The sequence below is a fragment of the Actinophytocola oryzae genome (genome assembly GCF_004364325.1).
Classification (GTDB): Bacteria; Actinomycetota; Actinomycetes; order Mycobacteriales; family Pseudonocardiaceae; genus Actinophytocola; species Actinophytocola oryzae.
In genome coordinates this window covers 223,940-279,951 of record NZ_SOCP01000005.1, presented here as the reverse complement: position 1 = coordinate 279,951, position 56,012 = coordinate 223,940, and the positions used below count along the sequence as shown (strand labels likewise).

General features: G+C 69.9%; 56 protein-coding genes (2 of these 56 running past the window's edge). 34 read left to right on the top strand and 22 right to left on the bottom strand.

Annotated elements, in window-relative coordinates; all coding sequences use genetic code 11:
• A protein-coding gene (locus tag CLV71_RS15925) for a hypothetical protein (protein ID WP_133903534.1) crosses the window boundary here: on the top strand, positions 1–100 show its 3' end. It extends 1,553 nt beyond the left edge of the window; only the last 100 of its 1,653 coding nucleotides appear in the window; the start codon falls outside the window, past its left edge; it ends in the stop codon at positions 98–100.
• A 9-nt stretch (positions 101–109) separates the two neighbouring features.
• Here the strand turns inward: CLV71_RS15925 and CLV71_RS15920 are convergent, their stop codons facing one another.
• Complete coding sequence (locus CLV71_RS15920) at positions 110–1,054, bottom strand: LysR family transcriptional regulator (RefSeq protein WP_133903533.1); 945 nt, start codon at positions 1,052–1,054, stop codon at positions 110–112.
• A gap of 96 nt (positions 1,055–1,150) precedes the next feature.
• On the opposite strand from CLV71_RS15920, the gene CLV71_RS15915 reads away from it, so the two are divergent.
• From CLV71_RS15915 to CLV71_RS15900, 4 genes are read left to right on the top strand one after another with little or no spacing between them, the layout of a single operon-like run.
• The gene (locus CLV71_RS15915; protein WP_133903532.1) at positions 1,151–2,008 is read left to right on the top strand and encodes an FAD binding domain-containing protein; all 858 of its coding nucleotides are present in this window, start codon (positions 1,151–1,153) and stop codon (positions 2,006–2,008) included.
• Positions 2,008–2,472, top strand: coding sequence for a (2Fe-2S)-binding protein (locus CLV71_RS15910; protein ID WP_133903531.1), 465 nt, complete (start codon positions 2,008–2,010; stop codon positions 2,470–2,472). The genes CLV71_RS15915 and CLV71_RS15910 overlap by 1 nt, the downstream gene beginning before the upstream one ends.
• 14 nt (positions 2,473–2,486) lie before the next feature.
• Positions 2,487–4,820: an aerobic carbon-monoxide dehydrogenase large subunit gene (locus CLV71_RS15905; RefSeq protein WP_133903878.1), complete on the top strand. Its 2,334-nt coding sequence runs from the start codon at positions 2,487–2,489 to the stop codon at positions 4,818–4,820.
• Positions 4,821–4,830: 10 nt separating this feature from the next.
• Positions 4,831–5,568: an XdhC family protein gene (locus CLV71_RS15900; protein ID WP_133903530.1), complete on the top strand. Its 738-nt coding sequence runs from the start codon at positions 4,831–4,833 to the stop codon at positions 5,566–5,568.
• A gap of 49 nt (positions 5,569–5,617) precedes the next feature.
• Here the strand turns inward: CLV71_RS15900 and CLV71_RS15895 are convergent, their stop codons facing one another.
• From CLV71_RS15895 to CLV71_RS15885, 3 genes are all read right to left on the bottom strand, one after another.
• Positions 5,618–6,106 carry a YflT domain-containing protein gene (locus CLV71_RS15895; protein WP_133903529.1) on the bottom strand — a complete coding sequence of 163 codons (489 nt, stop codon included), beginning with the start codon at positions 6,104–6,106 and terminating at the stop codon, positions 5,618–5,620.
• A gap of 86 nt (positions 6,107–6,192) precedes the next feature.
• Positions 6,193–6,408 (bottom strand): ferredoxin, encoded by a 216-nt coding sequence (locus tag CLV71_RS15890; protein WP_243866489.1) that lies wholly within the window; start codon positions 6,406–6,408, stop codon positions 6,193–6,195.
• A 2-nt stretch (positions 6,409–6,410) separates the two neighbouring features.
• Positions 6,411–7,583 carry a cytochrome P450 gene (locus CLV71_RS15885; protein ID WP_133903527.1) on the bottom strand — a complete coding sequence of 391 codons (1,173 nt, stop codon included), beginning with the start codon at positions 7,581–7,583 and terminating at the stop codon, positions 6,411–6,413.
• Positions 7,584–7,756: 173 nt separating this feature from the next.
• On the opposite strand from CLV71_RS15885, the gene CLV71_RS15880 reads away from it, so the two are divergent.
• The 3 genes from CLV71_RS15880 to CLV71_RS15870 all read left to right on the top strand — a co-directional run bounded on the left by CLV71_RS15880 (position 7,757) and on the right by CLV71_RS15870 (position 10,831).
• A complete protein-coding gene (locus CLV71_RS15880) occupies positions 7,757–9,523 on the top strand; it encodes a glycoside hydrolase family 2 protein (protein WP_133903526.1) in 1,767 nt (588 codons plus the stop codon).
• A gap of 79 nt (positions 9,524–9,602) precedes the next feature.
• On the top strand, positions 9,603–9,896 hold the full coding sequence (locus tag CLV71_RS15875) for a GNAT family N-acetyltransferase (protein WP_133903525.1): 294 nt from the start codon (positions 9,603–9,605) through the stop codon (positions 9,894–9,896).
• The gene (locus CLV71_RS15870) at positions 9,893–10,831 is read left to right on the top strand and encodes a pirin family protein (protein WP_133903524.1); all 939 of its coding nucleotides are present in this window, start codon (positions 9,893–9,895) and stop codon (positions 10,829–10,831) included. The genes CLV71_RS15875 and CLV71_RS15870 overlap by 4 nt, the downstream gene beginning before the upstream one ends.
• Here CLV71_RS15870 and CLV71_RS15865 read toward each other — a convergent pair.
• From CLV71_RS15865 to CLV71_RS15850, 4 genes are read right to left on the bottom strand one after another with little or no spacing between them, the layout of a single operon-like run.
• Complete coding sequence (locus CLV71_RS15865; protein ID WP_133903523.1) at positions 10,811–11,209, bottom strand: hypothetical protein; 399 nt, start codon at positions 11,207–11,209, stop codon at positions 10,811–10,813. The genes CLV71_RS15870 and CLV71_RS15865 overlap by 21 nt on opposite strands.
• Positions 11,202–11,582, bottom strand: coding sequence for a hypothetical protein (locus CLV71_RS15860; RefSeq protein WP_133903522.1), 381 nt, complete (start codon positions 11,580–11,582; stop codon positions 11,202–11,204). Before CLV71_RS15860 ends, CLV71_RS15865 begins: the two co-directional genes overlap by 8 nt.
• A 49-nt stretch (positions 11,583–11,631) precedes the next feature.
• Positions 11,632–12,162 (bottom strand): DUF305 domain-containing protein, encoded by a 531-nt coding sequence (locus tag CLV71_RS15855; RefSeq protein ID WP_133903521.1) that lies wholly within the window; start codon positions 12,160–12,162, stop codon positions 11,632–11,634.
• Positions 12,163–12,164: 2 nt separating this feature from the next.
• Positions 12,165–13,013, bottom strand: coding sequence for a DUF1996 domain-containing protein (locus CLV71_RS15850; RefSeq protein ID WP_133903520.1), 849 nt, complete (start codon positions 13,011–13,013; stop codon positions 12,165–12,167).
• 269 nt (positions 13,014–13,282) lie between these two features.
• Between CLV71_RS15850 and CLV71_RS15845 the strand changes: the two genes are divergently transcribed.
• Positions 13,283–14,986, top strand: a complete 1,704-nt coding sequence (locus tag CLV71_RS15845; protein WP_133903519.1) for a discoidin domain-containing protein — start codon at positions 13,283–13,285, stop codon at positions 14,984–14,986.
• Here the strand turns inward: CLV71_RS15845 and CLV71_RS15840 are convergent.
• On the bottom strand, positions 14,983–16,053 hold the full coding sequence (locus CLV71_RS15840; protein WP_133903518.1) for a PucR family transcriptional regulator: 1,071 nt from the start codon (positions 16,051–16,053) through the stop codon (positions 14,983–14,985). The two genes, CLV71_RS15845 and CLV71_RS15840, sit on opposite strands and share 4 nt — an antisense overlap.
• 344 nt (positions 16,054–16,397) lie before the next feature.
• Between CLV71_RS15840 and CLV71_RS15835 the strand changes: the two genes are divergently transcribed.
• From CLV71_RS15835 to CLV71_RS15810, 6 genes are all read left to right on the top strand, one after another.
• Positions 16,398–18,251, top strand: a complete 1,854-nt coding sequence (locus CLV71_RS15835; RefSeq protein WP_166664135.1) for a M6 family metalloprotease domain-containing protein — start codon at positions 16,398–16,400, stop codon at positions 18,249–18,251.
• On the top strand, positions 18,248–20,482 hold the full coding sequence (locus CLV71_RS15830) for a M64 family metallopeptidase (protein ID WP_133903516.1): 2,235 nt from the start codon (positions 18,248–18,250) through the stop codon (positions 20,480–20,482). Before CLV71_RS15835 ends, CLV71_RS15830 begins: the two co-directional genes overlap by 4 nt.
• A gap of 121 nt (positions 20,483–20,603) precedes the next feature.
• On the top strand, positions 20,604–21,449 hold the full coding sequence (locus CLV71_RS15825; RefSeq protein ID WP_133903515.1) for a helix-turn-helix domain-containing protein: 846 nt from the start codon (positions 20,604–20,606) through the stop codon (positions 21,447–21,449).
• A gap of 11 nt (positions 21,450–21,460) precedes the next feature.
• Entirely contained in the window at positions 21,461–21,652 is a 192-nt protein-coding gene (locus CLV71_RS15820) for a DUF397 domain-containing protein (RefSeq protein WP_133903514.1), read from the top strand.
• 183 nt (positions 21,653–21,835) lie between these two features.
• The gene (locus CLV71_RS15815; RefSeq protein ID WP_243866487.1) at positions 21,836–22,777 is read left to right on the top strand and encodes an efflux RND transporter periplasmic adaptor subunit; all 942 of its coding nucleotides are present in this window, start codon (positions 21,836–21,838) and stop codon (positions 22,775–22,777) included.
• Positions 22,774–23,511: an ABC transporter ATP-binding protein gene (locus CLV71_RS15810; RefSeq protein ID WP_243866485.1), complete on the top strand. Its 738-nt coding sequence runs from the start codon at positions 22,774–22,776 to the stop codon at positions 23,509–23,511. Before CLV71_RS15815 ends, CLV71_RS15810 begins: the two co-directional genes overlap by 4 nt.
• A 92-nt stretch (positions 23,512–23,603) precedes the next feature.
• Here CLV71_RS15810 and CLV71_RS47670 read toward each other — a convergent pair whose 3' ends face one another.
• Positions 23,604–23,759 carry a hypothetical protein gene (locus tag CLV71_RS47670; protein WP_166664115.1) on the bottom strand — a complete coding sequence of 52 codons (156 nt, stop codon included), beginning with the start codon at positions 23,757–23,759 and terminating at the stop codon, positions 23,604–23,606.
• A 266-nt stretch (positions 23,760–24,025) separates the two neighbouring features.
• On the opposite strand from CLV71_RS47670, the gene CLV71_RS15805 reads away from it, so the two are divergent.
• On the top strand, positions 24,026–25,324 hold the full coding sequence (locus CLV71_RS15805) for an ABC transporter permease (RefSeq protein ID WP_133903876.1): 1,299 nt from the start codon (positions 24,026–24,028) through the stop codon (positions 25,322–25,324).
• Here the strand turns inward: CLV71_RS15805 and CLV71_RS15800 are convergent.
• A complete protein-coding gene (locus CLV71_RS15800; RefSeq protein ID WP_133903512.1) occupies positions 25,299–25,658 on the bottom strand; it encodes an MmcQ/YjbR family DNA-binding protein in 360 nt (119 codons plus the stop codon). The genes CLV71_RS15805 and CLV71_RS15800 overlap by 26 nt on opposite strands.
• A 145-nt stretch (positions 25,659–25,803) precedes the next feature.
• On the opposite strand from CLV71_RS15800, the gene CLV71_RS15795 reads away from it, so the two are divergent.
• Positions 25,804–26,397: an HD domain-containing protein gene (locus tag CLV71_RS15795; protein WP_133903511.1), complete on the top strand. Its 594-nt coding sequence runs from the start codon at positions 25,804–25,806 to the stop codon at positions 26,395–26,397.
• 746 nt (positions 26,398–27,143) lie between these two features.
• On the opposite strand, the gene CLV71_RS15790 is transcribed toward CLV71_RS15795, so the two are convergent.
• On the bottom strand, positions 27,144–27,566 hold the full coding sequence (locus CLV71_RS15790; RefSeq protein ID WP_133903510.1) for a MarR family winged helix-turn-helix transcriptional regulator: 423 nt from the start codon (positions 27,564–27,566) through the stop codon (positions 27,144–27,146).
• A gap of 53 nt (positions 27,567–27,619) precedes the next feature.
• On the opposite strand from CLV71_RS15790, the gene CLV71_RS15785 reads away from it, so the two are divergent.
• Positions 27,620–28,201, top strand: coding sequence for a TIGR03086 family metal-binding protein (locus CLV71_RS15785; protein ID WP_133903509.1), 582 nt, complete (start codon positions 27,620–27,622; stop codon positions 28,199–28,201).
• Here the strand turns inward: CLV71_RS15785 and CLV71_RS15780 are convergent.
• From CLV71_RS15780 to lexA, 3 genes are all read right to left on the bottom strand, one after another.
• Positions 28,127–28,486: a DUF2238 domain-containing protein gene (locus CLV71_RS15780; protein WP_166664114.1), complete on the bottom strand. Its 360-nt coding sequence runs from the start codon at positions 28,484–28,486 to the stop codon at positions 28,127–28,129. The genes CLV71_RS15785 and CLV71_RS15780 overlap by 75 nt on opposite strands.
• A 74-nt stretch (positions 28,487–28,560) precedes the next feature.
• On the bottom strand, positions 28,561–28,935 hold the full coding sequence (locus CLV71_RS15775) for a YciI family protein (protein WP_133903507.1): 375 nt from the start codon (positions 28,933–28,935) through the stop codon (positions 28,561–28,563).
• A 110-nt stretch (positions 28,936–29,045) separates the two neighbouring features.
• Positions 29,046–29,699 carry a transcriptional repressor LexA gene (gene lexA, locus CLV71_RS15770; RefSeq protein ID WP_133903506.1) on the bottom strand — a complete coding sequence of 218 codons (654 nt, stop codon included), beginning with the start codon at positions 29,697–29,699 and terminating at the stop codon, positions 29,046–29,048.
• Between the two features lie 107 nt (positions 29,700–29,806).
• Here lexA and CLV71_RS15765 point away from each other — a divergent pair, with 107 nt between their 5' ends.
• Entirely contained in the window at positions 29,807–30,415 is a 609-nt protein-coding gene (locus CLV71_RS15765) for a hypothetical protein (RefSeq protein WP_133903505.1), read from the top strand.
• On the opposite strand, the gene CLV71_RS15760 is transcribed toward CLV71_RS15765, so the two are convergent.
• From CLV71_RS15760 to CLV71_RS15750, 3 genes are read right to left on the bottom strand one after another with little or no spacing between them, the layout of a single operon-like run.
• Entirely contained in the window at positions 30,405–31,478 is a 1,074-nt protein-coding gene (locus CLV71_RS15760) for a glycosyltransferase (RefSeq protein ID WP_133903504.1), read from the bottom strand. The two genes, CLV71_RS15765 and CLV71_RS15760, sit on opposite strands and share 11 nt — an antisense overlap.
• Positions 31,475–32,635, bottom strand: a complete 1,161-nt coding sequence (locus CLV71_RS15755) for an amidohydrolase family protein (RefSeq protein ID WP_133903503.1) — start codon at positions 32,633–32,635, stop codon at positions 31,475–31,477. The genes CLV71_RS15760 and CLV71_RS15755 overlap by 4 nt, the downstream gene beginning before the upstream one ends.
• Positions 32,636–32,690: 55 nt before the next feature.
• Positions 32,691–34,739, bottom strand: a complete 2,049-nt coding sequence (locus CLV71_RS15750) for a M14 family zinc carboxypeptidase (RefSeq protein WP_133903502.1) — start codon at positions 34,737–34,739, stop codon at positions 32,691–32,693.
• A 67-nt stretch (positions 34,740–34,806) separates the two neighbouring features.
• On the opposite strand from CLV71_RS15750, the gene CLV71_RS15745 reads away from it, so the two are divergent.
• Positions 34,807–35,589 carry a methyltransferase domain-containing protein gene (locus tag CLV71_RS15745; RefSeq protein WP_133903501.1) on the top strand — a complete coding sequence of 261 codons (783 nt, stop codon included), beginning with the start codon at positions 34,807–34,809 and terminating at the stop codon, positions 35,587–35,589.
• Between the two features lie 69 nt (positions 35,590–35,658).
• Here the strand turns inward: CLV71_RS15745 and CLV71_RS49315 are convergent, their stop codons facing one another.
• Positions 35,659–35,820, bottom strand: a complete 162-nt coding sequence (locus CLV71_RS49315; RefSeq protein ID WP_243866484.1) for a hypothetical protein — start codon at positions 35,818–35,820, stop codon at positions 35,659–35,661.
• A gap of 48 nt (positions 35,821–35,868) precedes the next feature.
• On the opposite strand from CLV71_RS49315, the gene CLV71_RS49310 reads away from it, so the two are divergent.
• The 3 genes from CLV71_RS49310 to CLV71_RS15730 are packed head-to-tail and all read left to right on the top strand — an operon-like array spanning position 35,869 to position 38,153.
• Entirely contained in the window at positions 35,869–36,057 is a 189-nt protein-coding gene (locus tag CLV71_RS49310; RefSeq protein ID WP_243866482.1) for an MmyB family transcriptional regulator, read from the top strand.
• A 49-nt stretch (positions 36,058–36,106) separates the two neighbouring features.
• The gene (locus CLV71_RS15735) at positions 36,107–37,369 is read left to right on the top strand and encodes a multidrug effflux MFS transporter (RefSeq protein WP_133903500.1); all 1,263 of its coding nucleotides are present in this window, start codon (positions 36,107–36,109) and stop codon (positions 37,367–37,369) included.
• Between the two features lie 10 nt (positions 37,370–37,379).
• Positions 37,380–38,153, top strand: coding sequence for a DNA-formamidopyrimidine glycosylase family protein (locus CLV71_RS15730; protein ID WP_133903499.1), 774 nt, complete (start codon positions 37,380–37,382; stop codon positions 38,151–38,153).
• Here the strand turns inward: CLV71_RS15730 and CLV71_RS15725 are convergent.
• Positions 38,140–38,760, bottom strand: coding sequence for a DUF742 domain-containing protein (locus CLV71_RS15725; protein ID WP_166664113.1), 621 nt, complete (start codon positions 38,758–38,760; stop codon positions 38,140–38,142). The genes CLV71_RS15730 and CLV71_RS15725 overlap by 14 nt on opposite strands.
• Before the next feature lie 189 nt (positions 38,761–38,949).
• On the opposite strand from CLV71_RS15725, the gene CLV71_RS15720 reads away from it, so the two are divergent.
• The 11 genes from CLV71_RS15720 to CLV71_RS15670 all read left to right on the top strand — a co-directional run bounded on the left by CLV71_RS15720 (position 38,950) and on the right by CLV71_RS15670 (position 54,548).
• Positions 38,950–39,711, top strand: a complete 762-nt coding sequence (locus tag CLV71_RS15720) for a DeoR/GlpR family DNA-binding transcription regulator (RefSeq protein WP_133903875.1) — start codon at positions 38,950–38,952, stop codon at positions 39,709–39,711.
• Between the two features lie 43 nt (positions 39,712–39,754).
• Entirely contained in the window at positions 39,755–40,723 is a 969-nt protein-coding gene (pfkB, locus tag CLV71_RS15715) for a 1-phosphofructokinase (protein WP_133903497.1), read from the top strand.
• A complete protein-coding gene (locus CLV71_RS15710) occupies positions 40,720–42,216 on the top strand; it encodes a PTS mannitol transporter subunit IIBC (protein ID WP_133903496.1) in 1,497 nt (498 codons plus the stop codon). Before pfkB ends, CLV71_RS15710 begins: the two co-directional genes overlap by 4 nt.
• A complete protein-coding gene (locus CLV71_RS49305; protein WP_133903495.1) occupies positions 42,209–42,655 on the top strand; it encodes a PTS mannitol transporter subunit IIA in 447 nt (148 codons plus the stop codon). Before CLV71_RS15710 ends, CLV71_RS49305 begins: the two co-directional genes overlap by 8 nt.
• Positions 42,652–43,692 (top strand): zinc-dependent dehydrogenase, encoded by a 1,041-nt coding sequence (locus CLV71_RS15700; RefSeq protein WP_133903494.1) that lies wholly within the window; start codon positions 42,652–42,654, stop codon positions 43,690–43,692. Before CLV71_RS49305 ends, CLV71_RS15700 begins: the two co-directional genes overlap by 4 nt.
• 23 nt (positions 43,693–43,715) lie before the next feature.
• Positions 43,716–43,988, top strand: a complete 273-nt coding sequence (locus CLV71_RS15695) for an HPr family phosphocarrier protein (protein WP_133903493.1) — start codon at positions 43,716–43,718, stop codon at positions 43,986–43,988.
• Positions 43,989–44,020: 32 nt separating this feature from the next.
• Positions 44,021–45,646 (top strand): phosphoenolpyruvate--protein phosphotransferase, encoded by a 1,626-nt coding sequence (gene ptsP / locus CLV71_RS15690; protein WP_133903492.1) that lies wholly within the window; start codon positions 44,021–44,023, stop codon positions 45,644–45,646.
• A gap of 453 nt (positions 45,647–46,099) precedes the next feature.
• Entirely contained in the window at positions 46,100–47,233 is a 1,134-nt protein-coding gene (locus tag CLV71_RS15685; protein WP_133903491.1) for a multicopper oxidase domain-containing protein, read from the top strand.
• Positions 47,234–47,269: 36 nt separating this feature from the next.
• Complete coding sequence (locus tag CLV71_RS15680; RefSeq protein ID WP_133903490.1) at positions 47,270–51,268, top strand: ThuA domain-containing protein; 3,999 nt, start codon at positions 47,270–47,272, stop codon at positions 51,266–51,268.
• A 66-nt stretch (positions 51,269–51,334) separates the two neighbouring features.
• Positions 51,335–53,461 (top strand): OmpL47-type beta-barrel domain-containing protein, encoded by a 2,127-nt coding sequence (locus CLV71_RS15675; RefSeq protein ID WP_133903489.1) that lies wholly within the window; start codon positions 51,335–51,337, stop codon positions 53,459–53,461.
• 184 nt (positions 53,462–53,645) lie between these two features.
• The gene (locus tag CLV71_RS15670; RefSeq protein WP_133903488.1) at positions 53,646–54,548 is read left to right on the top strand and encodes a hypothetical protein; all 903 of its coding nucleotides are present in this window, start codon (positions 53,646–53,648) and stop codon (positions 54,546–54,548) included.
• Positions 54,549–54,599: 51 nt separating this feature from the next.
• Here the strand turns inward: CLV71_RS15670 and CLV71_RS15665 are convergent, their stop codons facing one another.
• Both CLV71_RS15665 and CLV71_RS15660 read right to left on the bottom strand, forming a co-directional pair.
• Positions 54,600–55,826 carry a cytochrome P450 family protein gene (locus tag CLV71_RS15665; protein WP_133903487.1) on the bottom strand — a complete coding sequence of 409 codons (1,227 nt, stop codon included), beginning with the start codon at positions 55,824–55,826 and terminating at the stop codon, positions 54,600–54,602.
• Positions 55,827–55,843: 17 nt separating this feature from the next.
• Positions 55,844–56,012 carry the end of a cytochrome P450 gene (locus tag CLV71_RS15660; RefSeq protein ID WP_133903486.1) on the bottom strand. Its footprint extends 1,076 nt past the window's final position, so the window shows 169 of its 1,245 coding nt (coding positions 1,077–1,245); its start codon lies off the right edge, out of view — the gene reads right to left on this strand; the stop codon is at positions 55,844–55,846.

Here is a 56,012-nt window from a genome sequence, read left to right as displayed (position 1 = left end):
GATCAGTCCCCGCATGCACTACTTCGACGGCACCGCCACGACCGGCCGCGTGTACGTCGGTTACGTAGGACGGCACCTGCCGACGAAGCGGACGAACTGATCGTCGCCGTCAGCTCCACAGCGTCACGTAGACCGGTGGGCGGAACTTCGACGGGGGCACGCCCGCGCCGGGCTCCCGCATCACACGCAGGGCCGTCGCCGTCGACAGGTAGTGGCGGAAGGTCTCCGCGGCCGTCGAGCGGCGTTCCGGGGACAGGGTGGTCAGGTACCAGGTCGCCTCGGTCGGCGTGCAGGCCGTGTTCACGACCCGCAGCTCGCCCCTGCGGAGGCGGCCGGTGACGAGGTGGGACGGCGCGATCGCGACACCGGTGCCTTCGGCGGCAGCCGCCCACGCGGCGGTCTGGTTGGGAAATACCCGAATCCGGGACTCCGGCACGTGTAACCGACGCAGCAGACGGCCGCTGTCGCTCGACGGTTCCGTGCCGGTCTGGTCGACGAGCCACGACCAGCCCTTCGGGTTGCCGGGCAACACCCCCGCGCCCGCGACGACCACGAGGTGCGTGCGGAACACCGGCTCGCTGACCATCTCGTCGTCGGGGCGTGGCATCAGGTTCGGACCCAGTGCCGCGTCGGCGAAGCGGTTGGCCAGCAGGACCGGCATCTCGTCGGCCGCGGCCATGCCGACCGTCGCGTCGATCCGTTCGCTCCGGCCCTCCGCGAAGGCCGTCACCAGCGGGTTCGCCACGAACTCCATGACAGCACCGGACGCGACGACCCGCAACTGGCTCGGGGCGCCCTTGCCTGCGCGGACCGCGGCCTCGGCGTCCGCGCCGAGCGCGACCATCTGCGACGCGATCGGGAGCAGCCGGGTGCCCGCGGCGGTCAGGCGCATGCTGGCGCCCGCCCTGGTCACGAGCTGGTCGCCGAGCTGCTGGCGTAGCGAGGCGAGTGCCTGCGACACCGCGGGTTCGCTGACCCCGAGTGCCGTCGCCGCGGCCTTCACCGAACCGAGCCTGGCGACCAGCACGAACGTGCTCAGCTGCGTGAGCGTCATGGCGACATTGTGGCCCCCGCCGCGCTTAAGGGAATACTTATCCCCGGATTGCCCGAGGCCCGCCGGCGTCGGAACATGCAGTCTGAGGAGGTCCGCATGCAGGTACCCGCCGTGTTCCAGTACCGGAGAGCGACGAGTGTCGAGGACGCGTTGTCGCTGCTCGCGGAGTACGGACCGGAGTCGAGGATCGTCGCGGGCGGGCACAGCCTGCTGCCCATGATGAAGCTGCGGCTGGCGCACCCCGAGGCGCTCGTGGACATCAACGACCTCACCGAGCTGGCCGGCGTGCGTGTCGAGGGCGACGCGCTGGTGATCGGCGCGATGACCAGGCACGCGGCCCTCCTGACCGCGCCGGAGGCCGGTGCGCACTTCCCGATCCTGCACGACGCGGAGCGGGTGATCGCCGACCCGATCGTCCGCAACCGGGGCACTGTCGGCGGATCGCTGTGCCAGGCCGACCCGTCCGAGGACCTCTCGGCGGTGTTCGCCGCGTTGCGGGCCTCGCTCGTGATTCACGGACCGGAGGGGGCGAGAACCGTACCGGCACGGGACTTCTTCCTCGGTCCATACGAGACGGTCGTGGGTCAGCGGGAGCTGCTGGTCGAGATCCACGTGCCGGTGCGGCCCTCCACCAGTGCCTACGTGAAGGTCGACCGGCGGGCGGGGGACTGGGCCGTCGGCGCCGCAGGGGCAGTACTGACCATAGTGGACGAAACAGTCGCCGAGGCCGGCATCGGGCTGACCGCACTCGGCGCGCCGCGGTTCGTGGCCGAGGAGGCGGAGGAGTTCCTGGCGGGCGGGCCGCCGACCGACGCGCGGTTCGTCGAGGCGGGGCGGATCGCCGCCGATCACTGCGAGCCGGTCGCCGACCAGCGCGGTCCCGCCGACTACAAACGCCACCTCGCGGGCGAGCTCGTCACCAGGGCGCTGCGCCGTGCCGTGGGGCGGGTCTGATGCGGATCATGGTGACTGTCAACGGCAGGGAGTACGTGCGGGACGTCGAGCCCCGGCTGCTCCTGGTGCACTTCCTCCGCGACGACCTGGAGCTGACCGGCACGCACTGGGGGTGTGACACCTCCAACTGCGGGGTGTGCGTGGTGCACCTCGACGGCGTGCCGGTGAAGTCCTGCACCGTGCTCGCGGTCATGGCCGACGGGCACGAGATCCGCACGGTCGAGGGGCTCGCCCTCGGCGCCGAGCTGGACACCGTGCAGGAGGCCTTCATCGCCTGCCACGGCCTGCAGTGCGGGTTCTGCACGCCGGGCATGATGATGACCGCGCGCTGGCTGCTCGACGAGAACCCCGATCCGTCCGAAGAGGACATCCGGAGCGCGCTGTCGGGGCAGCTGTGCCGGTGCACCGGTTACGAGAACATCGTCCGCGCCATACAGTGGGCCGCCGACAAGGAGGCCTCGTGACCGGGTTCGGGCGTATGCCCCGGAAGGAGGACGCGCGTTTCGTCCGCGGGCGGGGCACGTTCGTCGACGACGTGCGGCTGCCCGGCATGCTGCACTCGGCCGTGCTGCGCAGTCCCTACGCCCACGCGCGGATCACCTCCATCGACACGACCGCGGCCGAGGCGCACCCGAAGGTCCGGGCCGTGCTGACCGGCGCGGACCTCGAGGAGCGCGGGCTCGCCTGGATGCCGACCCTCTCCCACGACCGGCAGGCCGTGTTGGCCACCGACAAGGTTCGTTACCAGGGACAGGAAGTCGCGTTCGTCGTCGCGGAGGACCGTTACTCCGCACGGGACGCGCTCGCGCTGATCGACGTCGACTACGAGCCGCTCGACCCCGTCGTCGACGCCCGCACGGCACTCGACGCGGACGTGCCAGTCATCCGCGACGACCTGGAAGGCAAGCGGGACAACCACATCTTCGACTGGGAGGCGGGCGACGCGAGCGCGACCGACCTGCTGTTCGAGTCGGCGGACGTGGTCGTCGCCCAGGACATGCTGTACCCGAGGGTGCACCCGGCGCCGCTGGAGACGTGCGGGGTCGTCGCCGACCACGACGCCGTGACCGGCAAGCTGACCGTGTGGGCGACGAGCCAGGCGCCGCACGCACACCGGACGCTGCTCGCACTCGTGACCGGCATCGCCGAACACCGCATCCGCGTCATCTCCCCGGACGTCGGCGGCGGGTTCGGCAACAAGGTGCCGATCTACCCGGCGTACGTGTGCGCGGTCGTCGGCTCGATGGTCACCGGCGCGCCGGTGAAGTGGGTCGAGGACCGCTCCGAGAACCTGATGACCACGGCCTTCGCGCGCGACTACCACATGCGCGGCGAGCTGGCGTCCACTTCGGACGGCACGATGCTCGCGCTGCGGGTCCGCGTGCTCGCCGACCACGGCGCGTTCAACTGCACGGCACAGCCCTCGAAGTACCCGGCCGGCTTCTTCCACGTGGTAACCGGCTCCTACGACCTGCGGGCCGCCTACTGCGCGGTGACCGGCGTGTTCACGAACAAGGCACCGGGCGGGGTGGCGTACGCGTGCTCCTTCCGCATCGCCGAGGCGTCGTTCCTGATCGAGCGGCTCGTGGACCTCCTCGCCGGCGAGCTGGGCGTGGACCCGGCCGAGCTGCGGTTCCGGAACCTGCTGACGTCGGAGCAGTTCCCGTACGTCTGCGCGACCGGCTGGGAGTACGACTCCGGCGACTACCCGAAGGCGCTCCAGCTCGCGCTGGACACCGTGGGCTACACCGAACTCCGCGCCGAGCAGGAACGCAGGCGGGCCGACGACGAGTACCTCGGCATCGGGATCAGCTTCTTCACCGAGGCCGTCGGCGCCGGGCCGCGCAAGCACATGGACATCGTGGGCTTCGGCATGGCCGACGGTGCCGAGCTGCGCCTGCACCCGACCGGCAAGGCCGTGTTGCGGATCTCCGTGCAGACACAGGGACAGGGCCACGAGACGACGTTCGCCCAGATCGTCGCGCACGAGCTGGGCATCCACACCGACGACGTCGAGGTGGTGCACGGGGACACCGACAACACCCCGTTCGGCCTGGGCACCTACGGCTCCCGATCGACCCCGGTGTCCGGCGCGGCCACCTCGGTTGCCGCGCAACGGGTCCGCGAGAAGGCCAGGCTGATCGCCTCTGCGCTGCTGGAGGTCGACCCCGACGACCTCGAGTGGACGCCGGGCCGCTGGTCGGTACGCGGCGCACCGGACTCGGGTGCGTCACTGAAGGAGATCGCCAGAGCCGCACACGGTGACGTCGACCTGCCCGACGGCGTCGACGGCCACCTCGACGGCTCGTGCGTGTACAACCCGCCGAACCTCACCTTCCCCTACGGCGCCTACATCTGCGTGGTCGAGGTCGACCCGGGCACCGGGCAGGTGAAGGTCCGCCGGTTCGTCGCCGTCGACGACTGCGGGGTGCGGATCAACCCGTCCATCGTGGAGGGACAGATCCACGGCGGCCTCGCGGACGGCATCGGCATGGCCCTGATGGAGCTGATGGCGTTCGACACCGACGGCAACTGCCTCGGTGGGTCCTTCATGGACTACCTGGTGCCGACCGCGGTGGACGTCCCGCCGTGGGAGCTCGCGGAGCTGGTGACGCCGTCGCCGCACCATCCGCTCGGCGCCAAGGGGATCGGCGAGTGCGCGACGGTGGGTTCGCCCGCGGCGGTGGTGAACGCGGTGATGGACGCGTTGGCGCCCCTCGGGGTCCGGCACGCCGACATGCCGCTCACCCCCGCCGCGGTGTGGTGTGCGATCCAGGGCAGGCCACTGCGGGCCGACCTGGCCATCGAGTAGGAGGGCTGCCATGTCCGTACTGACCAGAGTGGACCGTCTGCGGACCGGTCGGACGCCGTTCGTGCTGGCCACGGTCGTGCGTGCGGAGCGGCCGACCAGCGCCAAGCCTGGCGACCGCGCGCTCGTCCTGCCCGACGGCACGATGGAGGGCTTCGTCGGCGGCGAGTGCGCCGAGTCGACCGTGCGGTCACAGGGCCTGCGGCTGCTGGCCTCCGGCGAGTCCACGCTCCTGCGCATCACGCCGACCGCGTCGTCGGAGACCGTCACGGAAGGCCTGGTCACGGTCGGCAACCCGTGCCTGTCCGGCGGCACGCTGGAGATCTTCCTCGAGGCGATGTTCCCGCCGAAGCTCGTCCACGTCTTCGGCGACGGCCCGGTCGCCCGCGCGCTCGTCGAGGTCGGCAGGGCGAGTGGCCACGACGTCCGGGTGGCGGGCGGCACGCTGCCGGACGACCTCGCGGCGCTGGTCATCGCGTCACACGGCCACGGAGAGGAACCGTTGCTGGAACAGGCACTGCGTGCGGACGTGCCGTACGTCGGCCTGGTCGCGAGCCGTCGCAGGGGTAGCGCGGTGCTGGCGTCGCTGGACGTCACCGACGAGCAGCGCGCCCGCGTGCACACTCCGGCCGGCCTGGACATCGGTGCACGGACCCCCGCCGAGATCGCGCTGTCGATCTACGCGCAGTTGGTGACCGAGCACGTCGGTGTCAAGGTCGCGGAGGTGGAGGAGCCCGAATGCTGTCACTAGCGGACGGGACGGGGAGGAGCCCCGCCGAGGGGGCGGGGCTCTCTCTTCGTCAGCTCGCGGTGGGGGACAGGCTGGTCAGCAGCGTGCGGCCGAGTTCGGCGTTGCGCGGCTTGCAGAGCACGTCGTAGCGGCGGGCGACCAGTTGGCTGTGGGAGATGAAGTCCCGCTGCCCCCGGGTGGCGCCGTACTGGATCGCCGACCAGGCCAGTCCGAAGACGAGACCCGACCCGATACCCAGCAGGATCGGTGCCAGGCCACCCGTCGCCGAGAACAGGCTGAGCAGAAGCCCGACGAACAGGCCGAACCAGGCACCGGACGCCGCGCCGGTCGTGAGGACCCGGCCCCAGGTCAGCCGCGCCGAGACCCGCTCGACCACCATCGGCTCGACGCCGACGATCGTGACGTCCTGGACCGGGAACTCGTTGTCCGCCAGGTGGTCCACGGCGCGCTGGGCTTCCTTGTAGTTGTCGTAGGACCCGATCGGCCAGCCTTCCGGCATGGTCGGCAGGCCGTTGACGGGCGTGAAAGCTGCCGTCATCTGAGTCACCTCCACTGTGTTACTACCCCGTCCAACGCGGCGGAAATCCGCTATGTGCCCGTATGGACCGAGTTCACAGGGGGTTCTCAGGGTCGCGGACCGACCTCCCTGCCGCCCTCGGTCACCAGGATCGCCTGGGTTGGGCACTGGTCGGCGGCGTCGAGGGCCAGCTCGTCCGGCTCGATCTCCGGTTTCACCGGTGTGGCGTAGGTCCCGTCCAGCCTGAACAGGTCGGGCGCGAGTGCCGCGCACATGCCCGTCGCGCCACAGAAGTCGGGGTCCACCCTGATCTCGTAGGTCATGGTCACCATCCAACCGGCATCGTCACGGGCCCGCGTACCAGCATCTCGGTCTTCCACACGATCTCACCCGCCAGGTGCAGGCCGGGCAGCTCCGCCAACAGGACACGCAGCGCCTCCTGCAGCTCCATCCTGGCCAGTGCGGCGCCGAGGCAGTGGTGGATCCCGTGCCCCAGGGCGAGGTGCTGCTCCGGCGGAGCCTCGACGCGCAGCGTGTTGGGCTCCTCGAAGCGCAGGCCGTCCCGGTTGGCCGCGCCGATGGCCACGATGACCGGCTCGCCCTCCCGGACGAGGACGTCGCCCACCTTCACGTCCTCGGTCGCGTACCGGGAGAAGGCCGCGCCGGCCCCCAGCGGGATGAAGCGCAGCAGCTCCTCGACCGCCCCCGGGATGAGCGTGGGGTCCGACCGGAGCTTGTCCATCGCCCGCGGGTGGTCCAGGAGCGTGACGAGGAAGTTCGGGATCTGGCTCGCGGTGGTCTCGTGCCCGGCGACGAGGATGGCCGAGCACATGTTGACCAGCTCGACCTCGGAGAGCCGGTCCCCCTCGTCGTGCGCCTCGATCAACGCCGTCATCAGGTCGTCCCGGGGGACGGCCCGGTGGTCGGCGACCAGGCCGCGGATGTAGGCGTGCATCTCGTCCTGGCTGGTGTTGAACTCCTCGGTGGTCAGCCTGCTGGTGGACATCACGTTGTTGCTCCACACCCGGAACCTCGACCGGTCCGAGGCAGGCACCCCCAGCAGCTCGCAGATCACCTGGACGGGCAGCGCCAGCGCGAACGCGTCGACGAGGTCGACCGGCGGTCCCACCGCGACCATGTCCTCGACGAGGTGGGTGGCGAGGTCGCGGACACGCGGCCGCAGCTCCTCGATGCGCCGGACCGTGAACGCCTTCGCGACGAGCGTGCGCAGCCGGGTGTGGTCCGGGGGGTCCATCGAGAGGAACCCGCCCGCGTTGCGGCCCGCCCGCATGCGTGGTTCGTCCCGCTCCGCCGCCATCGCCCTGCTGAACCGCCGGTCCCCGAGCACGAACCGCGCGTCGGCGTACCGGGTGGCGAGCCAGGCGGGTTCGCCGTGGGGCATCTGGATCCGCAGCATGCCGGGGGTCTCGAGCGCCTCGAGGTAGGCCTCGTGGAGGTCGAGGCTCCCGGTGTCGTTGAACGGGTAGGCGACGGTCATCAGCTGTCTCCCCTGAGCGTGTAAGCGTCTGCGTACACGTTACGCAGAGTGCCGAGGCAATCACAGATCTCGATCGGGTCGAAAATACGCCCAGGTGGCGGGGTCGACGCCTCCCCGGCGCCGGGAAGATCGACGGCGAGTGAGGGCTCGCGCCGGTGGGTAGCGTTGGTCGCATGCATCCACGGCCACAGCTGAGCCGCGCGAACTGGCAGGACCTGTGCGGCGAATGGGAGTTCACCCACGACGACGAGGACGCGGGCGTCCTGGTGGGCTGGTGGCGCGGTGACCGGCCGTTCGACCGTGTCATCACCGTGCCGTTCCCGCCGGAGTCGGCCGCGAGCGGCATCCACGACCCGGCCCCGCACCCGATCGTCTGGTACCGCAGGACCTTCACCGCGCCGGAGGGCGAGCGCGTGCTGCTCCACTTCGGCGCGGTCGACTACCGGGCACGCGTGTGGGTCAACGGCACGGAGGTGGTGTCGCACGTCGGCGGGCACGCACCGTTCCAGGTGGACATCACGCACGCGCTCCGCGCCGGTGACCAGACGCTGGTCGTACGTGCGGCGGACAGCGTCGACGACCTGACGCAGCCGCGTGGAAAGCAGTACTGGGAACCGGAACCCGACGTGATCTGGTACCACCGCACCACCGGCATCTGGCAGCCGGTGTGGCTGGAGGCGGTGCCCGCGACCCACCTCGCGGAGCTGGTGTGGGTGCCGTCCGCCGCCAACCGGACCGTGACGCTCCGGGCCGTTCTCGCCGGCGCCGCGACGAGCCTGCGCGTCAGGCTGTCGTTCGACGGCCGGGTGCTCGCCGACGACGTCTACTCCGTCGACGGGCCGTCACTCGAACGCACGATCACCCTGCCACGCGGGGACTTCCGGTGGAGCCCCGGCAACCCCCGGCTCGTCGAGGCGGAGCTGGAGGTCGGCGACGACCGGGTCACGAGCTATCTCGGCCTCCGCGACGTCGGCGTGCAGGACGGCCGGTTCACCGTCAACGGCGAGCGTGTGTTCCTCAGAATGGTGCTGGCACAGGGGTACTGGCCGCAGTCGCACCTGGCGGCGCCGTCCGAGGAGGCGTTGCGCCGCGAGGTCGAGCTCATCATGGAGCTGGGCTTCAACGGCGTCCGCGTGCACCAGAAGGTCGAGGACCCGCGCTTCCTGTACTGGTGCGACCGGCTGGGCCTCGTCGTGTGGGGCGAGATGGCCAACGCCTACGAGTACTCGGTCGACGGCGTCGCACGCTTCACCACCGAGTGGCTCGAGGTCGTGCGGCGGGACCTCAGCCATCCCTGCGTGGTCACGTGGCTGCCGGTGAACGAGAGCTGGGGCACGCCCGCGCTCCGGGAGGACCCCCGCCAGCGGCACTTCCTCGAGTCGCTCTACCACCTGACGCACGCGCTCGACGGCACCCGCCCGGTGATCTCCAACGACGGCTGGGAACACGCGACCAGCGACATTTGGACCGTCCACGACTACAGCCCGGCCGCCGAGGACCTGACCGCGCGGTACGGCACCGGGGAGGCCGTCGCGAGGTCACTCGGTCGTGACTGGCCGGGACCGAAGAGAGTCCACCTGGGTGACCCCGTTCGTGGCGACCAGCCGCTGATGCTCACGGAGTTCGGCGGCCTCAGCTACACCCCCGAGTCGGGGGAGCGCTGGTTCGGCTACCGCACTGTCGAGAACGCCGAGGACCTGCTCGCCTCCTACGAGCGCCTCGTCACCGCGCTCGTGGGCAGCGACCAGGTCGCCGGCTACTGCTACACGCAACTCACCGACACCGAGCAGGAGGTCAACGGGCTGCTCACCGAGGACCGCGCGCACAAGCTCGACCCGGCCGAGGTCCGCCGCGTCAACTCGCTGCCCGCCGCGAGTGTCCCGACCGAACGGCTGAACCGGATGATCGAGGAGACCAGGCGCACGTCCCGGGGCGAGTGAGCCGGTGGACCACGAGGAATTGTCGGCGAGGCCCGCCTGTTCACCGTAGGGTCAGGGGAACGTGACGGAAGGGCGGGCCATGGCCGAGACCAAGGTGGTTCACAACCGCGAGCAGCTGCGGTACGAGGTGTACTCCGACGGCAGGCTGGCCGGCTTCACCCAGTACCACCGCACCGGGGACCGCGTGGTGTTCACGCACACCGAGATCGACAAGGCGTTCGGCGGACAGGGCCTCGGCAAGGTACTGGCCGGGGAAGCGCTCGACGACGTCGTCGCGGGTGGCAAGGTCATCGTGCCGATGTGCGAGTTCATCGCGGGCTACCTGAAGGGGACGGACAAGTACGCGGGGCACGTGGAGGCACCCGGTCGATGAGCAACCTCGACGCTCATCCCGACATGACGGACGTGACGAGAAGCCACACGGTGACCGAGGTGTTCGAGCCGCGCGCGGTGCCGCTCGGCGGTGTCCGGGCGATGGAGGTCGACCGGGTCATGCCGCAGCACGGCCTCCCCACGGTCGGCGCCTGGTGCTTCCTGGACTCGTTCGGCCCGCAGGACGTGCGGATGAACGTGCTGCCGCACCCGCACACGGGTCTGCAGACGGTGACGTGGCCGCTCGCCGGTGAGATCCACCACCGCGACAGCCTCGGCAGCGACGTCGTGGTGCGTCCCGGCCAGCTCAACCTCATGACGGCCGGGCACGGGGTCGCGCACTCCGAGGTGTCCGTCTCCTCGGGGGTCCTGCACGGACTACAGCTCTGGGTGGCGCTTCCCGCCGAGCGGGCCGCCATGGCCCCGGCGTTCGAACAGCACGTCGAGCTGCCCGTGTTCGCCACGGCCGGCCTGACCGCGACCGTGCTGATGGGTGCCATCAGCGATGTGATGTCACCGGCGACGACCCACACGCCACTGGTCGGCGCCGACCTGACGGTCACCGGTGCGGCGTCACTGCCGCTGCGCCCCGAGTTCGAGCACGCGGTGCTGGCGGTGTCCGACGTGGTCGTCGCCGAGACCCCGCTCCGCAGGGGACAGTTGCTGTACCTGGGCCGTGGCCGCACCGAGGTCGAGCTGTCGACGCCGGGCCGCGCGTTCCTCCTCGGCGGCGAGCCCTTCCCCGACGACCTGGTCATGTGGTGGAACTTCGTGGCGAGGAGCCACGACGAGATCGTCGCCGCACGCACCGACTGGGAGGCCGCCGCGACGCGCTTCGGCGCGGTCCACGGTCACGACGGCGCCCGCATCCCCGCACCGGGACTGCCGGGTGGGCGCCTCACGCCCCGCCGCCGCCTACCTGGCGGTCGTGCGTAGCCACCAGAGGCCGAGCAGCGGCAGGACCGCCGGGATGTACCCGTACCCCTGCCCGTAGTCGGACCACACGGTGGCGTCGGGGAACGCGGCCGGGTCGACGAGGCTCCACGTGCCCACGGCCAGCACCCCGACCAGCTCCACGACGATCGAGACCGTCGCGATCCGCCGGGACGTCCGGTTGCCGCGTGCGAGGCACACCGTGGCCACGATGTAGACCACTGCGGCGAAGGCGGACAGCAGGTACGGGAGCGGCGCGCGGCCGAAGTGCGTGGTGAGCTGCACGCCGGACCGCGCGGTCGCCGACAGGGCGAAGATCGCGTAGACGGCGATGAGCAGCCGCCCGGGGCCGGACCGGGTGCGTGCGGCGAGGTCAGACATGGGCTTCCCACACCTGCCGCAGCCGGATGATCAGCACCGGGATCGTGAGACACCCGACCACCATGACGACCGGCCCCCAGCGGGTTCGCTCCAGCAGCGCCCAGAAGGCGGCGATCGGCGGCACCAGCACCATCGTGACGAGGTAGCCGACGAAGGTGGCCGTCTCGATCTGCCGGTCGTCGGTGGTCAGCTGCACGATCCCGACCACCAGCTGCGCCAGCAGGCCGACCTCGAGTAGGACGACGAGCCCGTACAGCCAGAGCCCGTGCCACTCCCGCAGCTCGATCGGCCTGTTCGCGACCACCAGCACCGCCGCCCACACGGCCCCACCCAGCGACAGGTAGGTGAGCACCGCCGCGAGCACCTCGATCATGGCTGGAGATGGTAGCCACCCGACCGACTGTGACCTGCGCCTTACCGGCCTACCGGGGCAGCGTGTCCAGTTCCTGCAGCGCCTCACCCCTTTCCTGGAGCATTCGGGTCGCCAGCGCCTTCGTCGGTTCGTCCCTGACGTTGTCCGCGCCGGACTTCGCGACCGTGGTCGACTCGGTCAGGTGAGCGCGGGTCAGGCGGACGAACTCCGTGTCGAAGTCCGGCGCGGCGGGCAGGGCGATCAGCTCGGCCTCCGTCGGCATGCCCGGCATGTCGTGGCCTTCGTGGTTGTTGACGTACGGGGTCGACCCGAGCAGTGCGTGCAGCTCCGACAGCTCCGTGCGGCGGTCCGTGGCCAGCGAGCCCGCGAAGGCACGCAGACCGGGGGAGGCGGCACGGGAGGCGCCGAGGTCGAGCAGCTTCAGGGCCTGGTCGTCCGTCGCGATCGTCAGTTCCACGAACGCCCGTGCGGTCGCGTCGAGACCCGACGCGACCGCACGGGCTTGCGGGGCAGGGTCCCGCGTCGGTGAGGGACCCTGCTGACCGCACCCGCCGAGCGCGAGTGCGGCCAACAGGAACACGACTACAGTGGTCGGCCGTCGGATCCGCACTTGACCACCACGTTGATGCAGTCCCGCACGCGACGCTCCATCTCGGCCGCGGGCCAGACGTTGAAGAAGTCGCCGTGGAACGTCCTGCCGTCACCGGAGGACAGCCGCAGCACCGAGGGGTCACCACTCACGGGGTAGCGGATCACCATGCGGAGCTTGGGCACCGGCACCGGGTGCGACGACGGGCAGTTGCCCGCCACCGGGTACGCCATGTGCGACTTGTGGTCCGCCGAGTCCAGCGTGGACCCGTTCCAGCACTGCGGGAAGTCCAGGTAGGTCTCCAGCTGCGTGCCGGACGGGCAGTTCACGAAGTTCTTCGACGGGTTGACCTGACCGGCGTGCAGGCAGGACCAGCGGGCGATGCTGTCGGCGTCGCCGGTGGCCTTGGCGTTGCCCGCGACGATCTTCAGTCCGACCGGGGTCGGCCTGATCGCTGCCGGGTTGTTCACACCTTCGCCGAGGTAGTAGAAGGTGATGATGCTCGGCTGCACCGCCACGTTGTTGCGGTACAGGGTCGGCACCCAGTAGGAGGAGATGTCCACGGCCGGGTTGCAGTTGCCGGTGGCGCCGGCGAGCTGCTGGTGGGTCGTGGTGTTCGCGTTGGTCGCGTGGTTACCGAAGAAGTCGTGCGAGTGCGACGCGCCGGCGAGGTTGGGGAGCACGATGGGGTCGTCGGTCAGCCGGTGGCTGAGCTGGCAGTCGGCGGGGAACTCGGCGACCCGGATCACCGCCTGAGCCGACTTCTGGTTGACCGACAGGGCGGCGAGCGCGAGCAGGGACGCCATCCCGACGGTGAACCATCTGGTTCTGTTCTTCGTCATTGAAGACAAACTCCCTCGACTTTTTCTTGCAGGGGCCCGAGAGAGCGCTCTCACAGTGAGGATGACGTGACTCTCGGCAACGGGTCAACGATTTTGTTCTGATCAGGAACAAATAGGGCCGAACGCAGCAGTCGACTAAGCCGAACGGCCCGTAATCTTGACAGAGGTCATCCCAATTACGACTATTTGAGCCGGGAGAGCGCTCTCACGCCCCCGTTCCTTCCGAAGTACCGCCGACGGCTTGCGTCGGCGCGTGCAAAGGAGCACGCATGAGATCGCTTCTCTCGTTAGGGCTGGCCGCTGCCTTGGCGGTAACGCTCATCCAGGCCACCCCGTCCGCCGCGGCCGGTGCCCTGATCTCGCAGGGACGCCCGGCGACGGCGTCCTCCAGCGAGTCGGCCGCCTTCCCCGCGACCGCCGCGGTGGACGGCGACATGGGCACCCGCTGGTCGAGCGGGTTCAGCGACCCGCAGTGGCTGCAGGTGGACCTCGGTGCCACCTTCGCCGTCGACCAGGTGCGGTTGAGCTGGGAGGCGGCCTTCGCGACCGCCTACACCGTCCAGGCGTCGACGAACGGCACCACCTGGTCCACTGTGTACACCACGGCCGCGGGAACCGGTGGTACGCAGACACTTCCGGTCACCGCCTCCGCCCGCTACGTCCGCCTGAACCTCACGGCCCGCGCCACGCAGTACGGCTACTCGCTGTGGGAGTTCCAGGTCTACGGCACTCCGACGGACACCGGGCCGCCACCGACCGGCGACGGCCTGCTGTCCTACAACAAGCCCGCCACCGCGTCGACGTTCCAGGACGACGGCGCCTGCTCGGGCTGCGTCCCGGCGCGTGTCACCGACCTCGACCCGGCCACCCGCTGGGCGACGAGCGCGACGAACGGCTGGGTCGACCCGGGCTGGATCACGATCGACCTCGGTGCGACCGCGACCGTCACGAAGGTCGTACTGCAGTGGGATCCGGCGTTCGCCACCGCCTACCAGATCCAGCTGTCGGACAACAACTCCACGTGGCGCACGGTCTACCAGACCACGCAGGGCCGGGGTTTCAAGGAGACCCTCACCGTGTCGGGCACCGGTAGGTACGTCCGCATGTACGGCACGGCCCGCTCGAACGGCTACGGCTACTCGCTGTGGGAGTTCCAGGTCTACGGCACGGGTGGCAACCCCACCACGCCGCCTGCCGCCCCGCCCGCGCCGAACTTCACCCGTCTGGCGTGGAGCGACGAGTTCAACGGTGCCGCCAACTCGACACCGGACGCGTCGAAGTGGAAGCCAGAGGTCGGCCCGGGCGTCAACAACGAGCTGCAGTACTACACGAACAACAACAACGCCCGCATGGACGGCGCGGGCAACCTGGTGATCCAGGCGCGGCGTGAGGTGACGCCGGGGTCGGCCTGCCCGCCGGACCCGCTGTCGGGCGGCAGCACCACGTGCCAGTACACCTCGGGACGGTTGAACACCAACGGGAAGTTCGACTTCACCTACGGGCGCGTGGAAGCACGCATCAAGGTGTCGAGCACACAGGGCCTGTGGCCGGCGTTCTGGTTGCTGGGCAGCAACTTCTTCCAGGGGCGGCCGTGGCCCGCCTGCGGTGAGATCGACATCATGGAGCACGTCGGCCGCGAGCTGAACAACGTGTACTCGACGCTGCACGCGCCGGGCTACTACGGCGCGGGCGGCTTCGGTTCGCCGCTCGCACTGTCTACTCCGGCCGGTTCCCAGTTCCGCACCTTCGCGGTCGACTGGAACGCCACGTCGATGCGCTTCTCCGTGGACGGCAACTACTTCTTCACGGTGGACCGCGCGAACCTCGAGTCGACCAGGGGTCCGTGGGTCTACGACCACCCGTTCTTCATCATCCTGAACAACGCGGTGGGCGGTGACTGGCCGGGTCCGCCCGGGGCGAGCACCCAGTTCCCGCAGAACATGACGATCGACTACGTGCGGGTGTACCGCTAGCCGAGCAACCCGTGCAGCCGGGCCAGCTTGAGGCTCAGGTGGAGAGTCAGCCGCTCGTCACCGTTCTTCAGGCTGGTCCCGGTCAGCTCGGCAACCCGCTGTAGCCGGTAGTACAGGGAGGTGCGGTGGAGACGCAGTACCCGTGAGGTCTCCACCGCGCTTCCCGCCAGGTCAAGGTAGGTCTCGAGGGTCGAGACCAGCTCCGGCGAGAGGCGCAGCACGCCGGGGTGGATGGCGGACACGGGCACGGCCGCCAGCATCCGGTAGACGCCGAGCGACTCCCACGGCGTGACCGGCCCGAACCCGGGCACCCGTTGTGCGACAACGGAGGCGTGCAGTGCCTCCACATAGGACTCAGCGGCACCCGTGAGGGAGCCCCGCGTGGTCCCCACCCCCACCACGACCGGGCCGGTGAACAACCCCGGCACCGAGTCGGCCCGCACCGGCCCGGCACACACCAGCACCCCGTGATCCCCTCGCACGAGGTGCCGTGCCGAGAACCTGCCGCGTGCGGCAAGAAGCCCGTCCGCGAGCACCTCTCTGGCGGCACCCCGCACCACCAGTACCGTCACGGGCAGTGGCGGGAACCCGCCCTCGTCGACGAGAACCCCCACCGAGGACGCGTCACCGGACAGCAGCCTGGCGAGCGCGGCCTGTTCCCGCTGCGCGCTGACCCCGGCGGCGAGCACGTCGTGCAGCAGCACCAGCGCCAGCTCACCTGCCGACTTCGCGGCAAGCTCGAGGTCCGAGTCGGACATCACCGGCGAGTCGATCAGCCACAGGAACCCGAGCAGCCGGTCCCTGTGCCGCACGGGCACGCACACGCGCGACAGGACTCCCGGGGAACCGGGAACCCGCAGCGGCCCCCGCGCCTCGAAGATGCCGGCGGACCGGAAGCGGGCACGCACGTCCCTGGCCGTGTGCCGCCGCAGGATCGAGTCCCGGCGGACGTCGTCCATCGGACCGGTCTGCTCGCTGTAGGCCAGCACGCTCTGCGCGTGGTCCTCGAGCAGCACCGGCCTGCCGAGCCGGGCCGCGAGATCGTCGACGGTCAGCTGCACGGCCACGACGACCTCCGGTTTTCGACATATGTATGAAACTTCCCCACACCTTCCCTACATTGGATCGGTGAGATAGGTCAAGACCCCGGGCTAGCGTCCCTTCCGTGACCCGCCCTGCCCTGCTGGTGACAGCCCTGCTCTCCGCGGCAGCGCTCGCCACCGGACTCTCGGTCAACCCAGCCACCGCCGCACCCCAGGACGCCCCGGCAGCGCCGGAGAACCCGTGGCAGTACCCGCACTGGCCCCAGCAGCAGCCGTGGCAGCAGTCGGGTGCCCAGACCGCACGCGTCGCCACGCAGGCCGGCTTCCCCGGCCCGGTCGACCCGCAGAACTGGGTCAACCCCGACAACATGACGTGGGACGACTACCGGAAGCCGCCGGGTACCAACTGGGCCGACCCGTCTGCCGAGGGCTCGGTGCGCAACTTCAAGGGTGCGTTGATCCTTCTGGACTATCCGAACCAGCCGTTCGTCATAACGCAGCCGCAGGGTTCGACCGTCTTCGCGAACCCGAGCGCCGAGGCGCACGACGTGCCGCAGGACCAGGTCGCGCAGTTCTACCAGGACTTCCTGAACAAGCCGGGCACGCTCAACCACGGCCACACCATCAACGAGTACTGGATGGAGGACTCCGGCGGCCGCTTCGGCGTCGACCTCACCGCGTTCGGTCCGTACACCATGCCCGGCAAGGACCACGAGTACGGCATGGAGTTCCAGGCAGGCACGGCCTGCCCGGCCGGGGACAACTGCGACCGCAACATCCGCACCGACGGGCGTGCCGCGTGGGTGAACGCCGTCGGCGCCGAGGTGCCCGCGCAGTACGACTTCGTCTTCTTCCTCTCCGCTGGCCAGGACGAGTCCTCGACCTGGCAGGAGTTCGGGATGATGAAGTTCCCGAACAAGGAGGACGTGACCGACGCCTTCGGGCCGCCGGACGACGCGCTGCCGAACTGGTCACGCACCCGTTACGTGGACTGGACCTCGTGGGCGGCAGGCTCGTCCATCTGGCCCAACGCGAGCGCGGGCTCCTCGACGCAGGCCGAGAGCTCGGGCCAGTCGACCTACGCCCACGAGTTCAGCCACATCCTCGGTATCGCGGACAACTACAACAACCCCTACGGCGTCCCGCCGCGCCGCTCCTACAGCGGCATCTGGGAGATGCTGTCCCGCGGCACGTTCAACGGTCCTGGCGGACCGCACAGCCGATGGGTGATCCCGCCGACGGCCGGCTCGTCGATGGGCGCGCAACACATGCTGCGCAACAAGATGAAGCTCGGCATCGTCGACCAGCAGAACGTGCTCCAACTCTCGCGCGAGGCGCTCGGCGACTCCGGCACGGTGATCGCGAACATCACCGCACGTGTCGTCCAACCGGGACCGAGCGGCCTGTCCGGCGTCAACGTCGCGCTCGGCACCGGGGACCTGTCACCGAGGTGCGACACGAACACCGACCCGTTCTGTGACGGCGGCGGCTACAACAACTACACGGTCGAGGTCGTCGACCGGATGGGCGCCGACTCGTTCACACCCGACTCGGGTGTGTTGCTCGCCAAGACGAAGAACCAGGACAACGCGCCCTTCGAGTGGGTCGTCGACGCGAACCCGCAGGACATCGGGATGACCGACTACGTCCTGCCCGACGGCACCAGGGTCCCGATCACCATCGGCGACTACCGGCAGCTGTCCGACGCGTTGTTCCACGCGGGCAATGGCTCCGGCAGTGAGTACGAGTACGTCGACCAGGCGAACCGGCTGCACTTCTACGTGCTCGACGTCAAGCGGGACAAGAAGGGCGTGCTCTCCTACACGGTCGCGATCCGCTCGCTCGACGGTGCGGGCCCGCAGCGCCACGGCGTGAAGGTGCTGCCGACGTTCGGGCTGCCCAACCGCAGCGGAATGGCGACCTGCGAGTTCCCGGTGTTCAACACGGGCAGGGCCGCGGCGGCGGGTGGGCACCCGGAGGACGTGTCGAAGTACCTCAACGGTGACGTGTACCGCGTCGCGGCCACTGTGGACGGTCGCGGCTGGACGGTCGACGTGCCGAACTCGCTGGCCACCGCCTCGTTCGGCGACTACGTCCAGGTGCCCGTGTACGCGAAGCGGACCGGCAGCGGCCCGCACGTCGCCAACGTGCGGCTCACGGCCACGTCCGAGAGCGACCCGGCGAAGAAGGCGACGGCGACCTGCACGGTGGTCGGCGTATGAGAACGCAGGCGGTGCTCGCGGCGTTGACGCTCGCGGCGGCGGTCGTCGTGGCACCGCCTGCCACGGCCGCCCCGGCGGACGCGAAGGTCGTGCCGATCCAGGTCACCGGGGACCCGGCGAAGAGGTTCAACCTCGTGGTGCTCGGCGACGGCTACACCACGGCCGACATGCCGAAGTTCCGCGAGCACGTGGACAAGCACCTGAACGTGCTGTGGACGATCGAGCCCTTCAAGTCCTACCGCAGCTACGTCAACGTGTACGCCGTGGAGATCACCTCCGCCGAGTCCGGTGTGGACTGTGACCCCGGGCTCGACTCCGGTGAGAAGGACACCGCCCTCGGCATGGGTTTCTGGGGCGGCTGCAACCCGAGCAGCGTGCAGCGCCTGCTGACCGTGAACGGGACGGCGGCGAACACCTACGCCGACCTGGTGCCCGGCACCACCCGGGGCAACCGGCAGCTGCTGGCGCTCGGCAACAGCGACACCTACGGCGGCGCCGGCGGCGCCAACGCCACCGCGTCCGGCGGCAACGCGCTGTCGGCCCTGATCACCCCGCACGAGCTTGGCCACTCGCTCGGCGGCCTGCAGGACGAGTACGACTACTACGCCCGGGGTGAGCGTGGCGAGCCGTACGAGGGCGGCGAGCCGGACTCGTCCCACCACACCCTGCTGACCGAGCAGGAGATGCTGGCACAGCAGAAGAAGTGGTGGCGCTGGCTGGGCGAGGAGAGCGAGTCCGGTGGCCCGGTCGGCCGCTACGAGGGCGGCATGTACGCGGGCACCGGCGTGTGGCGCTCGTCCGCGCACTCGATGATGAAGACCCTCGGCTACTACTTCGACCAGATCGCCCGCGAGCAGATGACGCAGCGGATCTCGGCGAAGACCAACATCCTGCAGGACGGCGTACCCGCGTCCGCGCCGGTCGGGGCGGACCGTGTGCTGTGGGTCGAGACCATGTACCCGGTGAGCCACCAGCTCGACGTGACGTGGACCCTCGACGGCGCCCCCGTCGCGCGGGGCACCCGCAACCTCGATCTGTCCACAGTGGACCTCTCGTCCGGTGTGCACTCGGTGACGGCGACGGTCGTCGACCCCACGGAGTTCGTGCGCGACCCGGCCATCCGCGCCTCGGCCGCGTTGACGCGGAGCAGGACGTGGACCGTCGACACCTCGCTCCACACGCCCGTCGTGCCCGTCGAGCCCGCGTTCACGCTGTCCACGCCGACGACACACCCGGTCGGCGCCACGGACGTCGTGTACGCGGAGGTCACGCACCCGACCGACACCGTGCACGGGATCACCTGGCGCCTCGACGGCCGCCAGGTCGACCCGGGGGTCAACGACCGCGCGTTCGACCTCGAGCCGCTCGGCCTGACCGGCACCCACACGCTGACCGCCACCGCGGGAGCCCAGACCAGGACCTGGACGGTCGACGGCCGCGACCCGTCGGTCACCTATGCGCTGTCCGAGCCGCTGTTGTCCGGCAACGGTTCCTACGTCTTCAACGGGCCGTTCACCATGGACCTCGAGGGCGGCGACGACACTCCTGGCTACGTGGTCCGCGAGTTCCGCACCGACGGCGACGGCTGGTTCAACTACTTCGGCTGGCCGACCGACCCCGACGCGCCGTTCCTGTTCACCCCCCAGGGCACCGAGATCGACAGCCTGGTGTACGGGAAGCTGGGCGTGCCAAGGCTTTCCCCGTGGGACCAGGTACCGACCAGCTACGGGACCCACCGCATCGACTACCGGTCCATCGACCCGGCCGGCAACATCGGCACGGCATCGTCCTTCGATGTCACTTTGCTGCCACCGCCGCCCGCCTGCACCACCACGGTCACCGGTCGCCACAGCGGACCGCTGACCGTCCGTGACGGCGTGACCTGCCTGAACGGCGCGACCGTCACCGGACCGGTGACGGTGCTGCCGGGTGCGTCACTGGTCGCGACCGCCGCGACGGTCTCCGGGCCGATCTCGGCGACGCGTGCCGCGGTTCTCGAGTTGTTCGGCTCGACAGTCGGTGGTCCACTGACGGTGACCGGCGCGTCAAGCGATGTCCAGATACTGGGCGGCACCGTCAACGGGCCCGTGACGCTGACGGGCAACGCGGCGCCGGTGCTCGCCGGTGCCACCGTGCACGGCCCGCTCAGCTGCGTCGGCAACGCCGCTGCTCCCGACGACCTGAGCATCGCGAACAGGGTCGGCGGGCCGTCCGTCGGGCAGTGCCGATGACGTTCGCAATCCCTGTTGTAATACGGAGTGCCATACGATGATCGAGTGATGTGCCGCGCACATTGTGTTCGCCTGTACGGTCTTGCCCGTTCAGGTGAATGCAGGACGCGGAGGTCGAGCAGTGGCGGCAGTACGCAACCCGTCGGCGTTGCGCTGGCTGGTGGGGGTCGAGCTGGCGAACTACCGGAAGCGCACGGGGCTCAAGCAGGCGGACGCCGCCAACAGGGCCGGTGTCAGCGTGGGCAAACTGTCCCATCTGGAAACCGGTGAAAGACAACAACAACCGGCGGACATCGCCAAGGTGCTCGAGGCCTACGGTGCGCCGCAACACGACGTCAACCGGCTGACGTCGCTGGCGGAGGTGCCCGACGAGTCGAACTGGTGGGGTGCCTGGCGGGACGTCGTGCCGGACTGGTTCGGCACGTTCGTCGGGCTGGAAAGGTTGGCAATCAAGGAGTTCGTCTTCGAGCCCATTCTGGTGCCCGGGTTGGTGCAGACCGAGGGCTACGCGCGGGAGCTGTCCAGGGCGGGTCGTCGGGTCCGGCCCGACCACGCGGACCGGCTGGTCGAGGTCCGCATGGGCCGCGCGGCGCGACTCACGGCGGAGAACCCCCTGCGGCTGCACGCGGCGATCAACGAGCAGGCGTTACGGCTGCGGGTCGGCACGCCGGACATCATGCGCGGCCAGTACGAACACCTGATCGCGCTCGCGGAGAGCGAGAACATCACATTGCAGGTGGTCGTGCCCGAGCGGGGCCCGCACGCGGCCGTGACCGGCCAGTTCGCCGTGCTCGACTTCGACAATGCGCGGCCCATCGCTTATGCGGAAGTTCAGGACGGCGCTATGTACGTCCAGCACCCTGGGGAGGTGGATACTTACCGTGAGTCTGCTCGGAGCCTGGAGGAAGTCGCACTCTCGCCGGACGACTCCGTTCGTTTCGTCGCGGACTTGATCAAGAGAGTCTGAGGGAGCATACCGTGAACATCGGCACTGACTGGCGCAAGAGCAGCTTCAGCGGCGAGAACGGATCCTGCGTCGAGGTGGCGTTCTCCGACCCGGCCGTCGGCATCCGCGACTCGAAGAGCACCCGTTCCGGTCACCTGATGGTCACCCAGGCCGAGTGGGTCGCCTTCGTCGTGGGTGTGAAAGGCGGCCGCCTCGGCGGTTAACACCGCTGTCACCAAAACCGATCGGCGTTCACGCACGTTTCGTGCGGTAACGTGCGGCCACCGCAAGGCAACCCAGGTCTGATTCGGGGCGTCTTTACGGCTAGTCGGCTTGATCGGTTTGGGGGCAGAGGTTTGAAACCGCGCTATACCCGTGTCTGGGTACTGCTGTCCGTATTCACGTTCGTGACCGCGTGTACGACGACCGAGGCGACCGAACCGCCGCCTGGGCTCGCGCAGCGCGGCACGGTCATGACCACGGTCACGCCGACGAGACAGGACCTGACCAACGCCGTCAGCCTCTCGGGCACGGTGACGATGAACCCCGTCTTCGGGCTGGTGGCGCCCGTCGCGGGTCAGATGCGGTACGTGGACGTGAAGCCGCCCGCGAGCACGCCGACGAAGCCGACGAGGATCGGCGCGGTGTGGGCCGGTGGCAAGCCCACCTACCTCGACGTGCCCGCGGGCGCCACGTTCGCGGGCAGGCTCGTCGACGACAGGTCGAGCGTCACGGCGGGCATGCCGGTCGCGTCGGCGAAGCTCGCCGGGTACGGCATCGTCGCGGACATCAGCAGCGACAAGGCGTACCAGATCGCGGACGGCCTGACCGCCGTCCAGGCCCAGATCAAGAACGGCCCCGGTCCGTTCCCGTGCACCGTGCTCGGGACGATCGCCGCGCTCCCGGCGGGCACGATCCCCGCGCCGCCGCCCGCCGACCCGCCCGCGGACGTCCCGCAGGGCGGCGTGTCCGGGGCGCCCGCCCCGCCGGTCGACGAGCCCGAGCCGCCCCAGGACGGATCCGGCGCGTCGGGCCTGCGGCTGGTGTGCACCGCCCCCGGCGACGCGAAGCTGATCAACGGCGCAGCGGTGACCCTCAAGATCATCACCCAGACCGCGGCGAACGCCTTGGTCGTCCCGGTCGAGGCGGTCGCGGGTGGCCAGGGCAAGGGCACGGTCGAGGTGGTGGAGGACGACGGTTCCACGCAGCTGGTGGAGATCGCCCTCGGCCTCACCGACGGCAAGGTCATCGAGGTCAGGTCGGGCCTGACCGGGACCGAGAAGCTCTCGGTGCCCGGCCCGAACCTGCCGCCCGCGCCGGACGCCGACCAGGGCCGCGGTGGCAAGTGACCGCCGCCCAGATCACGCCCGAGGTGGGGCCGGCGCCCCCGGCCACGCCCCTGATCCGCCTCACCGGCGTGACGAAGACACTTCGTGGCCAGCAGCAGCCACGCGCGATCCTGGACGGCGTCGACCTGACCCTCCACAGTGGAGAGAGCATCGCGGTGCTGGGCCGGTCGGGTTCCGGCAAGAGCACGCTGCTGAGCCTGATCGGCCTGTTCGACCGCGCGGACGGCGGCCAGTACCTGTTGGGGGACAGGGACATCACCCGCCTGCCGGAGCGGAAGGCGGCGGCGCTGCGCAGCTCGGAGTTCGGGTTCGTGTTCCAGCGCTTCTTCCTGCTGAAACACCTGACGGCGGCACAGAACGTGGCGATGGCGATGGTCAACGGGCAGGGCTGGCTGCCACGGCGCAAGCGCAAGGCCCGGGCGATGGCCGCACTGGACCAGATGGGCATAGCCCACCTGGCGAAGCACAAGCCGCCGCGCCTGTCCGGCGGCGAGCAGCAACGGGTGGCGATAGCGAGGGCACTGGTCCGCGACCCGAAGATCCTCCTGGCCGACGAGCCGACCGGTGCTCTGGACACGGAGACGGGAAACGTGGTGGTAGAGGCCCTGAGAGCCGCGACGGACCGCGGCTGCGGCCTGATACTGGTGACCCACGACCACGATCACGCCGCCAAGATGCAACGAATCCTGCACCTGGACCACGGCACCCTGTCCCCGATGGAGGTACGACGGTGACGTACCTGGGGTTGTCCACAGCCGTGCGAGTTGTCCACAGAGGGGGGCTACGACCTGCCGCTCGTCGTCTCACTCCGGCAGACTGGTGGATGTCACGTCCGGTCGGTGTGGGTGGGTGCGGCGGCCGGGTCGTGCGGTCTGTGGGCGGATGTGTCGAAGGCGCGGGCCTTCGCGGCGCGCGGTGTGGGGGAGGGGCTCTTCGGCGCGTCCAACGTCGCGAGGGCGTCCTTCAGTACGTTCAACGTCATGGAGGCGTCCTTCAGCACGTCCGGCCTCCGGCACCGTTCAGCCCGCCCGTCGCCCGGCGCCCGGTGTTAGGAAGGCGTCCTTCAGTACGGCCAGCGTTAGGAAGGCGTCCTTCGGTGCGGCCAGCGTTACGAAGGCGTCCTTCAGTGCATCGGGCGCGCCGGACCACCCTCCTCCAGGCCGACACGGCACCAGCCGGGTGTCCCAGCCGAGGGTGGGAGCCACCCTTCAGGGGCGGACCGGGCACTCTAGCGGAGGTGCGGTCGTGATGCGGCTCTCCGGGCGCTTCCGGTCGGCGCTCATCATTGGCGGACAGGGGATCCGAGCGCGAAAGCTGCGCACGTTCCTGTCCATGATCAGCCTGTTCCTCGGCGTGCTCGGGGTGGTCGCCGCGCAGGCCGGGCAGGTGATCGCGCATCGGGCGCTCGTCGCGAACAGTGAGCTGTCGCGCGGGGTCGACGGCACCCAGCAGGTCTACCTGCCACCCGTCGACGGCGCGTCCGAGATCGTCATGTCCACTGTGGAGGGTCGGGACGACGCCGTCGCGCTCCTGTCGACGAACGCGATCATCGGTGAGCCGGACGTCCGCCCGATCAACGAGGGCGGCTCGCCCATCGACGGGCAGGGCGGCTACGGCCCGATGATGCAGTGCGACGCCTCCGGCGAGTGCGTCGACCCCAACGAGGGCAAGCCGTCCGGGCAGGCGATCGAGCTGCGTGTCGTGGCGCTCACCGGCGACGTCCGGCAGTTCCGGCCGCTCAGGCTCCAGTCCGGACAGTGGCTGGACTTCGGCGGTCAACCGCTGCTGGCACCCCGGCTCGTGGTGAACAAGGAAGCGGCCAAGGCGTTCGAGATGTACCCGGTGCCCGCGGAGATGCGGTTCCCGGACGCCACGGCGCACACCACCCCACAGATCGTCGGTGTCGTGGACGACGGCAACTCCGCGCCACAGGCCTACGTCCGCAGCGACGAGCTGCTGAACTGGATGCCGTCGGACGTGCTGTCGAACCCGAACTACGGGTCCGCGGAGGTGCTGGCGGCGCCGACGGCCACGGATTTCCTTGACATCCTCCAGAAGAAGTACTCCGCAGTCGCCGATCCCCGGATGGGTGACCTCTACATCGAGACGATCAGCGCCGAGGACCTCATGCCGACGGAGATCCAGCTGATGCGCTGGGTGTTCCTCGGCGTGTCGATCCTGGTGCTGCTCATCGGCTCGGCGGGCATCCTCAACGTCGGGCTCGCGACGGTCGGCGAACGCATCGAGGAGTTCGCCCTGCGCAGAGCCGTTGGCACGCCCCGACTTCTGCTCGCGGGCATCGTACTGGCGGAGACGCTGCTGACCGGCCTGCTGACCGCGCTGGCGGCGATCGGCGTCGGCATCGCGGGGTTGGCGGCGGCGAGCAGGGTGTTCGGCGAACGCCAGCCGATGCTGCAGGGCGTGGCGTTCCCGTGGGAGGCGGGCGTCGCGGGTGTGGCCGCGGGCCTGATCGCAGGCGTCCTGGGCGGCCTGGTGCCGGCGGCCCGCGCGGCACGAATCCCTATCGCGACGGTGATGCGGGCCTAGCGTCGTACTCGCGGACGACGGTCTTGGGCGTGCACATGCGCCACGCGTCGGTGACCAGCTCTCTGAGCTCGTCCTTGTCGATCGCGGCGAGGTCGACGTGGATCCAGTGGTATCGCTGGTCGCCGACGCCGGGCATGGCGAACTTGCCCGGCTCGGCGTCGATCACGGCGTCCCGCTCCTCCTTCGGGAAGCCACACCCCATCGTCCGCTCGTCGCGGGAGAGCGTCGCGTAGACGATCCGGCCGACGTTGAACTTCACCCGGTCGCGCACGAGCCGCTCCACCGTGCGCGGCAGGCTCGTCGCGATCTCCCGCACGTCCTCGGCAGTGACCATCGCCGCTCCTGAATCGTGTAGTGCCTCGGCCCGATGCTACCGACGCCCACTGACATCTCCTGTCAGTTGTCCACAGGTGGTCGAGTTGTCCACAGGCCTCGGCTTCCGCCCTCCACGCCGGCGATATGCGGCCTAGAGTTGGCCCATGAACTGGGACGATGCCATCCGGCTCCTGGGTGGCGTCCCGCGACCGACCGACCTGGAGGTCCGATACGGAGAAGCACATCGCGGGTACCACAACTTCATACATGCGCAGCAGGTCGTACGAGACGCGACAGCGCTGACGACGGGTAGGGACCAAGCGCTGGTGGCCCTGGCCGCGTGGGCGCACGACGTCGTCTACAACGGCAAGCCGGGCGAGGACGAACGGGAGAGCGCGGCATGGGCCAGCCGGCACCTGGCCGAGGCCGGCGTCCCAGAGGACGACATCGCGAGGGTGGAAGGTTTGGTGCTCGCCACCATCGAGCACACACCACCGCCCGGCGATCACGCAGCCGCCGCACTTCTCGACGCTGACCTCGCGGTCCTCGCCGCCAGCCCGACCGTGTACGAGGCATACCGGCAGTCAGTCCGTGCCGAGTACGCCCACGTCCCCGACGCCGAGTGGCGAACCGGCCGAGCCGCCGTACTTCGTTCACTGCTGGCCAAGGACCCGCTGTACCAGACGCCCGCAGCCCGAACCCGATGGACGACTGCGGCCCAGCACAACCTGCGCACCGAACTGACCACCCTGGCGTAGCCACGCGAACCGACCGAGCTGCCCGGGAAGCTGGCGAGGCCGGTGCGCGAGAGCCCGGCAGGCGCCCCGACCGGACGTGAGGTGCGCTGCCGTGGTGTCCGGGGTGCGGTTGTGTCGGGCGTGAGGTGCGCTGCCGTGGTGTCCGGGGTGCGGTTGTGTCGGGCATGGGATGCACCGTCGTTGTGCCCAGGTGCGGTCTTGGGTGCCCAAGAGGTCATGCGGGAGCCGGTCAGGGGAGGTCAGGCCCTTCCTGGAGACCCTGGCTTGTGGGTCGATCGTCGGCACGGCTGACCTGCGTTGGCTCCTGCTAGGCGCATCCAGGATTCGGTTGTGCGTTTGCGCCGGGACGCTGTGCGAGGGTTCGTCATGCGTCTCGCGAGGGCGCCTGGGTGGCCGTGCCGCGTGGCGCGGAGGTCATGCCGAGATACGGTCGGGCTTGAGTGCCGAGCCGCCGCCATGCCGATCCCTCCGGAACCCGCCTGCGGTCGTGGCCGAAGGTTGCCTGGGACGCGGTCATGCGGGTTGTGGTCGTGCCTCGGTCGACCATGCGGTCTGCTTCGGCGCCCCGGCATGGCTGATGGGTGGTGATCCTGCTCGTGGCGGCGGCCACGCAGGCCGGGAAAGCTTCCCCGGGTGAGACGTGCGGTGGCGCAGAGGGAGTCGTGCCGGGGCAGGTCGTGCCTGGGCGTGCGCCGGGTCGAGTGGCTGTCCGTGTGCCTTCTCGCCATCGTGTCGGGCGGCTGACCTCAACCTGTTCGGGCCGCCAGCTTTTCCAGCACTTCGAGGAACACGCGGCGCTCGGCGGCCGGGACCTCGGCCAGGAACTCCGCCTCCATGACACGGATGTCCTCGCGGCATGCCGTCATCACCGCTCGGCCCTCGGACGTCAGGGCCACCACGCGGTTGCGACGGTCGGCCGGGTCCGGGGTTCGGCTCAGCAGCCCCCGTGACTCCAGGCGGTCCAGGATCGGGATCAGCCTCGTCTTGTCCCGGCGCACCACCGCCGCCAGCTCCGACTGGGTGGGCGCCGCACCCGACTCCAGTGCGCTCAGGACCACGTAGTCCCACATCTCCACATCATGAGCCCGCAGGATCGGCGTCTCCGCCTCCACCAGCGCCCTGGTCAGGTACGCGAACGACGCACCAAGGTCCCGGCGCTGTCCCGTCATGGGTGCAGACGATACCTGTTGACCAATCGTATACCTTGGTAGATAGTCTACTCATGCAGAACATTTTGACGACACACCGACAAGCGATCGACGCCGTACTGGAGATCGTCGGGGCGGTTCGGGCCGAGGGCCTCGGGCGGCCCACGCCCTGCACGGGCTGGACCCTGCGAGACCTCATCGCCCACATGGCCGGGCAGGACGTCGGCTTCGGTGTCGCCGCGCTGACCGACGTCGGCGACGATGCCTTCGTGCCTCGGGACGTCGGGCGCTACCGCGGCGGCGCCAACCTCGTCGTGGCCGCGTTCGCCGCCGCCGATCCCGAGCGGTCGGTGTTGTTGCCCGAGTTCCACCGGCGGTTCCCGCTCCCGACGGTGGTCGGGTTTCACCTGCTCGACACGCTCGTGCACGGATGGGACGTCGCCGTCAGCGTTGGGCTTGACGTCGGGTATGACGACGAACTGGTCGCCGCCGCTCTCGTGCAGGCCGAGAACGTGCCTGGTGGGGACGCCCGGACCGTGGCCGGCGCGGCTTTCGGGCCGGTGCTGGACGGCGCGGACGCCTCACACGGTTGGGCGCGGACCCTGCGCCTGCTCGGTCGCGACCCGGCCTGGGCCGCGGCGACAGCCGAGCGCTAACACCGCCGCCACCGCACCCAGCGGCGCCATCGTCATGTCCTTGTGGGCATCCCGGACATCGCCCTGCTGACCGTTGTAGGCCTCCGCCATCCCCGGCGCCAGCACCACGGCCACGCCCCACTCGAACAGCTCGTACAACGCACTCGTCGCCGCCACCACCTCCAGCGACCGCACCGCCCCCAGGCGCGGCACCATTGTCGCGCAGAGGCCGTACGCGAAGTGGACGAGGCGGTCGAAATGGTGGCGGTGCCAGCCGAACACCTCCGACAGGCGTACACCGAACACCGCCTCGGGTCCAGTCGTCGTACGGGACCAACCGGGCTGGTCACGCGGACCAGCCAGGGCCGGACCGGCCATGGTCAGGCCTGCGACGGCAGCTCGTCGAACTCGACTACCTGGCGGACCTCCACCTCGATCTCCATACCGTCGAACAGCCTGATGTACTCCTGCGCGAACTGGACCGCCTCGGCGAGGTCCTTCGCGTTGATCAGCGCGAACCCGCCGATGACTTCCTTGGCCTCGGTGAAGGGACCGTCGGTCACGGTGACGGACTCGGTGCGCAACTTGCGGACCAGCGAGCCCTTGTCCGACTTGTGCACACCCTCCGCGGTGATCAGGATGCCCTTCTCCGCCGCTCCCTGGATGAACCCGCCCATCTTCTCGACGAACTCCTGGGTCGGATTCCACGCCTCCGGCGTCCGCTCGTCGACCCGGTGCATCATCAGAAACCGCATTCCACTCACTCCTCCTGGACCAACGGGGGCCGCAGCGGCCCCCACACCTGCACGTCGAACGACCGCGTGCCGTCTCGACAACCGTCCACGAAGAAGTTTCGGGAAGCTCCTCAGACGCTGCGCAGCACCGAGACGACGACCCCCAGTACGACGGCCTCGTCGCCGTCGATCACCTCGTACGCCGGGTTGCGGGGCTCCAGGTACACGTGCCCGTCCCGCCGCCGGTAGACCTTCACCGTGGCCTCGCCGTCGATCATGGCGGCCACGATCTGGCCCGAGTGCGCCTCGTTCTGCTGGCGGATCACCACGATGTCGCCGTCGCAGATGGCGGCGTCGACCATCGAGTCCCCCCGCACACGCAGGCCGAACACCGTGCCCCGGCCGGTCAGCTCGCGCGGGAGGGTCAGCAGGTCGTCCATGTGCTGCTCGGCCGCGATCGGGATGCCCGCCGCGATGTCGCCGACCACCGGCACCGGCACCGAGTCGCCCGACGCGTCCCTCGACTGCGACGGCAGGAACGCACGCACGTCCATCGCGCGGCTCACCGTCTCGCTGCGGCGAAGGAAGCCCCGGTCCTCCAGGGCGGCCAGGTGCTTCGACACCGAGGACGACGAGCGCAGGCCCACCGCGTCACCGATCTGGCGCGCGCTCGGCGAGTAGCCGTGTTCGACCACCCAGTCCCGGATCGCGACCAGGATCCGCTGCTGGCGTTCCGGCAGCGAAGAGGCATCCAGGTGGTCGAAGACGTCGTCATAGGTGGTCACGGGCCGAATGATAGAGGTCACCGACCTTGTCACCCGTTCGAGGGAGACCGCCGTCGCGGGCGTGTTCGTGGCTTCCACGTGGGTGATTCGTCAGTATGGTGCCGCGAATGCGTCGCCTGCTCATCGTTGCTGTCGGGTTGTTGTCGCTGGTGGTCGTGGCCTGTGGGCCGGACACGGAGGCCGCCACACCCTCTTCCACCGCAGTACCCGAGCCGCCCCCTGCCGACAGGTGGCAGACCACCACCGATCCGGCGACCGGGATCAGCTTCGCGCTGCCCGGCAAGGCGAAGGTGGCCACCAGGGACGGCAACGCCGAGGGCACGACCCCCGACATCAGGTCCTACCAGGTCGAGGTCGCCCCGGACCTCGGCATCGCGGTCAACTTCGGGGAGGCCGCCGCCGCGGACTACTCCGCGGCCGGTCTCGCCGACGTCGCCGACTCGATCGTCAGTCAGTTCGCCGCCCAGGGTGCCACCGACACCGTCGTGACGGACCGTGAGGAGACCACCGTCGGCGACCATCCCGCGCTGGACTTCCGGGTGTCCTCCACCAGCAAGTCCGGACAGAAGAGCATCTGGCTGGTCCGTGCCATCGGTGACGGGACGCGGGTCGTCCAGCTGCAGAGCATCGCCTTCGCCGACTCCGACGACGCGTCGTCGGTCACGCCGGTCGTCGAGCGGTACCACCGGGTGCTCCTCGAGAGCCTCAAGCTCTGAGCAGCGCAGGCGACGGTGCGGGCAGCGCCGCGATCTCCTCGGCGACCCGCTTGGCCGCGGTGCGTTCCGGGCCGTCGGCCAGCAACGCACCCACCGCCTCCGCGAGCGTGGCAGGCGTCTGCGCCTCGTTCGACAGCGCGCGGCCGACGCCGGCCCGCTCGACGGCCGCCGCGTTGAACGGCTGGTCCGCGCCCTGGGGGAGGACCAGCTGCGGCAGGCCCTCGGCAAGCACCCCGAGCATCGTGCCGGTGCCGCCGTGGTGGACGACCAGGTCCACGTGTCGCAGCACCTCGGCCTGCGGCACGAACCTCTCGGTGTGCACGTTGGCGGGCAGCGCGCCGAGCAGCGCCGGGTCACCGGCCGGACCGACCGCCACCAGCACGTCGACGTCGTGGTCGGCCACCGCGAGCACTGCCCGGCGCAGCACCTCGACCGCGCCATAGGACACCGTGCCCAGCGTGACGTAGACCCGCCGCCGGGGTGACCGCGGCAGCCACGCGGGCATCTGCGCCGGTGGCGTCCACGCCACCGGACGGATCGGCCGGTGGGACCCGGGCAGCGGCACCGGCGTCTGGATGGACGGCGGCAGCGGGTCGAGATAGCCGCCCGGCAGGGCCGGGTCGGCGCCCGCGACCTCGTACATGAGCGCGTACAGCGGGCTCCACAGGCCGATCCCGAACGCCGTCGCCGGGATACCGAACGCGGCCGCGGCCGCCTGCGCGCCGGGGTTGAGCGACTCGTGCACCACCAGGTCGGGGCGCTCGCGTTCGAACAACGCACGCAGCGTCGGCTCGACCAGCCGCGCGGTGGTCTCACCGAACAGGTACGCCACCAGCTCGGGGCCGTCCCCGACACCCGGGTGGTTGCGCCGGGTCTCCTCCTCGACGCCGCCGAGCGCGCCGCCCACCGCGATGCCGGGCACCGTCGGCAGCGGCAGCGTGTCGAGCAGCGGCTCACCCGTCGCGACCAGCACGTCGTGGCCCGCCGCCGCGCACGCCGTGGCGAGCGGCAGCATCGGGTAGAGGTGTCCGTACGCGGGCAGCGCCGCGAAGACGATCTTCATTCGACCAGTCTCCCACCCAGGTAGACGGCGCGGACGTCGTGGACCGCGGCCGGGTCGGTGACCGGGTCGCCCGCGACGGCCACCAGGTCGGCGTCGTACCCCGGCGCGAGACGGCCCTTGCGGCCCGCCAGCCCGCACACCTCTGCGGCCACGGACGTCACCGCCCGCAGCGCCTCCAGCGGGGTCATGCCGAGCCCGACCAGCTGCGGCACGGCGTTGGGCAGCGACGGGTGCCGCTTCGGCGGGCCGATCCCCGCGTCCGTGCCCGCCACGACCACCGCGCCCGCCTCGATGAGGCGTCGGTAGGCCGCCATGATCCTCGGCACCCGAGCCACCACCTCGGGCGGCGGCCTGACCCCCGAGGACGGGGACGGCGGCGCCATCCCGATCGACGCGCCGACGGCCGCCCGGCGCTCGGTGATCAGCTCCAGCAGGTCCGGCCGGTCGTCCACGCCGTCCGCCGACCAGAACGAGACGTGCTCCAACCCGTCGACACCGGCGGCGAGCGCGTTGGCGATGCCCGCGGAGGCGTGTGCGTGCGCGACGACCGGCAGGCCGTGCCGGTGCGCCTCGTCGACGGCCGCACGCAGCTCCGCCACGCCGAACTGCGGCTCGTGCTGCGCCGAGCCCGCCGTCAGCGTGCCGCCGCTCGCCATGATCTTGACGACGTCGCAGCCGCGCTCGACCCGCCGGCGCACCGCCGCCCGCACGGACGCCTCGGTGCCCGTCGTCGCACCGCCGAGGAAATGGCAGTGGCCGCCCTCGGTCGTGACCGGCGGACCGGCGGCCACGATCGTCGGCAGGTCCGGCCTGCCACGTAACTCCAGCGACGAGAAATTCAGGTCGCCGAGGTCCCGCACGGTCGTGACACCGCGCCGCAGCGTCCGCCGCGCGGCGTCGACCATGCTGTCGTGCACCTCGTCCGGCGTGCGGGCGACCAGCGCGGCGACCGGGTCGGGACCCCCGTCGAACGCGAGGTGGACGTGGACATCGATCATGCCGGGCAGCAGCGTGACGTCGCCTAGCTCGACGACCTCCGCGTCCGGCAGCTCGACTCCGGTCGCCACCACCCGACCGCCGTCGATGACGACGGTCGGGTTGGCGATCACTCGCGTCCCGTCGAAGACGCGGGCCGCGCGCAGCAGGGTGAGGCTCATACCCGAATGGTCGCTGCGCGAGCCCGGAATGCGACGGGCACCCGTCCCTTGTGGATCAGCCCCGTTCGTAGTCGCGGGCCACGTTCAGCAGCTCGACGAGCCCGTCGGCGTACTCCTGGGACTCGGCGTGCGCCTCCGGGTAGGGCGGCTGGAAGCCGACGCCCTCCCACTGGCCGGTCGACGGGTTCCAGACGTCGTTGCCGATCTCGAAGTCCCACGCGAAGATGCCCAGCTCGTAGTACAGCTGGTCGGCGGAGTTGCCTGCCGCCGAGTAGAGCACGTCCGCGACGGGCCCGGTGCGCGACGGCCACGTGACCGTGCCACGCGAGGACGCGATGGCCCCGACGATCCGCTTGGCAGACGCCTGGAACATGGCCGATTCCTCAGTGGACGGTCGGGGCAGCGTTATCCGGCCCGGCATCGCGTAGGCGCCCGGCGGCCACATGAAGTAACCGCCGTAGCTGTGCACGTTCATCACGAACCTGATGTTGTCGTGCGCCTTCGCGAGGTCGATGACGTTGCTGCTCTCCGCTTCGGACAGCTCGGCGGTGCCGGAGTAGGTGCCGGACAGGCAGTTGCCCGACCCGCCGACGAACCCGTCGAAGAACGAGCCGACACTGTAGTTCCGGTTGACGTCCACGCCCCACGAGTCCGCGTTGCGCGGGTCGCGCTGCGTGCCCGTGCAGTGGTTCACCATGTTCTTGCGCTGGAAGTTGGCGTCGTTGAAGGAGTAGTTCGCGCCGTCCGGGTTGACCGTCGGGATCACGAACACCTCGACGTCCTCGAGCAGCTGGCGTGTCGCCGCGTCCGTCGCGTAGTTGGCGAGCAGCCGCTCGGCGAACTCCAGTGTCACGAGCGGTGTCGCCCACTCCCGCGCGTGCTCCTGCGAGTAGGCCAGCACGCCGATGCGCGAACCGTCGCGGTGCACGCCGATCCGCAGCGCCTGCACGGTCCACGGCTTGTTCGGGATCGACCCGTCGAGGCCGTCGTCCATCGTGACCGGGCCCACCACCGGCATGACCTTGCCCGCCGAGCCGTCCTCGACGAACGCGCTGAAGCGCTGGGGAAAACGGGCCGTGATCAACGCGGCGATCTGGTCGGTCGTGCTGATGAGCGCGCCCGTGCTGTCGGTGGCGAGCGATACCGTCAGGACGCGGTCGCGCCAGGTCGCCTGCGCCGGCCGGTTCGGCCTGCCGGGGTCGACGGTCTTGAGCTGCCAACCGTTCGGGCCCTGGTCACCGAACTGCACCGACTCGACGACGACCGCGGCGGCGGCCAGGTCGCCGAGGTAGGCGGTCGCCGTGCGCCGGTAGCCCTGCGTCCGGTGCGGCAGGTCGATCACGTCGACGAGGTCCGGGTGCTGGCGGGCGAGTCGCGCCACGCGTGCCTTGATGTCGGTCGGCGACATGTACGCGTCGATGAAGTCCTTCTGGTACCCGGAAGGCGTCCCCGGCGGGGTCGCACCAGGCCACGCGGTCGGGGTGATGTCGCGTGAGACGCCGCCGAGGCTGGAGGTGGCGCTCACCTTCGTCGGCCGCGCGGGCAGCACCTGCGGTTCGGCGACGTGGTACTGGTACTCGCCCGCGTCCTCGAAGCGCTGCAACGGGTACGAGCCGGTGGTGCCGTCCGCCGCGGTCCAGTGGACGGTGATCTCGACGTCCGGGTCGGCGATCGCGGTCGTGGCGACCTCCGTCTGGAGGAACGTCGTGCCGTTCGAGGTCCACCAGTAGGCGGACAGGAAGTGCAGGGTGTCGGCGGCCCGCGGCGCGGCCCGTCGCGACTGGGCGTAGCGGGCGGAGCCGTCCCCGTCGCGCTGGATCACCTGGACAGTGCTCGCGCCGCGGGCGGTGAGCGCGTCCAGCTCGGTGCCGCTGACCACGAGGTCGACGAGCAGCCGCCCGTCGTCCATGCGGGGTCGCGCCGCGATGTCCGCGCCGCTCGTGAGCAGTTCGTCGAACATGGCCTCGTCCGGCAGTTGCACGCGGACGAGCGCGAGCTCGTCCGCCGAGACCGGCGCGGCGGTGGCGTTGGTGGCGGGCGGGAGAACGAGTACGGACAGTGACATCACGACGGCGGCGGTGAGTGCCAGACCGCGTTGCTTCATAAGACCTCCCAGGCAGGGGTGCTGTGAATCATTCCCCAACATCGCTGCGAGTCATAGAGTGCTCGCCATGAGTGTGAGCGCTGGGCAGTACACCGCCGTGGACGACACCGAGGATGCGTCCTGGTTCATCCGGTTCTCCGACAGTGTGAACTCGTTCCCGGAGACACGAGCGGTCCGTAAGTCCCTCATCGAGCAGCTTGGTCCACTTGACGGAAAGCACATCCTCGACGTCGGTTCCGGCCCCGGTGACGACACCCGTGAGCTCGCGGCGCTCGCGGGTCCGCATGGCAGGGTCGTCGGAGTCGACCTGAGCGAGGCGATGCTGGCCGAGGCACGCAGGCGCGGCGGCCCGGTGGAGTTCATGAGCGGTGACATCCACTCGCTGTCCTTCCCGGACGCGACCTTCGACCGCGTGCGCGTCAAGCTGGTGCGCCAGCACAGCCCCGACGTCGACGCGGCGGACGACGAGCTGGTGCGGGTACTGCGTCCCGGTGGGCGGCTCGCGGTGTTCGACTTCGACTTCGGCACGCTCGCCATCGACCACCCCGACCAGGAGACGACCCGTGCGCTCATGCCGCACTGGGTGGACCACCACAAGCAGGGCTGGTGTGGGCGGCAGATGCGCCGCCGCTTCCTGTCCAGGGGCATGAAGGACGTGACCCTCACCCCGCACACCACGCAGATGTCGTACGAGTTCTTCCGCAGGGCCGCCGAGGGCGCGGTGGCCGAGGCGGTGGCGGCGGGTGCGCTGGACTCACCCGGCGAGTGGTGGGCGCCGCTGGTGGAGGCCGAGGCGAACGGCCAGTTCTTCGCGAGCCTGACAGGCTACGTGCTCGGCGCGACCCGCTGAGACGACGACCAGGGACAGGAAGGTGAGCAGAGCGCTGCCCGCGCTCTGCTCACCTTCGCCTTCGCTGCCTCAGCGGCGGCGGAGGTTCGCGTTCGTCAGGGCGGGTGGGGTGTAGTAGCTGTCCGCCTTGTTGAGGTCGGTGCCCGGGGGCACGATCTCGTCGATCCGGTCGAGTACGTCACTGGTCAGGACGGTGCCCGCGCCGGTGAGGAGGGACTCCAGCTGGTCCATCGTCCTCGGGCCGATCAGGAGTTCCGCAGGCTGTGGGAGAACCAGGACGTGCGTGACCGTGGCAGCGGGGTCAAGCGGGTCGTGCACCCGGAGGCGGGCGAGCTGGTACTGACGTTCGAGGCGTTGGAGCTGCCGACGGATCCCGGCCAGCGGCTGTGCACCTACACGGCACCGCACGATTCCGAGACGGAGCGGAAGTTGCGTGACCTCGCAACGAGAATGACGATTTCCGTCTGAACACGGGAAAGTCGGAACAAAGCCGACGCACCGCCTGTTGCCACAAGTCATGGAACAGGCAACTCTGCACAGTCCATCCACACCGGACCGTTCGGAGCAGTTGGCAGAGTCGCCGACCGGAGCCGCCAGGATCAGGATCATCCTCGTCCTCGGCGCTCTCATTGCTCTCGGTCCCCTGACCATCGACATGTACTTACCCGCGCTGCCGGCGCTCGGTTCGGACCTCGGGGCGTCCGAGTCCGCCGTGCAGCTCACACTGACCGGCACGCTCGTCGGGCTCGGCCTCGGGCAGCTGGTGATCGGGCCGCTCTCGGACGCGTTCGGTCGGCGCAGGCCGCTCATCGCGGGCACGGCGGTGCACATCGGCGCCTCGCTGCTGTGCCTGGTCGCCCCCAACGTCGTCGTCCTGGGAACGCTGCGGACGCTGCAGGGTGTCGGCGCGGCGGCCGCCATGGTGGTGGCGATGGCCGTCGTCCGTGATCTCTTCGTTGGCAAGGCGGCCGCGACGATGATGTCGCGCCTGATGCTCGTCATGGGGGCCGCGCCGATCCTCGCGCCGTCCATCGGCGCCGCGGTGCTGCTGACCGGCTCGTGGCGCGGGGTCTTCGCCGTGCTCGCGGCCCTCGGCATCGTGCTGCTGCTGGTCGCGGTCTTCCTGCTGAAGGAGACCCTGCCGCCGGAGCGCCGGCGCACCGGCGCGTTCCGCCCGGTGCTCGCCACCTACCGCATGTTGCTCGCCGACGCGCAGTTCGTGGTGCTCGCGCTCGTCGCCGCGCTCGGCATGTCGGCACTGTTCTCCTACGTCTCCGGCTCGTCGTTCGTGCTGCAGGACACCTTCGGGTTGTCACAGCAGCAGTTCGGGCTCGTGTTCGCGGTCGGGGCGGTCGCGCTGATCGGGGCGTCGCAGGTGAACGTGTTGCTGCTCAACCGCTTCACGGCACAGCAGATCGTGTTCGGCGCGCTCGGGGCCGGGCTGGCGTTCGGTGCGCTGCTGATCGTGATGGCCGCGTCGGGGGCGGGCGGGCTCGTGGGGTTCCTCCTGCCGCTGCTGCTCCTGCTCGCGGCGGTCGGCTTCGTCCTGCCGAACGCGCCGGCGCTGGCACTGTCCCGCCACGGTGAGGCGGCGGGCACCGCGGCGGCCCTGCTCGGTGCGGCGCAGTTCGGCCTTGGCGCGTTGATCGCGCCGGTCGTCGGGGTGCTCGGCAACGACGGCCCGGCGATGGCGCTGACGATGACGGGTGGTGTGCTGGTCGCGTGGCTCGCGCTGGCGGCCTCGATGCGTCGGCAACAACGGGTGCCCGTCACGGCCTAAGCTTGCCCCCATGCCCGAGGGTGACACCGTCTACGCCACGGCTCGAAAGCTGACCGAGGCGATGGCCGGTGTCCCTCTCGTGGTCGGCGAGCTGCGCCACCCCCGGCTATCCACTGTGGATCTCAGCGGCCGGACGCTGCTGAAGGCCGTCTCCGTCGGCAAGCACCTCTTCCTGCGGTTCGACGGTGAACTGAGCTTCCACTGCCACCTCGGCATGGACGGCTCGTGGCGCTTCTACGCCGGACGGCCGAGGATCGGCCACCGCGTGCGTGCCGTACTCGCGACGCCGCAACGGTTCGCGCTCGGCACCTCGCTCGTCGAGATGGTGCTGGTGTCCACTGGCGACGAGCACAAGCTCGTCGACCACCTCGGTCCCGACCTGCTCGACCCGGACTGGTCGCCGGCCAAGGAGGCGGAGGCCGTCCGCCGCCTCACGGCGAAGCCGGAGCGCGAGCTCGGCCAGACGCTGCTCGACCAGATGGTGATGGCGGGCGTCGGCAACGTCTACAAGTCGGAGCTGTGTTTCCTGCTCGGCGTCTCCCCGTGGTCGTCGGTCTCGGACGTCGACGCGGAGAAGGCCGTGCGGCTCGCCAGGAAGCTGTTGCTGTTCAACGCCTTGCGGCCCATCCGCAACACCACCGGCAGCAGGCGCCGCGACCTGTGGGTGTACGGCCAGAACCGGCACGGCTGCGCGCGTTGCGGAGGCCCCGTGCTCGTCGGGCACCAGGACGACCGGATCACCTACTACTGCCCGCGCTGCCAGCCAGGACCTACAACTTCCTGAGGCCGGCGGCCACCCGGTACAGCAGGTCCATCGACGGGCCGTCCTCGGTGGCCGTCTCGTGCACGAACAGCAGCTCCGCGGTCACCACGTCCGCGATCAGCACGCGCGCGGCACCGAGCGGCAGCCCGAGCCGGACCGCGATCTCCGCCGTCGACTGGGGCATCCGGCACATCTCGCAGATCGTCCGGTAGTCGTCCCGCAACGTCACGATGTCGCGGTCGCGGCCGTGCGGGGTGGACAGCAGTGTCTCCAGCTCCAGGCGGAAGTCGACATGGGTGCGTCCGCCCGTGCGGGTGTACGGACGGACCAGCTGTCTGGGGTCGCTCGCCTCGGTGGACAGTGGCGGCGCCTCCTTCGGGTTGGCCCACGGGCCGGTGTCGGCGAGCGGCGAGACGAACTCGTCGGCGGGCCTGGCGGCACGTGGGAGCTTCTTCGACTTCTTCTCCCGCCGTGCGAGGCCCTTGCGGCCGGCGGGCACCGCGGAGCGCGGACCGATCGGCAGGGCTCTCGGAGTGGGTGGTTCGAACTCGTCGAGGGGAAGGACGCCGCTCAGGGGCCCCGGGTCCGACTCGGGCCGTTGGCCGGCATCCGAGCCATTGGCTGACAACGCCCGCTCACCACCAGAGATAGGGCACTAGGTGGGCGAATATTACGCGTATATCACGGCCACGGGCAAGCATGCCTATCGGGGTGTGGTGGAGTGGCTACCTAGAGTGCCACGCGAACAGAGTGTTGACTTCACGTGGCTAAACCAGGTAAACACAACGATACGCAGATGAAACGGTGGCAAATCCACATGTACGCAGAAGAACGGCAGCAGCACATCGTCGACCGGGCCCGTCGCGAGGGCCGGGTGGACGTCGCCGAACTCGCGGCCGAGCTGACCGTGACCGGCGAGACGATCCGGCGCGACCTCTCCGTTCTCGAGCGTCACGGCCTGCTGCGTCGCGTGCACGGCGGTGCCATCCCCGTCGAGCGTCTCGGTTTCGAGCCCGCCCTGGCCACCAGGGACGCGGTGCTCGGCGCGGAGAAGGACCGTATCGCGAAGGCGGCTCTCGCGGAGGTGCCCGAGGAGGGCTCGATCCTGCTCGACGCGGGCTCGACCACCGCCCGGCTCGCCGAGATACTGCCGGTCGACCGCCAGCTCACGATCCTCACCAACGCACTGCCCACGGCGTTGTCGCTGGCCACGCGCGCGAACTTCACCGTGCTCTTCGTCGGTGGCCGGGTGAGGTCCCGCACGCTCGCGTGTGTGGACCCGTGGGCGCTGGAGATCCTCGCGCAGTCGTACGTGGACGTCGCCTTCATCGCCACCAACGGCCTGTCCGTGCGGCGCGGGCTGACCACGCCTGACCAGGCGGAGGCCGCGGTGAAGAAGGCCATGGTCACGGCCGCGCGGCGCCGCGTGCTGCTCGCCGACCACACGAAGCTGAGCTCCGATCACCTCGCGAGGTTCGCCGAGCTGTCGGACATCGACCTGTTCATCTCCGACACGGGTCTCGACCCCCAGGTAGCAGCGGAAATCGAGTCGCAAGGGCCAAGGGTGGTACGCGCATGAACCCAACGCCTCCTCGTTCACGTGACGTGAACGGGGACCAGCAATGATCCTGACGCTCACGTTGAACCCGAGTCTCGACCGGACCATCGAGATCCCCGCGCTGGTGCGGGGCGAGATGGTCCGGGCCGCGGCCACGCGGCTCGACCCAGGTGGCAAGGGCGTGAACGTCGCGCGGGCCCTGGCGGCCCACAAGCTGCCGACGTGCGCGGTGATCCCGCGTGGTGGCCCGGAGGGCAGGCAGCTGACCGAGCTGTTGGAGGAGGAGGGAATCGACGTGTGCGCGGTGCCGGTCACCGGCCACACCAGGTCGAACGTGAGCCTCGTCGAGCCGGACGGCTCGGTCACGAAGATCAACGAGCCGGGCAGCGTGCTGGCGCCCGACGACCTCGAGCGCATCGTCAAGGCGGTCCTGGACACCTCGGCGACGGCCGACTGGGTCGTGGCGAGCGGCAGCCTGCCGCCTGGCGTGCCGGACACGTTCTACTGCGAGCTGGGGAACCGGTTGACCGAGCGCGGGGTGCGCTTCGCGGTCGACACGTCCGGGCCCGCGCTCACCGCGGCGCTGGGTGCCAGGCCCGCGCTGGTGAAGCCGAACAGGGACGAGCTCGCGGAGTTCGCGGGCCGTCCGATGGACACGCTCGACGACGTGGTCGCCGCCGCGACCACCATGTGCGAGACAGGGGCGGAGAGAGTTCTGGCCAGCCTCGGCGCCGACGGCGCGGTGCTGGTCGGCGGGGGTATGGGGGTGCGGTACGGCGAGTCGCCGGTCGATCGCGGCCGAAGTGCGGTCGGTGCGGGAGACGCGATGCTCGCCGGGTATCTGGCCGGTGGGGTGACCGGCGGGGATGCACTAGTCGAGGCGTTGTCGTGGGGTGCGGCGGCGGTCCGGTTGCCAGGGAGCCGGATGCCCGGACCCGGCGACGTGGACCGCGCGTCCGTGCGCAGTCACGCCTCGGTCGACCTCACACGCGCCCTCGACGGGCCACGGCACGGGATGGAGCAGACTCAATGACGACTGACATCTCACACCTCAAGAACCTGCAGGGCAACAGCTGGCGCGCCAGTGTGCAGCGCCTCGGCAGCAGGCTCGCCGGCATGATCATGCCCAACATCGGCGCCTTCATCGCCTGGGGTCTGATCACCGCCCTGTTCATCCCCAAGGGATGGTTGCCGAACGAGACCCTCGCCGGGCTCGTCGACCCGACCATCAAGTACTTACTACCGATCCTCATCGGCTACACCGGTGGTCGGATGGTGCACGGCCAGCGCGGTGCGGTGATCGGCGCGATCGCCACCATGGGCGTGGTCGTCGGCGCCGACGTGCCGATGTTCCTCGGCGCGATGATCATGGGACCGCTCGCCGCGTTCCTGTTGAAACTCTTCGACCGCAGGATCGAGGGGAAGATCAAGACCGGCTTCGAGATGCTGGTCAACAACTTCTCGCTCGGCATCCTCGGCGGCGGCCTCGCGTTGGTCGGTGTGGTCGGCATCGGGCCGATCGTGCAGGGGCTCACCAACGCGGCCAGCAAGGCCGTGGACTTCCTGGTGGACAACAGCCTCCTGCCGCTCGTCTCGATCATCGTCGAGCCTGCGAAGGCCCTGTTCCTCAACAACGCCATCAACCACGGCGTGTTCAGCCCGCTCGGCCTCGACCAGGCCCGCGAGACCGGCCAGTCGATCCTGTTCATGATCGAGACGAACCCCGGCCCCGGCCTCGGCATCCTGCTCGCGTACTGGTTCTTCGGCCCGAAGCGCCTGCGGGCGAGCGCGCCCGGCGCGATCATCATCCACTTCTTCGGCGGCATCCACGAGATCTACTTCCCGTACCTGCTGATGAAGCCGCGGCTGATCATCGCCGCCATGGCCGGTGGCATGGCCGGTGTCGCGACCGCGATGGTCACGAACTCCGGGCTCGTCGCGCCGCCCGCTCCGGGCAGCATCTTCGCCTACATCGCGGTCACGCCGCGCGGTGGTCACGTCAGCGTGCTGCTGTCCATCGTGATGGCCACGGCTGTCGCGTTCATCGTCGCCGCGGCCCTGCTGAAGTTCGGCCGGGGCGCTGACGTCGAGGACGAGGCCACGGCGACCATCCCCGAGCAGGCGGGTGCCGGTGTGGCGTCCGGTGACGCCACCGAGCTGCCGGCGACTGCCGCCCCGGTCGCCGGCTCCGTCTCCGAGAACGGCGCGGTGACCACCGCCCCGGTGATCCTCGGCAGCGAAGTGAAGACGGTCGTCGTCGCGTGCGACGCCGGTATGGGGTCGAGCGTCATGCTGGCGAGCCAGATGCGCACGCGGCTCAAGCCGTACGGCGTGGCCGTCGAGCACGTCGCCATCGCCGACCTCCCGACGGACTCGCGCCTGGTGCTCACGCACTCCGACCTCGCCGAGCGGGCCAGGCGGACCGTGCCGCAGGCGGTGGTCGTGGAGTTCCGGATGTTCCTCGGCGACCCGGCGTTCGACCGGCTCGAGAAGGCCATCAAGGAAGGCGAGGAGATCCGTGGCTGAGGTACTGCCCGCGGAAGGCATCCGGCTCGGCCTCACCGCGGCCGACAAGTGGGACGCGATCCGCCAGTGCGGCGCGGTCCTGCTGGAGTTGGACGCGGTCGAGGCCGGCTACCCGGAGACCATGCTGGAACGCGAGAAGTCCGTGTCGACGTTCATCGGCGAGGGCGTCGCGATCCCGCACGGCACGGACGAGAGCCGCGCGCTGGTGAGGAACACGACGCTCGGGGTCCTGCAGTTCCCCGGCGGCGTCGACTGGGACGGGCAGACCGTGACCATCTGCGTCGCCATCGCGGCCAAGGGGAACGAGCACGTCCAGGTGCTGTCGGCACTGGCGCAGATCCTGATGGACCCCGCACAGGCGGAGCGGCTGCGTACCTCGTCGAGCCCCGACGAGGTACGCACGCTCCTCGAATCTATTGGGAAGGATCTTGAGACATGAGGGTGGCACGGTTCTACGCACCTGGTGACCTGCGACTGGAGGACGCGCCGGAGCCGTCGCCCGGTGCGGACGAGGTGAAGATCCGCGTCCACAACTGCTCGACCTGCGGCACCGACGTCAAGATCTTCAACCACGGGCACCAGAACCTCGACCCGCCGCGGGTGATCGGCCACGAGATCGCGGGCGAGGTCGTCGAGGTCGGCGCGGACGTGCCGGGCTGGGCGCCGGGCGACGGCGTGCAGGTGATCGCGGCGGTGCCGTGCGGGACCTGCCCGGACTGCACCCGGGGCCGGATGCCGGTGTGTCCCAACCAGACCTCGGTCGGCTACCAGTACGAGGGCGGGTTCGCCGAGTACCTGATCGTGCCGCGCCAGGTGCTGGCCGTCGACGGGCTCAACCGGATCCCCGACGGCGTGACCTACGCGGAGGCGTCGGTGGCCGAGCCGCTGGCGTGCGTGCTCAACGGCCAGGAACTGGCCGGGGTGGGCGAGGGCGACGACGTGGTCGTCGTCGGCGCCGGCCCGATCGGCTGCCTGCACGTCCGGCTGGCACGGGCCCGTGGCGCGAAGCGGGTGTTCCTGGTGGAGCTGAACCGGTCGCGGCTGGACATGTCCGCCGAGAAGGTGCACCCGGACGCCGCGATCTGCGGGGCCGAGGTGAACGCCGTCGACGAGGTCCTCAAGCTGACCGACGGCCGGGGCGTCGACGTGGTGATCACGGCGGCCGCCTCGGGTGCCGCGCAGGAGGACGCGCTGCTGATGGCCGCGCGCAGCGGGCGGATCAGCTTCTTCGGCGGCCTGCCCAAGGACAAGCCGACGATCACGCTCGACTCGAACCTCGTGCACTACCGCGAGCTGACCATCGTGGGCGCCAACGGCTCCAGCCCGGCGCACAACAAGAAGGCACTCGAGCTGATCGCGAGCGGGCAGGTGCCGGTCAAGGACCTGATCACCCACCGGCTCCCGGTCGCCGAGATCCACGACGCCATCGAGCTGGTCAGGAGCGGTGGCGCGATCAAGGTGACCATCGAACCGTAGTTTCTCAGTAAGGGGCGGCAACGATGCCAGCGAGAGAAGTCGTGGTGGGTTCCCGGATCGGTCTGCACGGCCGGCCGGCGGCGATCGTGGTGAAGACGGCACAGGCGCAGCCGGTGACCGTCCGCATCTCCATCGCCGAGAAGTCGCCCGTGGACGCGCGGAGCATCATCGCGGTGCTCTCGCTCGGCGCCCACGGCGGTGACACCGTCACAATCGAGGCGGAGGGCGACGGCGCCGACGCGGCGCTCGACGCGATGGCGGACGTGCTCGCGAAGGACCTCGATGCGGAGGCCTGACGGGGACGCCGCGACGGCGCGGAGGTGTCTCGATGTCTGAGGGCATGCACGGTCTCGGGGTGAGCCCCGGCCGCACGGCCGGGCCCGTCCACGCGATGGGCAGCCCGCCCGTCCTCCCGTCCGAGGTGCCCCAGGCGGGGCCGGACGAGGGTGAGCGGGCCACCGCCGCGCTCGCCTTCGTGTCGTCGTCGCTCGACGAGTTGGCGGGCAAGCTCTCCGGGCCGGCGGCCGAGGTCCTCGCCACCCAGGCGATGATGGCCGCCGACCCGACGCTGGCCGACGCGGTGGCCGCGAAGGTCGCGGAAGGGCGGCCCGCGGCCTGGGCCGTCACCGACGCGATCGAGGAGCAGCAGGAGCAGTTCAGGGCCCTCGGCGGGTACTTCGCCGAGCGGGCCGCCGACCTCGGGGACCTGCGGGACCGTGCCGTGGCGTGGCTGCTCGACGTCCCCATGCCCGGGCTGCCCCGGCCGGGGGTGCCGTTCGTGCTCTCGGCCGACGACCTGTCACCCGCGGACACGGCCCTGCTCGACCCGACCGTCCTCGCCATCGTCACGCGGCGGGGCGGGCCGACCAGCCACACCGCGATCCTGGCCAGGTCGCGTGGCCTGCCCGCGGTCGTCAGCTGTGCGGACATCCTCGACGTGCCGGACGGCACGCCGGTGTCCGTCGACGGCACCACGGGCGTGGTCGTCAGGGTGACGCCGAACGAGGCCGTCGAGGTCCGGGCGGCCGGCAACGCCGACCGCGAGCGTGAGGCCGCCTTCACCGGCCCTGGCCGCACGAAGGACGGACAGCAGGTACCACTGTTGCTCAACGTCGGCAAGGCGGCCGACATGAGCGACGACGGCGAGGGCGTCGGGCTCTTCCGCACCGAGTTCCTGTTCCTCGGCCGCACCGCGTCACCGTCGGTCGACGAGCAGGAGACCGCCTACCGCGAGCTGTTCGAGGCGGCCGGTGACCGCAAGGTCGTGCTGCGGACACTCGACGCCGGTGCCGACAAGCCGCTGCCGTTCCTGGGGCTCGCCGACGAGGAGAACCCCGCGCTCGGCATCCGGGGCCTGCGGACCGCGCGGGTGCGCCCCGAGGTCCTGACCGACCAGCTGGAGGCCGTGTCGCGGGCCGCGACGGCCACCGGCGCCGACGTGTGGGTGATGGCCCCGATGGTCGCCACCGCCGCGGAGGCCGCCGAGTTCGCGTCGCTCGTCCACAAGGCGGGGCTGCGGACCGCGGGCGTCATGATCGAGGTGCCCGCCGCGGCGCTGCACGCGCGGCAGATCCTCGCCTCCGTGGACTTCGTGTCGATCGGGACGAACGACCTCAGCCAGTACACGATGGCCGCGGACCGGATGAACGGCGAGCTGGCCGACCTGCTCGACCCGTGGCAGCCCGCCGTGCTGTCCCTGGTCGCCACGGTCGCGGCGGCAGGCCGGGACCTGAACAAGCCGGTGGGCATCTGCGGCGAGGCCGCCGGAGACCCGCTGCTGGCGCCGGTGTTCGCGGGCATGGGCATCACGACGCTGTCCATGTCGGCGCCGTCGGTCAGCGCCGTACGGGCGTCCCTGGCCACCCACACCATGGCCGACTGCCAGCGCCTCGCGGAGCTGGCACTGAACGCCGCCGACGCCCAGACCGCCCGCAAGGCCGTCGCGGGCCGCTAGAACCCGCCCGCCGTCCGGCCTTCCCCGGGCGGCGGGTCGGCCAGATCCCCTGGTCCAGCTCGTCGGATGCCCTGGCCACCAGCACCGGTGGCCAGGGCATCGCTGCGTGGAGCCGGGTGGGCACGGCTGGCAAAATTCGTACAACCGACGTACTAACGGGCCCGTCATCTGCGCGATTGCGTGTTCAACCACTGACATCTCGTCCGTTGTTAGGCCGTTTGGAGCCTTAACTTTTGTCGGCTGTCGACATAAGTTCGGGTTGTTTCATCGGAAGCGGCTATGTCCACGCCAGCGAGGGACGCCCGGCAGCCACCCGGGTCGAAGGCGAGGCAGCGTGACAACGGATGTCACCCCTGTGTGCCATGCGCGTGTCGCGCCGCGTCTCCAATCCCCCAACCAACGTGAGCGGCGCGTGCGCCGCTCCGCACCTGTGTCCAGGAACGGAGCTCCACAATGGACAAAGAAAGCCGGCCGACGCTCTCGCGTCGATCGATGCTCGCCGGGGCGGCGGCAGCCGGGGTGCTCGCCCCCGCCGTGGCGGCGAGCGGGGTAGCCGCGTTCTCCGCGGCGGCCGGCGCCGAGTCCGCGTCAGCCGCGGCCGGAGCGCTCAGACAGATCACCCTGTACGCCGAACAGCTCAAGGACAGCAACCTCATCGGCTACGCCCTCGAACCGGGCAAGCCGACGATCCCCGGCCCCCTGCTGGAGATCTACGAGGGCGACACGATCGAGATCGAGCTGGTCAACACCACCAACCAGCGCCTGTCGATCCACCCGCACGGCGTCAACTACGAGACCACCTCGGACGGCTCGCCGCTCAACGACTCGTTCAACAACCCTGGCGAGACGAAGGTCTACACCTGGCGCACGCAGACCGCCTACCAGCGGGACGGCGTCTACATGCCGGGCAGTGCGGGCTACTGGCACTACCACGACCACGCCCTCGGCACCGACCACGGCACCGGCGGGCTGGCGCGGGGGCTGTACGGCGGCCTGATCGTGCGCAAGAAGGGTGACCTGCTGCCGGACCGGCAGTACACCGTGGTCTTCAACGAGCAGTCCATCAACAACCTCGTCGCCCCGAACACCCCCATGCTCGAGGCGAACAAGGGTGAGCGCGTCGAGTTCGTCTGCGTCGGTCACGGCACGCTGCCGCACACGTTCCACCTGCACGCACACCGCTGGGCGGACAACCGCACCGGCCACCTCACCGGCCCGGACGACACCACGCAGGTGATCGACAACCGCAACCTCGACCCCGGCAGCTCCTTCGGCTTCCAGGTGATCGCGGGCGAGGCCGTCGGCGCGGGCGCGTGGATGTACCACTGCCACGTCCAGAGCCACTCCGACGCGGGCATGTCCGGCATCTTCCTGGTCCGCAACCCGGACGGCTCCCTGCCGGACGGCGCCCAGGCCGCCATCGACCGCTTCCACGGCATGCCCATGGGTGGCATGGACATGAAGGCCATGAACATGTCGCCGGTCCCCACCGGTGTCCACGACGGCATCGCGCCCCTGGCCCCCGGCAACCCGTCGGCGAAGAAGTCGAAGAACAGCCCGCCGGCCGCCGGCCACGGCCACAAGTAACCACCCGATCCATTGACAGAGAGGGAGAGCCCAACTATGGGGCGAAGAGGCTCAATGAGCTGGCTCCGCCGCCGCGCCACGAGGACACTCGCGGTAGGGGCGGCAGTTCTACTCAGCACACCGCTGGCGCTCACAGCACCAGCCGCGGCAGTACCGGCACCTGCCGCGACCGCTGCGCCCGCGGTTGCTGCCCAGGTCAACGTCCTGATCTTCCACGGTCCGGCCGCCGACCAGCTCGACCCGGTCACCCGCGCCTCCGACGCCATCTCGAGCCTGGCGTCGCAGAACGGGATCACCCCGACCGTGTCGACCGACCCGGCCGTGTTCTCGGACGCGAGCCTGGCGAAGTACCGCGGTGTGGTCTTCCTGTCCGCCACGGGTATCACGCTCACCCGTGAGCAGGAAACCGCGCTGCAGAACTACATCAAGGCGGGCAACGGCTTCCTCGGCGTCTCCGACGCGGCCCGCGCGCAGGCGGACTCCACCTGGTTCACCGGCCTGATCGGCACTCGCCCGATCGGCAGCCGGCCCGAGCCGGAGGCCGTCACCTCGGTCACCGCGAGTGCGGAGAACCCGCCGAACGAGACCAAGGAGAAGCTGGCCGACAACAACCCCCAGACCAAGTGGCTCACGTTCAACCCGACCGGCTGGGTGGCCTACAAGATGCCCGCCGCCGTCGTGGTCTCGAGCTACTCCATGGTCTCGGCCAACGACACCCCAGGCCGTGACCCGCAGAACTGGACCCTGCAGGGCTCCAACAACGGCACCAGCTGGACGGACCTGGACACCAGGACCAACCAGGCGTGGGACGAGCGTTTCCAGACCAGGAAGTTCTCGTTCACCAACACCACGGCCTACACGAACTACCGGCTGAACATCACCCAGAACGCCGGCGAGCCGCTGGTCCAGCTGGCCGACCTCAACCTGTTCAGGGAGGGCGCGGAGGCCCCGCCGCCGCCCGACCCGGCAGTGCAGCAGGCGACGATCGACGTCCTCGACCGGCAGCACCCCGCCAACGCGGGCTTCGGCTACAACTGGGTGCACACCGACCGCTACCTGAACTGGGACCCGAGCCCGGTCGGCACGGTCCACACGATCGCCCAGGTCGAGGAGAAGACCTACAACCCGGGGGTCGGCGCGAACGGCGCGTACCACCCGATCTCGTGGTGCCGTGACTACGACGGCGGCCGTTCCTTCTACACCGGCATGGGCCGCACCGAGGCGAGCTACAGCGAGGACACCTTCCGCAGCCACATCCTCGGCGCGCTGAAGTGGACCACCGGCATGGTGCGTGGTGACTGCAAGGCCACCATCGCGTCGAACTACAAGGTGGAACGCCTGTCCGCGCGGAACGCGACCGGCCAGCTCGACCAGATCGGCGAGCCGCACGGCCTCACGATCGCGCCGAACGGCCGCGTGTTCTACATCGGCAAGGCCGCCTGCGCCGGCAACACCGTGCCCCAGCCCAACGACTGGACCAACGCGAACATCGGTCTCGGCTGCGGCACGATCCACCAGTGGGATCCCACCACCAAGCAGGTCAAGCTGTTGACGACCCTGCCGGTGATGGGCAACCGCGGCAGTGGCGACGAGCTGGTCAAGAACGAGGAAGGTCTGGTCGGCATGACGCTCGACCCGAACTTCGCCAGCAACGGCTACTTCTACGTCTACTGGATGCCGCACGCGTCGATCAACAGGGACACGCAGGTCGGGCAGCGCACCATCTCGCGCTTCACCTACAACGCGACGACCCAGACGATCGACCAGGCCACCCGCAAGGACCTCCTGCAGTGGCCGGCGCAGATCCACAGCTGCTGCCACGCGGGCGGCGGCATGGCGTTCGACAACGACGGCAACCTGCTCGTCGGCGTCGGCGACAACAACTCGTCGGAGGGCAGCAACGGCTACTCCGGCAACAACTGGACCGCGAACTACAAGGGTCTGTCGTTCCAGGACGCCCGCCGCACCTCGGGTAACTCCAACGACCTGAACGGCAAGGTCCTGCGGATCCACCCGGAGGCGAACGGCACCTACACGGTCCCCGCCGGGAACCTGTTCCCCGAGGCCAACGACCCGGGTGACAAGACCCGGCCGGAGATCTACGTGATGGGCGTGCGCAACATCGCGCGCATCGCGGTCGACCCGGAGACCAACTGGCTGACCGCCGGCTGGGTCGGGCCGGACGCCGCCTCGCCGAGCCCGGAGCTCGGCCCGGCCAAGTACGAGACGGCGACGATCATCACCTCGGCAGGCAACCAGGGTTGGCCGTACTGCATGGGCAACAAGCAGCCCTACCGCGACCGCAGCAGCAGTGACGCGGCCGTCCTCACGGGCTGGTACGACTGCGACAACCCGATCAACACCTCGCCGCGCAACACCGGCCTGGTGAACCTGCCGCCGATCCGCAAGAACATGATCTGGTACTCGCCCGACGGTGGCGGCCCGGTGTTCCCGAACCGGCCGAACAGCAACATCCCCACCTATGTCGCGGCGGACGCCACCTACACCGAGCCGTACGTCAAGGGCGGCAACCAGGCCATCATGTCGGGCCCGACCTACCACTACGACCGGGTGAACCAGAACAGCGGTGTCGCCTGGCCGAAGTACTGGGACGACAAGTGGTTCATCGGTGACGAGGGCAACGCCAACAACCGCAACGCGGTGACCGTGGACCCGGCGGGGGTGCCCGACGCCCAGCCACCGGTGTTCGCGGAGTCGCTGAGCAAGATCATCCCGGGTGGTGTCGGTGACAACCGGCTCACGAGCTGGATGGACGCCAAGTTCGGTCCGGACGGCGCGCTGTACATGCTGGACTACGGCAACGGCTTCTTCACGCTGGACCCCGCCAACCAGAAGCTGATCCGCATCACCTACACCGGAGGCGCCGCCACCCCGGTGCCTGCCGCGACGAACACCGCCGTGCAGAACAAGCCGCTGACGTACACGTTCAACGGCTCCAAGGGCGGTGGCGTGTCGTGGAAGTGGGAGTTCGGCGACGGCTCGATCTCGACCGAGGCGAACCCGAAGCACACCTACACCCGCACGGGTCCGTTCACGGCCAAGCTGACCACGACCTACGCGGACGGTGAGGTCGTGACCTCGCGGACCGCGGTGAACGTGGGCTGCCTGACGTCGGACTCCAACACGACGGTGACGTTCGGCGACGTCGACACGACGGTGGCGAACAAGAACGCGGGCGGTGGCTGCAAGGTCGACGACCTGATCGACGACGAGAGCACCTGGTCGTCGCACGCGGGCTTCGTCTTCCACGTGGAGACCGTGGCGGACGGCCTCGTCGACCTCGGCATCCTGAACACCAACCAGCGTGACAAGCTCGTGGACGCCGCCGAGGCGTCACCGATCGGCACGCCGGGCAACGCCGGGTACGACGCGTTGTACGACGGCACGCCCGCGTCCTTCCAGAACTGGGCGCAGGCACCGGATGGCGGGTTCTCGATACAGCCGGACGGGTCGATCAGGTCCGCTGGTGGACTCGGAATGCTCTGGTACGCGAAGCAGCCGTTCAAGAACTACTCGCTGAAGCTGCAGTTCAAGGACATCGCGCCAGGGGACTTCCGCGCCAACAGCGGTGTGTTCGTCAGGTTCCCGGACCCGAGGACACCGCTGGCACAGCGCCCGCCGGGCAGCTGTGGCACGGTCGGCTCGGCACGCACGTCGCAGGCGTGGGTCGCGATCTTCTGTGGTCAGGAGATCCAGATCTACGACGGCGCGACGGGCGAGGTCCAGAAGACCGGGTCGGTCTACAACTTCGACCAGCGCACTCTCGACCAGGCAGGCGCGAAGCCGAAGAACACGTGGAACGACTACGAGATCAAGGTCGTCGGGCAGCACTACACGATCATCCGCAACGGCGTGGTGATCAACGAGTTCGACAACACGCCGGGACAGCAGTCGTCCCGCGCGGGTGACCCGCCGACGGATCTGCGGCAGTTCGCCGAAGGCTACATCGGCCTGCAGAACCACAGTGACAACGACCTGATCGAGTTCCGCAACATCCGGATCAAGCAGCTGTAGAGCGCGGCGTGGCCGGGCGGCGCCTCCCGCACCGCCCGGCCACACCCCTTGGAGGACTTCCTGACTATGTCCCGACGTCTCATCGCCGCGTTGGGCGCGGCGGTCGTCGTGCTGGGGCTGGTTTCCATGCCAGCCTCGGCGGGCGCCGCTCCGCCTCCGCAGGCCGCGACCGCGGCCGCAGCACAGACTCTGACGTGGACCGCAGGCGACAGCCAGGCGGCCTACACGTCCGCCCCGACCACCGCGGTGGCCGGGGAGACCACGATCGTCTTCGAGAACAGCGAGGCGACCGGCAACACCACCGGTATGTCGCACACACTGACCTTCGACACCTCGACACCCGGCTACAACAACGACGTCAACGTCAACATCCTGGCCAACCCCTTCGACGCGGACAACGGCCACCACGAGGTGACCGTCACGCTCACCCCGGGCAAGTACCGCTACCACTGCGTGATTCCCGGCCACAGCACGATGACCGGCGAGTTCACGGTCACCGGTGGCGGCGGTGGCGACGACACCACCGCGCCGACGGTCACCGCGACGGTGGCAGGCGACCAGAACGGTGACGGCGACTACGTCGGCTCCGCCACGGTCACGCTGGACGCGACCGACACCGGCGGGTCCGGTGTGGACAGTGTCGAGTACCAGCTCGACGGTGGTACCTGGACGACCTACACCGCACCGGTCGCGGTGAGCGCGGTCGGCGACCACACGGTCGGCTACCGCGCGACCGACGTGGCAGGCAACACCTCGACGGAGGGCGCCACGGCCTTCACCGTCGTGGCGGGCGGTGGCGGTGACACGACAGCGCCGACCGTGTCCGGTTCCGTTGCCGGCGCACAGGACGCCGACGGCAACTACGTCGGCTCGGCGACCGTCACGGCCACCGCGGCCGACGAGGGTTCCGGTGTCGCCTCGGTCGAGTACCAGATCAACGACCTCGGCTGGAACCCCTACACGGCACCGGTCCAGGTCACGAACCCGGGCCAGTACGTGGTGCTGCTGCGGGCGACCGACGCGGCAGGCAACGTGGGCAGCGGTCAGGTCTCCTTCGAGGTGGTGGCAGCACCGAGCGACACCACCCCGCCCACGGTCAACGCCGAGGTGACGGGTGACCAGAACGACGACGGCGACTACGTCGACGTGGCGACGGTGACCCTGTCCGCGACGGACACGGGTTCCGGCGTGAAGTCCGTCGAGTACAAGCTCGACGACGGCGCCTGGAGTGCCTACACCGCGGCGATCCCGGTGAACGCGCCCGGCGACCACATGGTCGGCTACCGGGCGACCGACAACGCCAACAACACCTCCGACGAGGGCATGGTGATGTTCGCGGTCGTCCAGGAGGACGCGGACGCCCCGACGGTCACCGGCCAGGTAGTCGGCCAGCAGGACGCGAACGGGGCGTACGTCGGCTCCGCGATGGTGACGCTCACGGCCACCGACGCGGGTTCCGGTGTGGCGTCGGTCGAGTACAAGCTGGACGGCGGTGCCTGGACGGCCTACACGGCCGCGGTCCAGGTGTCGACGCCGGGCGCCCACACGGTCGCCTACCGCGCCACGGACGAGGCAGGCAACGTCTCCGCGGAGGGGACGCTGACCTTCACCGTGGTCGCGGGCGGTGCCGACCAGACGCCACCGTCGGTCTCGGCGCTGGTGTCGGGCACGCAGAACTCGAGCTGGGAGTTCCTGGACGGTGCGACGATCACGGTCACCGCGCTGGACACGGGTTCCGGCGTCGGCTCGGTCGAGTACAAACTGGACGGTGGTGCCTGGACCGCGTACACGGCCCCGGTGACCGTCGACTCGGCCGGTGACCACACGTTCTCCTACCGCGCGACGGACAAGGCGGGCAACACCTCCGCCGAGCTGTCGGGTTCCTTCACCGTCGTGGAGGACTCGCCGGGCCAGGGTCCGGACGTGTGCCCGAGCTCCGACGTGCGCGACACGGTGTACGTCGGTGACGTGGACAGCCAGGTGGCGAACGTGGACACCGGCAACGGCTGCACCATCAACGACGTCATCGACGAGGACGCGGGCTGGCAGACGCACAACGACTTCGTGCGTTACGTCAAGTCGGTGACCAAGGAGCTGGTACAGAACGGAGTCATCGACAACGACGCACGCAACCGGATAGTCGCGGCGTCGATCGACTCGACAGTGGGTGGCGAGGCCGCGGCCAAGGCCTGACCTCCCAACGAGAAGCGGTCCCCCAGGACAGTCACCGCCTGCCCTGGGGGACCTTTCGCCTGTCCGAGGCGCCATGCTCGATCGTCCAGACGTGAGACGGCTTGCTAACGAGTGTCACGCGAACGTCGATGACACCCGTGGCCCGGCGGGCGCCGAGCCGATCACGAACCTGGGGAGTAAACACATGTCATCTCTTTTACGTCGGTCGATGGTGGCCGCTCTCGCCACCGTGGTCTCGGGTGTCGGTCTGGTGGCCGTGGCGGCACCCGCGGCCGCCGCGCCCGTCGAGTACGGCACCCTGACCTTCAGCGGGGATCCGGGTGACTACATCTCGGGCGGCAACTCCTACGAGTACGACACCCTGGACGGCGACGCGCTCAACGTGTCCTCGGACGCCCGTGCACTGGTGTCCATCTCGGTCGACAGCACGACCGGCGACTGGTGGTACCTCGACTTCGCCGCCCCGAACGGGCAGCAGCTGACCTCCGGCGCGACCTACACCGCCACGCGGTACCCGTTCAACGGCACGGGTGCCGGGTTCGACCTGAGCGGCAACGGTCGTGGCTGCAACACACTGACCGCCACCTTCACCGTCATCGAGGCCACGTTCGACGCGAGCGACGAGGTGGAGTCGTTCCACGCGAGCTTCGAGCAGCACTGCGAGGGTGGCCCGGCGGCGGCACGGGGCGAGGTCCACATCGGACCGGCACCCACCCCGCTCGAGCTGAAGCCGACGATCGCGAGCCAGGGGACGGTCAGCCCGGTCAGCGGCCGGGCACGCGTCAACGGCGAGGTGAGCTGCACCCAGCCGGTGACCGTCGCGCTCGCGGGTGACCTGTCCCAGGTGGTGGCCGGCCGGATCGTGCGTGGTCCGCTGTCCCTCTCGGTCTCCTGCACGCCCGGCGCCACGGTTCCGTGGACCACGATCGTCACCCCGTCCGGTAGCCGTCCGTTTGCCGCGGGCCGCGCGGAGGCCGCGCTGACCGCCACCGCCTACGACCTCGCCTACGACCGCGAGGTCTCGACGTCAGTCGCCGACATCACCGTCCTGATCGAGAACTCGCCGCCGTCGGCCGCGAGCTTCTGATCCGGTGAGCCCCGGTGCCTGGGACGCGCGACGTCCCAGGCACCGGGCGGTTCAGCCCAGCCGGACCGGCAGTGCGGCCGCGGAGTTCGAGAAGAACGACGGCACCGGCGGCAGCTCCGCCACCGGGACCGCGAGGCGGAGGTCCGGGTAGCGCTCGAACAGAGCCGGCAGCGCCACGTTGGCCTCCAGTCGCGCGAGGTGCGCGCCGAGGCAGACGTGCGGGCCACCGCCGAAGGCCAGGTGCTTCTCGGGCTTCCTGGTGATGTCGAAGGAGTCTGCTTCGGCGCCGTGGTGTGCCGGGTCGCGCCCGACGCCGCTGAACGGCGCCAGGATCGCCTCGCCCTTCGGAATCGACACCCCCGCGATCTCTATGTCCTGCAAGGGATACCGGGCCGGGAAGTTGCCGATCGGGGCGTCCCACCGCAACGTCTCCTCGACCACGTCGGACCACAGTGAGTCCTTCCTGGCCAGTGCCAGCTGGTCCGGGTGCGTGAGCAACGCCCGCACCCCGTTGACGATCAGGCTCAGCGTGGTCTCGTGGCCCGCGGTCAGGAAGAGCCAGATCGTGTCGATCAGCTCCTCCTGCGTCAGCGCCTCCTCGCCCTGCTCGCTCAGCTCGATCAACGCCGAGGTCAGGTCGTCGCCCCGCTCCGCACGGCGCAGCTCCACCAGGCGCTGCAACGTTTCATGTCGTTCCTTCTGCACGGCGACGACCTCCTCCGGTGTCGCGTTCGTGCGGAAGATGCTGTCCACCAGCTCCCGCAGTCTCGGCCGCCAGTCGACCGGCACCGCGAACAGCTCGCAGATCATCTGCATCGGCACCGGGTAGGCGAAGTGCGGTCGCAGGTCCACGACACCGTCGTCGGAAGCGTGTGACGGCAGGGAGTCCAGCAGGGACGACACGATCGCCTCGAGGCGGGGGCGCAGGTCCTCCACCCGGCCCCGGGTGAACGTCCGCGTGACCGGGCGACGCAGCCGCGTGTGGGTCTCGGCGTCGGAGGTGACCATGTTCGTCACCTTGATCATGCCGATGAGTGGCCACTCGTCGCCGACCTCACCGGACTGGATCTTGTTCCAGTTGCGCCAGTCCTTGCTGACCAACGGGTTCGTCACGAGCGAGGCGACGAGGTCGTGCGTGGTGACGGCGAAGACCGACACGTCGCCGGGGAGGATGACACGTACTACCGGGCCCAGCTCCCGCATCCTCGCCGCTTCCCCGTGGTGGTCGGTACCCATGGGGTCGAGGTGCATGCTGGGAACGGTGACCGACTCGGTCATCGGGAAGCCTCCTGCGCCTAGGAAGGAAGTGGCGGTGTGAAGCGAACCGGCAGACTGGCCGGGCACCGCGTCCAGGGGGAGGGCAGCAGCATCACATCGTCGGCCGGGATCGCCAACGTCACATCATGTAACCGGTGCAGTGCGGTGTCGACCGCTATCCGTGTGATCATGCGACCCGGCCGCTGT

Bases quoted from the DNA above. Each gene is read 5' to 3' on its own strand.
- CLV71_RS15920 (WP_133903533.1), bottom strand. From the start codon at position 1,054: ATGACGCTCACGCAGCTGAGCACGTTCGTGCTGGTCGCCAGGCTCGGT.
- CLV71_RS15915 (WP_133903532.1), top strand. From the start codon at position 1,151: ATGCAGGTACCCGCCGTGTTCCAGTACCGGAGAGCGACGAGTGTCGAG.
- CLV71_RS15910 (WP_133903531.1), top strand. From the start codon at position 2,008: ATGCGGATCATGGTGACTGTCAACGGCAGGGAGTACGTGCGGGACGTC.
- CLV71_RS15905 (WP_133903878.1), top strand. From the start codon at position 2,487: ATGCCCCGGAAGGAGGACGCGCGTTTCGTCCGCGGGCGGGGCACGTTC.
- CLV71_RS15900 (WP_133903530.1), top strand. From the start codon at position 4,831: ATGTCCGTACTGACCAGAGTGGACCGTCTGCGGACCGGTCGGACGCCG.
- CLV71_RS15895 (WP_133903529.1), bottom strand. From the start codon at position 6,106: ATGACGGCAGCTTTCACGCCCGTCAACGGCCTGCCGACCATGCCGGAA.
- CLV71_RS15890 (WP_243866489.1), bottom strand. From the start codon at position 6,408: ATGACCTACGAGATCAGGGTGGACCCCGACTTCTGTGGCGCGACGGGC.
- CLV71_RS15885 (WP_133903527.1), bottom strand. From the start codon at position 7,583: ATGACCGTCGCCTACCCGTTCAACGACACCGGGAGCCTCGACCTCCAC.
- CLV71_RS15880 (WP_133903526.1), top strand. From the start codon at position 7,757: ATGCATCCACGGCCACAGCTGAGCCGCGCGAACTGGCAGGACCTGTGC.
- CLV71_RS15875 (WP_133903525.1), top strand. From the start codon at position 9,603: ATGGCCGAGACCAAGGTGGTTCACAACCGCGAGCAGCTGCGGTACGAG.
- CLV71_RS15870 (WP_133903524.1), top strand. From the start codon at position 9,893: ATGAGCAACCTCGACGCTCATCCCGACATGACGGACGTGACGAGAAGC.
- CLV71_RS15865 (WP_133903523.1), bottom strand. From the start codon at position 11,209: ATGTCTGACCTCGCCGCACGCACCCGGTCCGGCCCCGGGCGGCTGCTC.
- CLV71_RS15860 (WP_133903522.1), bottom strand. From the start codon at position 11,582: ATGATCGAGGTGCTCGCGGCGGTGCTCACCTACCTGTCGCTGGGTGGG.
- CLV71_RS15850 (WP_133903520.1), bottom strand. From the start codon at position 13,013: ATGACGAAGAACAGAACCAGATGGTTCACCGTCGGGATGGCGTCCCTG.
- CLV71_RS15845 (WP_133903519.1), top strand. From the start codon at position 13,283: ATGAGATCGCTTCTCTCGTTAGGGCTGGCCGCTGCCTTGGCGGTAACG.
- CLV71_RS15835 (WP_166664135.1), top strand. From the start codon at position 16,398: ATGACGTGGGACGACTACCGGAAGCCGCCGGGTACCAACTGGGCCGAC.
- CLV71_RS15830 (WP_133903516.1), top strand. From the start codon at position 18,248: ATGAGAACGCAGGCGGTGCTCGCGGCGTTGACGCTCGCGGCGGCGGTC.
- CLV71_RS47670 (WP_166664115.1), bottom strand. From the start codon at position 23,759: ATGACGTTGAACGTACTGAAGGACGCCCTCGCGACGTTGGACGCGCCG.
- CLV71_RS15805 (WP_133903876.1), top strand. From the start codon at position 24,026: ATGCGGCTCTCCGGGCGCTTCCGGTCGGCGCTCATCATTGGCGGACAG.
- CLV71_RS15800 (WP_133903512.1), bottom strand. From the start codon at position 25,658: ATGGTCACTGCCGAGGACGTGCGGGAGATCGCGACGAGCCTGCCGCGC.
- CLV71_RS15795 (WP_133903511.1), top strand. From the start codon at position 25,804: ATGAACTGGGACGATGCCATCCGGCTCCTGGGTGGCGTCCCGCGACCG.
- CLV71_RS15790 (WP_133903510.1), bottom strand. From the start codon at position 27,566: ATGACGGGACAGCGCCGGGACCTTGGTGCGTCGTTCGCGTACCTGACC.
- CLV71_RS15785 (WP_133903509.1), top strand. From the start codon at position 27,620: ATGCAGAACATTTTGACGACACACCGACAAGCGATCGACGCCGTACTG.
- CLV71_RS15775 (WP_133903507.1), bottom strand. From the start codon at position 28,935: ATGCGGTTTCTGATGATGCACCGGGTCGACGAGCGGACGCCGGAGGCG.
- CLV71_RS15765 (WP_133903505.1), top strand. From the start codon at position 29,807: ATGCGTCGCCTGCTCATCGTTGCTGTCGGGTTGTTGTCGCTGGTGGTC.
- CLV71_RS15760 (WP_133903504.1), bottom strand. From the start codon at position 31,478: ATGAAGATCGTCTTCGCGGCGCTGCCCGCGTACGGACACCTCTACCCG.
- CLV71_RS15755 (WP_133903503.1), bottom strand. From the start codon at position 32,635: ATGAGCCTCACCCTGCTGCGCGCGGCCCGCGTCTTCGACGGGACGCGA.
- CLV71_RS15750 (WP_133903502.1), bottom strand. From the start codon at position 34,739: ATGAAGCAACGCGGTCTGGCACTCACCGCCGCCGTCGTGATGTCACTG.
- CLV71_RS15745 (WP_133903501.1), top strand. From the start codon at position 34,807: ATGAGTGTGAGCGCTGGGCAGTACACCGCCGTGGACGACACCGAGGAT.
- CLV71_RS49315 (WP_243866484.1), bottom strand. From the start codon at position 35,820: ATGGACCAGCTGGAGTCCCTCCTCACCGGCGCGGGCACCGTCCTGACC.
- CLV71_RS15735 (WP_133903500.1), top strand. From the start codon at position 36,107: ATGGAACAGGCAACTCTGCACAGTCCATCCACACCGGACCGTTCGGAG.
- CLV71_RS15730 (WP_133903499.1), top strand. From the start codon at position 37,380: ATGCCCGAGGGTGACACCGTCTACGCCACGGCTCGAAAGCTGACCGAG.
- CLV71_RS15720 (WP_133903875.1), top strand. From the start codon at position 38,950: ATGTACGCAGAAGAACGGCAGCAGCACATCGTCGACCGGGCCCGTCGC.
- pfkB (WP_133903497.1), top strand. From the start codon at position 39,755: ATGATCCTGACGCTCACGTTGAACCCGAGTCTCGACCGGACCATCGAG.
- CLV71_RS15710 (WP_133903496.1), top strand. From the start codon at position 40,720: ATGACGACTGACATCTCACACCTCAAGAACCTGCAGGGCAACAGCTGG.
- CLV71_RS15700 (WP_133903494.1), top strand. From the start codon at position 42,652: ATGAGGGTGGCACGGTTCTACGCACCTGGTGACCTGCGACTGGAGGAC.
- CLV71_RS15695 (WP_133903493.1), top strand. From the start codon at position 43,716: ATGCCAGCGAGAGAAGTCGTGGTGGGTTCCCGGATCGGTCTGCACGGC.
- ptsP (WP_133903492.1), top strand. From the start codon at position 44,021: ATGTCTGAGGGCATGCACGGTCTCGGGGTGAGCCCCGGCCGCACGGCC.
- CLV71_RS15685 (WP_133903491.1), top strand. From the start codon at position 46,100: ATGGACAAAGAAAGCCGGCCGACGCTCTCGCGTCGATCGATGCTCGCC.
- CLV71_RS15680 (WP_133903490.1), top strand. From the start codon at position 47,270: ATGGGGCGAAGAGGCTCAATGAGCTGGCTCCGCCGCCGCGCCACGAGG.
- CLV71_RS15675 (WP_133903489.1), top strand. From the start codon at position 51,335: ATGTCCCGACGTCTCATCGCCGCGTTGGGCGCGGCGGTCGTCGTGCTG.
- CLV71_RS15670 (WP_133903488.1), top strand. From the start codon at position 53,646: ATGTCATCTCTTTTACGTCGGTCGATGGTGGCCGCTCTCGCCACCGTG.
- CLV71_RS15665 (WP_133903487.1), bottom strand. From the start codon at position 55,826: ATGACCGAGTCGGTCACCGTTCCCAGCATGCACCTCGACCCCATGGGT.